This window comes from Chryseobacterium sp. DZ-32, from assembly GCF_059587025.1.
The window spans coordinates 1-57671 of sequence record NZ_JCAIOM010000020.1; the positions used below are offsets into that span (position 1 = coordinate 1).

Below are 57671 nucleotides of genomic sequence, written 5' to 3' on the forward strand. Positions count from 1 at the left end.
AAAGAGTCCGGTAGAGTACCGAACTCTTTCATATAATAATATTGTTTAATTTTGTCTAAACTTTTGGGTGCAGTCTAGATTAATGCAGGATTTTTTTATGTTCCAGATTGTTTTAATTCTGTGAAAAAAGTACTTTCTTCATAGCTTTCTTTTGCTGCTTTGTAACCGATATTGAAAATCTCTTCCAGTCTGTCTTTTCTCCGTTCGAAAGTTCCGTAGGAAGATAATTTTTGGGAAGAAATGAACCAGTCACAGTAATCAAATTTTATTTTTTCGATTCTGTAGGACAGAAGGTCGTAAGAGCGGGAAACAATAGCTTTAATAGAGTTTAGATCCTTAATCTTTGCTTCATTGGGTGGAGATACAAATACACCGATCAGCTTATCACAGTCTTCTCTGATGATATCTGCCGGAAAGTTATTCAGTACTCCTCCATCACAATACATTTCATCACCGATGATATAAGGAGTTGTGATTCCCGGAATGGAGCAAGAGGCAATAATGGCATCAACAATTTCAAAATCTTTATCAAAAATTTTCTGGGTACCTGCAACCAACTCTGTAGCTACGATTTTCACTTCAATATCAAGATCACCTAATTTCATTTCGTGGAAAATAGGTTTCAGGTAGTTTCTGAAGATCACTGAAGAAACCAGTCCCGGCTGATTGAACGTAAAGTGTTTCCAATTGAAAAAATAGACAGAATTGAAGAATTCCAGGATTTCTTCCGGAGTTTTTCCGACAGCATGAAGACATCCTACAATAGATCCTGCGCTGCAGCAGGAAAGAATATCTATCTCAATACCTTTTTCCTGTAAGAATTTTAATACTCCTGCATGAGCGATTCCTTTGGTACCGCCTCCTGATAAAACAAGTCCTACTCTCTCAAAATTCATTGAATAAATGTAAGAAAACAGTCTGAAATAATTAAGTTAATTTTTATAAATATGCTAATTTTAAAATTATTTTAAGAAAAATCGCTGTAATCACATTAAAATTCAATCAAACAGCTTTAAATCCTTAACCAGCCTGACCTTTACAATCTGCTATTAAAGCCTATACTTTTCAAAATTAATGTAAAAATGATCATTCAGATATTAAAATATATCCTATAGTTTTTTACTTTTATCAAATCAATTTTTAAGAATGAGCCTTGTAAAACAAATCATTTAAAGTGAACAATAATAATGACTTAAAAGACCTTGCCAAATTATTTCTGAAGCTGGGAATCATTGGATTTGGAGGCCCGGCAGCCCATATTGCAATGATGCAAAAAGAAGTGGTAGCTGAAAAAAAGTGGCTGACAGATCAGGAATTTCTGGATCTTATTGGAGCTACCAATCTCATTCCCGGTCCTAACAGTACTGAAATGGCAATCCATATAGGACGTGAAAGAGCAGGCTGGAAAGGACTTATAGTTGCCGGGCTTTGTTTTATATTTCCTGCGGTTATTATTACCGGTATTTTTGCATGGCTATACAAAGAATATGGCCGGCTTCCCGAAGTATCTCCTTTTATTTATGGAATAAAGCCTGCCATTATAGCGATTATAATAGGTGCCGTATTCCCACTGGCAAAAAAATCAGTAAAAACTTTCCCATTAGCGGCTGTTGGAGGAATTGTTCTCATATGTTCTTTGTTAAAAATCAGTGAAATAGTATTAATGTTCGGAGCCGGATTTTTAATATTGATGATAGAGTATCAGCAAAGAAATAAAAAGCTGAACAATTTTATTTTTATTAGTCCACTTCAGTTTTTACTGTCTAACACATCTTCTCTGCTCAATTTAAAATTATTCTGGATCTTTCTGAAAATCGGAGTCATATTATATGGCAGTGGATATGTTTTATTTGCTTTTCTGGATACAGAGCTTGTTTCCAGAGGGATTATTACCCGTCAGGAACTTATAGATGCTATCGCCGTAGGCCAGTTTACTCCGGGGCCTGTGTTTTCTTCAGTGACATTTATCGGATATCAGATCAATGGACTTTCGGGGGCTTTGGTATCTACTTTAGCCATATTCCTTCCTTCTTTTATATTTGTTGCGTTGTCTGGTCCTTTCGTAAATAAAATGAGAAATTCTGCAACATTTTCTTCTTTTCTTAACGGTGTAAATGTGGCTTCTGTAGCTCTCATTCTGTCTGTATGCATCACTATGGGAATTGACAGCATTACCGACTGGAAAACAACTCTTATCGCCTGTATAAGTATAGCTGTTGTATTCAGATTTAAAAAACTAAACAGTGCTTTTTTAGTTATCGGAGGAGCACTACTAGGTTTTTTACTAAGCTTTTTATCCTGAAAAACACTAATGAGTATACTTTCTATAAAAAACCACAGATAAAAATCTTTGGTTTTATGATTAATCCTGGAGCGAATTGATTTTCTTATCAATTAGATGGGCATTAAACCTAACAGGTTTTAAAAACCTGTTAGGTTATTTTTACATGTTTAAAGAATCAATTGCCAGCCTTACACGCTAATAAAGAATCTAAATAATAATAAATTCAATTTGGAACGATTGGTTTAAATTGTATATTTGCAGTATGCCAAGAAATAAAGAATTCGATTATACGGAAAAACTGGAATTAGCCCGTAATCTCTTTTGGGAAAAGGGATATCACGCTACCTCAATGCACGATATTGTAGATGCTATGAAGCTGAACAGAAGCAGTATTTATGATACCTATGGTAATAAACATGATTTGTTCTTAAAATGCTTATCCAATTATTCTGATTTCAAAGAAAATCAATATTACCAGGCGTTACAAGCAAAAAATGAAGGTATAACCGCGCTTGAAAACATTATCCGTGATGTTGTTGAACAAACTGTAACTGATAATAAAGCATGCCTTACGGTGAAAACCATTTTCGAAATTGTTCCGGAAGATCAGGAAGCCAGGCAGCTTATTTTAAAAAGTGGCAAATCTTTACTGGCTATTTTAGAAAAAGCAATATTACAGGCTCAGGAAGATGGAAATATCAAAAGTACAACTTCAGCTCAGATTATTGCCCGCTATATATTATCTTCTTTCAGCAGTTTCTGGAGCCATTATAACCTGACCCAAAATAAAAAGGAAGTAATGGAAATGGTTGATTTTTTAATAGATCAAATTAAGAAATAATTTTTTTTATCAAATTCTGGAACGATCGGTTTAAATAAAATAAATGAAGAACAATATCATAATAACAGCTACTTTTCTGATATTCATAAACATTACCAATATGAAAGCTCAGGACAGGTGAGCAATACAACAACAAAAAAATATGAACAATACAGATCTTGCGACACTTCGCAAAAACAAAGTGAAAACGTATTTCAAAAAAGTGGATGAAGGGCAATTTGACGAAGAATATTTTAATCTCTATACAGATGATGTAGAAATATATTATCCTAAATTCGGGTTTGAAAAGGGAAAAAATGGAATCACAAATTTTGGAAAAGTAATGGGTGCTCATCTTCAAAGCCTCAGCCATGATATTGATAATTTTAAATATGTAATTTCTGACCATAGTATTGTGGTAGAAGGGACAGAAAGGGGAATTACAAAATCCGGAAAGGAGTGGCCTGATAATAAGATTTCTTATGGTAAATTCTGCAATGTTTTTGAATTCGAAGATGAATTTATCAAACGTATACATGTGTATGTAGATCCTGATTTTACTTCAGAAGATGTAGATAGAATAAATATATTTAAAAATCCATCGTTACCTATCAACAAAGAATCTCTAAAAACAACAAAAGAGGTAATAGATGAATTTTTTGCTTTACAATCCGGAAAAAAGGAAGGAAATATTTTAGATTTATTTTCTGATCATGCAGACTGGGACTTGCCTGGAAATAAACAAAAATTTCCGTGGACAGGTAAAAGGCAAACTAAGAAGGAAATAGAAGAATTTTTTGAAGAATTATACTCAAATGTCAAACCTGAAAAATTTGAAATCGACTTTATAGCTGTTAATGGTGAAAATGCCACTGCTACCGGATATCTGTCTTCAAAAATTTTAAAATTCAATAAGATATTTACTACTGAATTTGTTGTGATTTTTAAAGTAGTGAATGGTAAAATTGTGAAATATCATTTTCTGGAGGATAGCTATAAACTTAATGAAGAAATGCAGTCCAAAGCTATTAATGTGCAATAGAGATTTACAAAGTTATTATTACTTTCACTAAAAAAACCCGGAAAATCCGGGTTTTAATTATATATAAGATTCTGTATTTCAGATTAAATATGAATCACTTCACCGTAAGCAGCAGCAGCAGCTTCCATAATAGCTTCAGAAACTGTTGGGTGCGGGTGGATAGATTTGATGATCTCGTGACCTGTAGTTTCAAGTTTTCTGGCTACAACAGCTTCAGCAACCATATCAGTTACCCCTTCACCGATCATATGGCATCCTAACCACTCACCATATTTAGCATCAAAAATCACTTTGATAAATCCGTCTGTGTTTCCGTTTGCAGTAGCTTTACCACTTGCAGAAAGAGGGAATTTACCAACTTTGATTTCGTATCCTTTTTCTTTAGCCTGCTTTTCAGTAAGACCTACAGACGCTACTTCAGGGTGGCAGTAAGTACATCCAGGGATATTACTATAATCGATTTTCTCAACATGCATTCCTTTGATTTTTTCCACACAAGTAATTCCTTCTGCAGAAGCTACGTGAGCCAATGCCTGAGTTGGGATAATATCTCCGATCGCATAGTAACCAGGTACTGAAGTTTCATACCACTCGTTTACCAATACTCTTCCTTTGTCTGTCTGGATTCCTACTTCCTCTAATCCGATGTTCTCGATATTAGCAGCAATACCTACAGCAGATAATAAAATATCAGCTTCAAGGGTAATGTTTCCGTTAGCTGTTTTCACAGTAGCTTTTACTCCATCTCCGCTTGTATCAACACTTTCTACAGAAGCGTTTGTCATGATTTCGATTCCTGTCTTCTTCAGAGATTTCTCCAAGTGTTTTGAGATTTCTTCATCTTCTACCGGTACGATGTTTGGCATGAATTCAACAATGGTTACTTTAGTTCCCATTGTGTTATAGAAATCAGCAAATTCTACCCCGATAGCTCCGGAACCTACAACGATCATAGATTTCGGCTGCTCAGGAAGAGATAATGCCTGTCTGTATCCGATTACTTTTTTACCATCCTGCGGTAAGTTTGGTAATTCTCTTGAACGAGCTCCTGTAGCGATAATAATGTGAGTACCTGTATATTCAGTTACTTTTCCTTCTTTATCTGTAACAGAAACTTTTTTACCTTTCTGTACTTTTGCAGTACCAAGAATTACGTCAATCTTATTCTTTTTCATCAAGAATTCGATTCCTTTGCTCATTTTGCTGGCAACACCACGGCTTCTCTGAATCACATTCGGGAATTCAAAGCTTGCCTCCACTTTATTCAAACCATAATCTTCAGCATGGTTGATATAATGAAAAACCTGAGCAGATTTCAATAAAGCTTTAGTTGGAATACATCCCCAGTTAAGGCAGATTCCTCCTAAATTTTCTTTCTCGATAATTGCGGTTTTGAAACCTAATTGCGCTGCTCTGATCGCAGTAACATATCCACCAGGACCACTTCCAATGACAATAATATCGTAATTCATTACTTTAAAAATTTTTATGCGAATTTAAGGAAAAATATTGGATGTTTCATGTTTCTTCAGACTGATCTTAAAATGCATCAATAAAGCCATTTTTATTCAATTCCAAATAAAGAAAGAGAACACAAAACGCATTCTCTTTCAATAAATTTTCCTTTACATTGAAAACTTCTTAAATTTCAAAATATAAAAAACAGCTTTTTTTATTTTAATAACTGTAAAAATTCTGTATTATTTCGCCTGTCTAAGTAATCGCTTTTCAGTCGCATATCTTTGATTTAAGGCTTTCATCTGGTCTCTCTTCATCTGTTTGGTAGCAAGCGGATGATTAAGGATCAGCTTTTTCTCAAGATTGTATTTTTTAGTAAGCTCCTGCATTTTAATATTCACCAACTCGCTTTTTGAAGGATGTGGGGGAACTGGTGGATGTTTCTGTGCAGAAACACTCATGGATAAACCTAATAACAGTACTGTTGAAATTAATAACTTTTTCATAATGCTCATATTTTTGAATGTTTTCAATTAAACCAATATCATTTAATGAAATTCATTCCAGTTCACGATAAATCTTGCATATATCATACCAAGATTTTTTTTTAGAAAGCATAGTATGTATCTCCAGGAGATGATTCCACTTAAAATAATGTACATTGAGAAATGCCGAACATTTATTGATATTAAAATATTAATGATTTATTTAAAATATTCATTGTCAAATAATTTTCAGATGTTTTTTTTTATATTTTTGTGTTAATTAAATTATGCAATATGAGAAAATACATTTCGATCCTTTTATTGGCTGCTATTCCCTTAACTGCACAAGTAGGCATTAATACAACAACGCCTAACAGTACACTTGCTGTAAACGGTTCTTTAAGGGCTGGCTATACTCAGATTACTGCTACAACATATAATATTCTGGCTACTGATCACTATATTACCTATAACGGAACTGCAGATGCCACCTTTACCCTTCCTGTGATCGGAACCGGGACAACCAGTTTTACAGGAAGAATTTATAAGATTAAGAACATTTCTCCCAATGCTATTACCTTACAGGCTTCCAGTGGAAATACTTTAAGAATTGATAATACTCCTGTTGCTTCTTTTGTAATCCCTACAGGAGCATATGCCGAAGTAGTAAACAACAGTAATACTTCCGGAGGAACATGGGATTTATCTTTTACTGTTCTTCCAAAACCAAGCAATGTAGAAATTTATGGTACACAGCTTTTCATTCCTCCTCATGCCCTTGGAGCGGCGGCTCTTGCTGACTGGACCAATCACGCTAATGCAGGTTACGATTCAGGTACTGCAACAGACAGATGGTGGATCGTGAGTAAAACATCTGTGGACAGAGCCCAAACTGCTTCCTACTCCAATGCCAGCAGAATGACCCTTGTTTATGAATATCAGGGAACTCCTTTCAATGTTACCAATATGTATCCTATTCTTACTGCAGGAAACAACTCAAGTTTCCCGGATGTGTTTACAGCTTCTTTTGTAAGTCTGGCCAATAATGGTACAGGTGGTAGAACCAGGCTTACTGTATCTGTTGCCCGTGTAGACTTTATCGGTACAAATGGTGCCACGACCAATAACAGTAACTGGGCAGGAACATTCCTACTGAACGTGCTGCTGGCAAGAAAGTATTAAATATCTTCAATATAATATGTAAAAAGAGCAGACTTTTCTGCTCTTTTTTATGGTTATAAAACTTCAATATTTTGTTTTAAAGGAAGGTTCTTCGATGAATTACCGATCATAATTCTGTACGTTCCCTTTTCTACAGTCCAGTCCATGTTTTCATTTAAAAACTGTAGTTGTTTTACCGGAACTTCTATGGTGACCGTTTTTGATTCTCCCGGTTGTAATTCGACTTTCTGAAAGCCTTTGAGTTCAATAATTGGTCTTGACACTGAAGCCAATACATCTCTTACATATAGCTGAACGACTTCACTCCCAGCTTTTGAACCTGTATTTTGTACTTTGACTTTAGCAATCACAGTGTCATTTTCTGAATATTGGGCTTTGCTCAATTGCAGGTCAGAAATTTCAAAAGAGGTATAACTGAGTCCGAAGCCAAACGGATATAGTGGTTCTCCACTCAGATCATAATAATCATTTCCTCTTCCTGTTGGATGGTGATTGTAAGTTAAAGGTAACTGCCCTTCATGAACCGGAAATGTGACCGGTAGTTTTCCGGATGGATTTTCAGCTCCGAAAAGCGTTTTTGCTACCGCATTTCCGCCTTCTTCTCCCGGATACCAAATGTCTAAGATGGCTCCTACTTTATCTTTCCACGCTGTTGTTTTTATGGCAGAGCCGCCTACCAGAAGAACTGTTACAGGTTTCTTCAGTTTTGAAACCTCATGAATAAACGCTTCCTGATTTCCAGGCAAACTTAATGATGATCGGTCCTGAAATTCACCTTCATGAATTCCGGCCGTAACAAGAATATAGTCTGCTTTTTGGGCAAGATCTAAAGCTTCCTTAAAATCTTTCTGATAATCATATAAACCATCGTTCCAGATCAATTCTAAATTGGCTTCGCCACGATTTTCATGAAATTCGATCTTTATATCATATTTTTTCCCCTTTACGAAGTCTACCTCCACAGTTTTTGTGGAATAGCTCAGCTTTTCCCATTGATCAATCACTAATTTTCCATCCAGGTATAATCTGAAACCATCATTTCCACGCAGGCCGATCTGGTATTTTCCGGAATTGGGAGCTTCCAGCTTTCCGGTCCACCGGATACTATAATTGTCAGGCTGCAGTTTTCCCGGATCAGGAGAATATAAAGTCCATTTGAAACTGAGGTTTTCATCCTGCCTTCCAAAAGCCGGATTACCTTTTAAATCAGTATTGGCAAAATAATATCCTGTTAATCCTTTTTTATTTTCAGAGGACAGATATTCGTTTGGAATTGTGGTAAAATCTTTTACATTCCAGTCAATTCCTTTTGAATACATAATTTCAGTCTCTGTATTGTTCACATAGTTTTTAAGGCCATCCAGTATATTTATTTTTTTGTTTCCGGGCCCTGAATAACCGCCTAATCTTGCATCCACAGCATCCGCTCCTACCACCAGAATCTTTTTAACATTCGCCGGAACAGGAAGCGTCCGGTTATTATTCTGAAGCAAAACAAAAGACTCTGCCGCTGCTTTTTCTGCCAAAGGTTTGTGATTGAGTTTTTTTAATTCTTCAATTTCCTTAACAGAAACGTAGGGATTTTCGAATAATCCAAGCTCAAATTTGGCTCTCAATACTCTTGATACAGCATCGTCTATTCTTTCTTTTGAAATCCTCTCATCCAGGAACGGAGGTATAAAGAGTTGATAATGTTTATATTCGGTTTGAAAAATCACATCAAGTCCTGCATTGATGGCCTGTGCAGAAGCATCATCATAGTCTTTTGCTGTAAAATGCAGGACATTGGCACCTCCAACCGCACTGGCATCACTGATGACAAAACCTTTGAAATTCCAGTCTTTTTTTAATTTTTCGTTTAATAACCAATGATTGGCCGTTGAAGGTCTTCCATCAAGCAAATTATAAGAAGTCATCACAGAACGGCTTTTTCCTTTTGTAAAAGCATTGTTAAAAGGAATCAAATGGGTTTCTTCCAGATATCTTTTGCTCCAGTGAATCGGGTATGAATCTCTTCCTCCTTCTCCTACATTGGCCAAAAAGTGTTTGGGAGTGGTAATAATTCCCATCTTTTCAAAGGAAGTGACAAAACTTACGCCCATTACGGATGTCAAAAATGGATCTTCACCATAGGTTTCCTCTGTTCTTCCCCATCTGACGTCATTGGCAAGATTTACTACAGGTGTCAGAATCTGGCGGATTCCTCTCAGTTTTGATTCTTTTGCAATCGCTGTTGAAACCCTTGTCATTAATTTAGGATTGAAAGTAGCAGCCAGGCCAATTGCCTGCGGAAAAGCAGTAGCGCCATCCCGAACCAATCCGTGTAAAGCTTCATCAAAAGGAATCATGGGAATTCCCAATCGTGATTCTTCCACAAAATATTTCTGAATGGCATTGATCTTTTTCACCAGTATTTCTGCATCTTCACTGGCATTGTATTTCAGCAGTTGTCCTGCTGCTCCGCCTCCCTGATTTCCTGCGCTCACCTGAAGTCCAAAAATTCCATGTGAATATTGTCCTTTCGGGACGTTATCCAAATCTCCGGGAATCATAAAACACTGCCAGAATTTTTCTTCTGGGGTCATTCTCTTCAACAGATCCTGAATTCTGGTTTCAATGGGCTGCTTGGGATCTTTATACAAAGGTTTTTGAGCAAAAGTAATCACAACATTCAACAATAATGCGACTCCGGCAAGTTTAAAACAAATACATCTCATTATTGAACGATTTGAATGACAGTTGAATATTTTAATTGAGTTCTTTCTTTCGGCAAGTTAATTTCAATTGAATTCCCTGATTTTTTCCATTGAATTTTGTTTGATAAGCCTAAAACTTTCAAAGATTTCGGTTTAAAATGATCAGGAATGGTAAACCTTAATGTTGATGGAGACTCATAATTTGTCTTTTCATCCAAGTGAAAAATATTCAATGTCTTTCCATCTTTGCTTTGTGTATAATAAAAATTTCCGTCGTGATAAGGTGCAATACTTCTTGTTGCAAAAACCGCAGACTGATTTTTATCCATCCAGCCTGAAATTTGCTGTAACCTTTCATATACAATGGGATCGTAATCTCCGTTAGGTCCGGGCGCAATATTCATAAGGTAATTTCCACCTCTTGAAATGATTTTCACCAATGTTTCAATGATCTTCTGGGAGGTCTTATAGTTGTCATTGGGAACATAAGAAAAGGAATCTCCCATGGTGATGCAGCTTTCCCACGGAATGGAAAGAGCATGTTCCGGAACTGCCTGCTCAGGAGTAACATAGTTTTCCCATTTTCCCGGAACGGTGCGGTCTACAATGATGATTCCCGGCTGATTTTTTCTAGCCATCGTGCCTATTTTGTCCATATCGATGTCCTGCTCTACTTTGATAGTGCGCTGCCATTCTACTTTTGGATCTATGGTATGAAAAGGACGTACCCAGCCTCCATCCAGCCAGAGAATATCAACTTTCCCGTAATTGGAAGTAATTTCGTTCAGCTGATTAAAGGTCAACTTTTTAAAGTTCTCCCATCTTTCCGGATATTTCTTTGGGTCATAATTGACATTTCTGTCTTTGGGCGGAAAATAAGACCACCAATAATCATCGGAATGCCAGTCAGGTTTTGAGAAATAAGCTCCTATTTTAAAACCTTCTTTTCGGAAAGTATTAAAAATTTCCTTTGTCACATCGGATTTTGGATTTTTTGAAAAAGGGGTTTGGGGAGAAGTAATTTTATAATCCGACTGCCGGGTATCAAACATGGCAAAACCATCGTGATGTTTGGTGGTGAAAACCACATATTTCATTCCTGCCTTCTTCGCCGCGTCTGCCCATTTCTGAGGATTGAATCGGGTTGGATTGAAGGTAGTCTGAAGATTTTCATAATTTTTTACATATTCGTAATATGACTTCCCGTGTTCAGGTTTTCTCTGTGTCCATGATTCGTCTTCCGGGCATATGCTCCAGCTTTCAACAATTCCCCACTGGCTGTAGGTTCCCCAGTGCATAAACAATCCGAATTTCATATCCTGCCACTGTTCCAGATTTTGTACCACCAAAGGGTCTGTGGGCTTCTGATATCCATCTGATACATTATGAGCCTGTGAAAATGCAATTGAACTTATAAAAAGGGATGAAAGGAAAAAGGGTTTTATTTTGGATATAACCAGCATAAGGAATAGTTTTCCGCTAATTTAATTATCCTTAGGGAAACCTGCAAACATTAGGATTCCAGGAGATTAAGAATCGCTTCATCAAATGTAGAATATGAAAACTTAAATCCGTTTTTTATAAGTTTTTCCGGATAGACGTTTCTGCTTTTTAATAATAATTCCGTTTCTGTATTCAGGAATATGGAGGCAATTTCCAGCTGCCAAACCGGGGCGTTAAGTCCGAAAGGTATTCTCATTTTATTTCTCAGTTTTTTCATCATACTTTGATTGGAAAGAGGATCCGGAGCTGTTATATTCACTGCATCTGAGATAGTTTCATGCTGAATAATCCATTCCACTGCTTTGCAGAAATCTTCAATATGAAGCCAGCTTACCATCTGGTTTCCTCTTCCCTGTTTTCCACCTAACCCCAGTTTTGTAATCATTTTCAGTTTTGGAAAAGCACCTCCATTATTTCCAAGGACAATAGAAGTACGAAGGGCAACTTTTCGTATTTCTTCATTTTTAACTGCAAAAAATTCTTTCTCCCAGCTTTTGCAGATATTCATAGAAAAATCGTCTCCGATAATTCCGTTTTCTTCTGTATTGAGGTGGTTTTCGGAATGAACGTAAATGGTTGCAGAACTTGCATTCAGCCATATTTTTGGTTTTTCAGAACATTGGTCTACCGCTTCCTGCAGTATTCTTGTACTATCAATTCTTGAAGAATAGATCTCCTGTTTATTTTTCTCATGATACCGGCAATCAACAGATTTCCCCGTTAGATTGATCAGAACATCGGCATTTTCAAGGCTGTTTTTCCATTCTCCTATTGTTCGGGCATCCCAATAGATTTCGTTTTTACGATGAGGCTTCCTGGTCAAAATATAGACCTGATATCCTTTTTCTGAAAAGTATTTTTCTAAATTTTCGCCCAGGAATCCGGTTCCACCAGCTATGATTATTTTCATTTTTTAATATTTAAGGTTTAAGGTTTGCGTACGGATTGCACGGATTTGCACAAATAATCAGACGTTTTGTTCTTATTATTTTAGTTGATATACCTTTTGGTTTTCACCTGAATTTCGGAGCCTTCGGCCAGCATTATGGAAAGAGGCAGCTGATGATTCAGGCATTCAAAATTATTTCCATAGATCTTTTGAAAATCTACTTCTAACTGATATTCTTTTACAGTATACCATTCCCATTTCGGATGACAGACTTCATATTCAGAAGTTGTGTTTTCTTTTTTGGTAAAGCCAAAATAATGTTCTGTGATGAATTCAAATTCTGAATTTTCTTCCATAGGTTTTGTTACATTTTCAGCCATAATCTGAATGGAATACCAGTTTTTATCCTTCCATGAATAGCGGATCAGCAGTTCTTCCTCTCCTTTTTCCATCTGATTTTTCATGGGCATGGTATGATAATTTTCTTTGTAAACAGCATTGGCGACCAGACTTAATGCAGGTTTGGGGGCAATTTCTTTAATAAACACCACTCCTCTTTTCCAGATTCCGTTTTCTTTTTTCTTTACATAAAATCTTAGATTCACTTCTTCAAAATTCCGGTGAAAAGGGACTGGTATACCCAATAATTTGGTATTTAAAAACATGAATCCTACCAGACTTACATAGCATTTGCCTTTATAAAAATCGAGTTCTGTTCCTCCTGGAAGGTAGGGCAGCAAAACTTGAGGATTGATTTCGTAATTGATGATGGCCAGCTTTCGCCATTCTGCTTTTAAAAAGTTCATAACACTGTTTTTAAGGTTAAAAAATCGCAATTCCATCACGGACAGAAGATTCTGCAATAGTTTTGATCATTTCATTTCTTCTGAGTAAAAATTTCCTTAGATATCCTTTAAGAAAAATTGAGTTAAATAATTTCCCTAAAATACCCAGCGGAGATTCAAATTCGAAAATATCTGTCATCAGGGTATTTCCATTTACGGATTTAAAAATATGTCGGTGGCGCATGGATTTGAAGGCTCCTTTCTGCATGACATCAATAAACTGAAACGGTTTTTCCATGCTGATAATTTTCGTGGTGAGATTTTGATAAACTCCCAGATGTTTTGCCCGCCAGGTTACGGTTTCGTTTTCTTCAATTAATCCAGAAGTACGTCCTGCAATGGCTTTTTCATGAGACTTTGAGGTTGACTGTTGATGAAGATCAATATTTCTTGCCAGATCAAAAACATAGTGAATATCTGCTTTGATGATTGTATTTAAATAGATGGTTGACATTTTTAAAACATTTTAGCTTGTTATATTTTAATTCCAAAAGTGGTCAGAATAATGATTGTTAGCGCTATTAATCTAAATAATGTCCAGGAAATGGTAGGAAGATAATTCAGCCTTAGTATTCTGCACCTTCTGATATGTTCCAGAAACATGATCACTACTACAATTCCAAAATATATCATATAAAAAACAGGAGTAAAACTGGTCATCAGCGCAGGAATTAACAGTAAAGTTCCGATTAAAGAAACAGTCATCATATTTCCGAGATAATCCCAAATTTTATCTTTGAGATAAGCTTTTAAAAAGATAGTCTGCCAAAGGATCTGGCCAAAGCAAACGGCAAATTCTCTCACGAAATTCCTCTCTAAATTCAAGTTCAGTTTACCGGAAAATATACTTAGGATATATGCTGAAAAAATAACAACAAAACTGATGTATGCAATTCTGTATTTCAGATTAAAATCCGGAACACAGGATTGTTCTGTATAGTCTTTTGAGGAAGGAATGATCTGTTTCCTGTTATAAGAAACGAAAGAATACAGTTTTTGAAAAAACCAATACAGAGGTTCTGTCCGTGCAATTTTTGCCAACAATGGAAAAGAGTTTCCAATGATGAGGAGCAGACTGTCTAATCCGTAAACGACTTCATTTTTGTTGTGATCTACCAGAGCAATTTCATTTTTCGCACGGTTGAAATCTATCAGGATTTTATTTCTCAATGTGATTTCTGTAAAGGCTTCTCTTCCATCTTCATCCAGCATTCCGCATTTAGTAAAACCTTTGGAGTAGAGATTGCACATAGGACATTCATTGTCGTAGATTAATGTGTGGTTTTTGAGCGTTTTCATAATTGTGATTTATAAGATTCATAAGTAGTGTAACAGTCATAAACATACGCCGCTGCCATCACAGGGCTATATAAAAGAACAGCCATTAAAACATATCCAAAAAAATCATTGATGTGTTTCTCTGTAAACAAGATGGTTACAATAATCCAGACCGGTACTATTACAATTCCATACGCGATATACAATGCTGACTTTTTTGTTTTGAAAAACAGTTTGATCAGGAAACTTACCAATTGAGGAATTCCTACTATAAAATAAAACAGAACAAATCCAGACAAACCACCAAATATAAAAACCTGAGGCCCAATTATTATAAAGAATAACTGAATGTAATAATCATATTTTGCAAATGTTTTCATGGCAGCAATGGTTTTAAAGTGATCCTTTTCTTCTGAAATAAATAATCAGGAATAAATGAATGATTAAATTTCTCATAATTATTATTAATTTTATATTTTCAGTAATTTTTGAAAATTAAATTAAAATAAAAAAGGATTTTCATCCAGATTTATTTTATTGTAGCTTATTCTTTTTTAAATAGTCTTTTAGCGTATACCAAGTAGAAAATCTACATGTAGTGTCATTAATGGTATCGGATTTTCCTTTATGACAGAAAATATATTCATCTCTTGTGGTACACTCTCCATCTTTAGGAATTTCTCTTATTATATTTTCCGTTTTTACCAAATACGCCCATGCTTCTTTATCCAAAATCTTCAAACTACCATTTTTCAGTCGGAGAAAGTAATTCTTTCCCTTATTAATGATGATTATTGAATCTTTACCCTGATGAAAACATCCTCTTGATTGAAATACCAATTTTGCTTCCGAGTCTTTTAGATTTTCAAAAACAGTTTTATTATTTTTTTTAATAAATAATCAGGATTAATACTAACTCTGTATGTTTTAGATTCATCAACTTTTATTTCTTTTTTTATGGTTTCTCCAAAAAGATTTTCATAAACAAATGAATACTTTCCTTCTTTTAAACTGTCAAATTTTATATTGGAATTTAAGAAAAGAGCAGACCCTTCAGGTTCTAGAATTTTGAAAATCTTCTCATCCTTATAGATTTCAATTTTGTACAAATCGTGACGCCCATTATCATATTTATCAGAGTTTTCTATATGAATATCGAAATTTGCCATTACATTTTTCTGACAGCTCATCATCAGAGTTAAAAGACATAGTAACAAAAGATTTCTCATTTTTTGAAAATTTATTTCAACAGATTGGTAATCTTCCCTACCAGCCAGTGGTCATCACTTTTTATCGCCAGATCCATGATATTGTTGATTTTTCCGGTGACAGAACTGAAATCATTCATCAGCTTGATAAATTCCTGAGCTTCTTCTGAATCTTTATCCTCAATATTTTTTAACTCTTCAAGAAAGGAAATGACAGGCTCTATTTCTCTTTTTCTTCTTTCTTTGGTAATCTGTTTGAACAGATACCAGACATCTTTTTCTGCTACGAAATATTCTTTACGGTCGCCTTTTACAAATTCTTTTTTCACGATGCCCCAGTCTATCAGAGCACGTAGATTCATATTGGCATTTCCTCTTGAAATCTCCAGCTGTTCCATGACTTCATCTGTAGAAAGAGGTTTTCCGCTCGCCAGAAGCAATGCATGCACCTGTGCCATCGTACGATTGATTCCCCAATTGGTAGCAAAGGTTCCCCAGGTCTGAATGTATTTTTCTTTGGCTTCTGAAAGTTGCATGTTTTCTTCTTTTAAATTTCTGTAACAAATATAATTATATTTTTTGAATTTTCAATAATTTTTGAAAATTAATTTAAGATTATTTCTTTTAAAAAGATTTTTAATGATCCTTGTCAAGGTTTAAAACCTTGACAAGGATCAATAGATGTCTGTTTCGGTTTATAAAAATTAAGGCTCAATAGTGGTTGTAATCCCTTGGTTCCAATATTTTGCTTCCGGCATATAATACAGATATACGTTACTCGATTTTCCTGTATACGTTCCGGCAAATTCTACTTTGAGATCAAGATTAATAGTCTTTGTTTCCTCAGCATTGAAATGTTCCCAGTATAAAACCAGATAGTTATTGAAAATCTCATAGTAAGAAACCTGTTTTCTATCAACCATATCTTTCAGTAAAGCATTTTGCAGCGTTAGTCCTGCCGGGATACCAATCTTTGCTATGGTCATCGGCAGCTCACCGTTTATTTTATTTTTTACAGTAATGGTCATTCTCCTGGTCTCCCCTGTTTTTGACATTCCGGATTTTAATTTGGTCTCCATGGTAAGTGGAATATCCTTGCTTTCCGGAGCTTGCAGCGTGTAATATTGATATTCCAGCTTATAAGGAAGTCCTTTTTGTGATGGATAATGAATAGTGATATCATTTTCCCCTGTTTTATATGCTGATGACAGACTTATATTAGGATAAGTATTCGCTTTGTTAATCTTAATAACCGGTTTTTCAGTTCCATACAATTTCTCATTTTTAGAGAAAAAATCAGATAATGCCTGGATTGCCAGTGTTGTGGCCTGTGTAGAGCCGAATCCGAAATAACCATTCAAACCAATAAGCTGATCAGCTGCTTCAGCGATTTTCAACTGATTGAGTTTCTCATCTTTCTGAAGCGCAATAATATATAATGAAAGTGTTTCTGCATCTGCAGACATTCCCCATGAACCAGTAAAAGTAACTTCAGATTTTACCTTCTTTGTTTTATATTGTTTGTCCAGAATGTCTATCATATCGTCATATTCTTTTTGTTTTCCCAGATATGCTGCTGCATTAGCAAGTAAAGCCAATTGATAAGAATCTTTTGTAGCCAAAGCTCTTTTCAGCATTACCTGAAAGGAATCTTCAATTTCATTTTTAAAGCCCAGTTTGGATAAAGCATATACAACATACATATTTCTCGACCATGAAAATTCAGAAAAGTCTTTTTGGGATTCATAGGGTTTTCTTACTTCGAATAATCCATTTGCATTCTTTTTTGACAAAATAAATGAGGAAAGTCCCTGGATGAGCTTAGTATCCGGGTTCACATACTTCTTTAACTCCGTAAATTCCAGTAATGCGAATGCTGAAAGGGTAACATCTGATTCTGCGGAGCTGAAATATCCGAAACCTCCGTCTTTATTTTTATAACTCAGCAACTTCTGGAAGCCTTTTCTCAGGTTTTTTATCACCAGATTTTCGGTCGCGGTGTCTATTTTTTTATTTGATTTTAAATAATCAAGAATAAAAATGTTAGGATATACTGTTGAGGAAAGCTGTTCAAAACATCCATGAGGTTCCTTTTTAAGTTGCTCTATGTCTCCAAACATCTTCAGAGCCGTACTTTCAAATACATAATAGGACGAATACAGACTTCCGTTGATATACTCCGGAATATTGATTTTGAGATCATCTGTTTTATTATTAATGATGGAAAACTGATGGAGAAATCCTTTTTCTTCTACTTTAAACGGAAGAATCATTGTCTCTCTGAAATCTCCTGATCTTACTGAAAACTGAATATCAGAATTCACAGTCTCATCAGCCTGTATTTTCACAAATAATCTTCCTGATTCTAATGATTTCAGAGTGATAAGACTATCAGAACTGATGAGTTTCACATGGTTCGGTACAATAACGTCCATGGTCATTTTACGCGTTTCAGGAGAATTATTTTTAATTACCACAGGAATTGTCATCTGGTCTGTTCTCGTCAGGTACTGAGGAATTTTAGTATCTATCGAAATCAGACTCTGGGCAGCATATGTTGTTTCATCTCTTCCCAAAAGTCCTGATGCGGCAATTCCTTCTGTCATAATTCTGAAAGTGGAATTCGCATCTGAATTATAAAACTCTACTTTTGCTTTTCCGCTTTTATCGGTTTCTACTACGGGATTCCAGTAAAGCGCTTCTCTGTAATCAAAACGGTAAGAGGTACTGGTGGATTTATACTCAGGATAAACGAATTCTCTTGCCCCCTCATATGCTATTAGTTTTCCATAAGGCACGGTTTCTATGGCAAGGTAAGATTTCGGGGTAATATCAAAACTTATTTCTGATTTTCTATTTTTGGATGAGTTGACGATCACTACTCCATTCACAGCTCTGCTTCCGTAAATAGCGGTAGCCGCAGCATCTTTCAAAACGGTAATACTGTTGATATCATTTGGATTAATCGTCGTATTAAAGTTTTCGACAGGAATACCATCCACAATGAATAGCGGGTTCTTATTGGTAATAGAGGCCGTTCCTCTGATATTGATCTGTTCACCTGTCCCCGACTGTCCGGTACCTGTTATAACTAATCCTGCTACTTTTCCACTCAACAGAGAAGTTACGCTGGCATTCTGCATTTCCATAGAAGAAGATACTGTGGTAGAAGCAACCGTTAATTGATCTTTCTTTACACCGTACCCCACAACAATTACTTCTTCAATACTCTTATTTCTACTGATGGTATCGGTTTTTGCTCTGCCGGGATTATTCAGCTGACTGGTATTGTTTCTGTTTTCTTTTTTTACTTCTTCTTTTCTTTCAGCTTCCTTTACAATTTCTTCTACGTCTATATGGGTAAGTTTCTGTTTTGCTAAAGGATTAATATCCAGATTATAAGACAGAATTTTGATTTTCAGCTGATGTTTAGGCTGAAAAGACTTTGCAATAATTTTATAAGAATTATTTGCATTTAAATCCGAAAAATAAAACTTCCCGTTTTCAGCAACAGTCTGTTTGAGGATCTTTTTATTATAGGTGTCCAAAAGAAAAACATCTGCTTTCACCGGTTTTTTGTTTTCATCTTCTACCACGCCATAGATTGTGTTTTTCTTTTCAGGAAGGTATTTGTATTTATTGCTCTTCACAATTTCCGGAATAGGCTCAAAATATCGGTAACCGTTTGTCAGCATCACAAGATCTAAGCTTTTATCTGCTTTTTCTTCTTTTTTATCGAAATAAAACTGAGGTTTTTCAATTTTCCCTTTGAGCTCAGAGTCCATCAAAAGCCAGGAAATAATATGATTCTGTTTATCATCAGCATATGTCCATAGCTTATCATCTACAACACTTATTCCAAGATTAGCGGGAACAGGTTTATTATTTTCATCGGTAGTTTCAATATTCAGCATCACTTTTTCCCTCGGCAGATAATGTTGCTTTACAGGGGTAACTTTTATATTCAGCTGGTTTACTTTATTAGCGAAAACAATCCTTTCTGCAATCGGCATACTGTTTTCCAGAACAGTGAACCTGCAGATTCCTGTAGGGAAATCCTTTTCTGCAATTTTTAAAGAATTCATTCCTTTTTTCAGCGAAATGATTTTGCTGTAAACGTCTTTTCCGCGGAAACTTCCCAACAGGGTAATTGTTTTTTCCCGGGTAGAAACGATGGTAACATTCAGGTTTTTATTTTCATTCCGAATATTCAAAACCAGTCCTTCATTTTTTGCTACCGGGAGATTAAAAGTCTGGGTAATATTTTCCGGTTTCAGCACTTTTGCATAATAAGTTTCTCCTATTTTAGGCGTAAACCGGAAGTTTCCCATTCCGAAATTATAGGCTGAAATTTCCTTTATTTTTTCGTGATTCTGATTGTAAACTGCCAAAACAGCATCTACAGGTTTTTCAAACTCATCCAGAATTTTAAAAGCGATATTCTGTTCTATTCCATTGACAAAAGTTCCGCCTTCAGGTAAGAATTTCACATCCAGATTATTCAGGACAACAGGAATATTTCTGGAGATGGATTCGGTAAATCCGTCAAAATTCACCTTGATATTCAAAAGAGCGTCAGAGGATTTCAAAACTTCAGGAAGCTTAAAGGTTAACAGTTTTCTACCTTCTTTATCGGTAATAAGTTTTCCTTCTGAAACCGTTTCTCCGTTGTGCATTACGGTGTAATCTGCTTCATAAAAAGGAATCGGAAGATTACTAAGACTTCTCATTGAAAAATAAGCACTTACCTCATCTCCAGGGCCATAACCTTTTTTAGGAAAATCCAGTTTCATTAAAATTCTTGGAGATACAATTTTCTGGAGGGTAATTTCTTTTTCGAAGGTATTTTTCCCTTCTTCGTTCTGCATCCAGTTGGTAAAAGCTCTGATTTTATAGATGCCACCCTTCATGTCTTCAGCAAAATAGAAATCTCCCCGGGCGTATCCATTGGTAATTTCATATTTCAATTTTTTCACAACACTTCCTGCAGGGTCTGTTATTTCGAAATTTACTACTCTGCTTTCTTCGACCGATAAATTATTGTTTCCTTTTACAACATATATTTTAAAATACATTTGCTCCCCAGGTTTATAAAAAACATGATTGGTCTGGATGTAGGTCTTTTCTTTTTCAAAATCCTGAAATGGTTGCTGGCCTTTCACAGAAAAGGCTGAAAACAATAAGCACAGCAGGATGATATAGTTGGATATAAACTTGAGATTCATGAGTTAAAATTTAAGTGAAACAATACAGCCAAATGTTTTAAAGGAAGGAAGATTAAAAAAATCCAATCCTCTTCCATTGCTCATATCGTAGAAATTCTGGTTGGGATCTACCCCATTATTAGCCTGCCAGAGCATGATATTGTTTACATAAAAAGTCAGTTTAAGATTCTGTTTCCTGTTGTTAATAGGGAAATCTGAGGAAAGTGAAAGGTTATTTATTCTTATATAATCTGCCTTTTGAACATAATTTTCAGCCACGCCTAAATAACCGTACCTCGACCATCTGTTTTCCATAACATTTTGGTTGGGATCATAGAAGTCCACAGGAATCTGGTTGACAGTTCCATTGGCCTGTACACCTTCAAAAATATAATTTTTGATATTCCTTTCTTCTCCTGAGCCGTAAGAACGACCGTAGTAATCGAGAACCGCCTGTGTCCCGTTCCAAAGGTGGCCTCCTTTTTTCCATTCCCAATTGATATCTAAAGACCAGTTTTTATAGGCAAAACTGTGATTGAATTTCATCACAAAATCCGGTGTAGGATCTGCAATAATTTTCATTCCGTCTGCTTTTTTAGGAAACCCAAACTCATCAATGATCAGTTGTCCGGCTGCATTTCTTTCAAAGTAACTGCCCATGACAGCACCCAAAACCTGACCTTCTGCCAATGTTTTGTAAATGTCTTTAAATCCCGAAACGGCAAGGTTCTGATATCCGGGAGCCATGCGGTCTACAATATCTTTATATTTGAAAAAGGAAACTTTATGGGTGGTATACATATCGTATCCCAGACGTAATCGTTCGTAAGCAAAATTGAATTCATATCCGCTGTAGGTATGATCTGCTACATTCTTTAACCTCAGCTGATTGTTTTCAAAGATAGGAAATATATCGTCAGTATTCTTTTTATTAAAATATTCTCCATCTACACTTATTTTATACCCAAGATTCAGCCTGGCTCCAATCTTCCATTCCCGAGTATCAATATTTGATAAACCCCGGAAACTTTCTACTTCCTGTACCGGAAAGTATTGATTATAATTTTCCGCCTTCAGCAAAGTACTAGAATACGAAGCATAGGATCTTGTAATTTCCGGTTCGGAACTTAATTGTGTGTAGCTTCCCAACAATTTAAAATTGTAATTATACCAATTGAAGATCTCATTGAACTTCAGATAAAAGTTAGCTTTTGGAAGCCAATAATTATTTTTAAGTGAAGTATTGGATATGTAAAATGAATTCCCGAGATTAAAACCTGCTTCGAAATCATAATCGCGGATATTCATATTATAATTAAAAATATGATCCTGTGAAGTTCTCTGATAAAGATATCTTTGATGGGTAAGGCTGTTATAAATGTCAGATTTTTTATCATTTAAAATAAAATTCAGGCTGAAAGTATTTCTAAAGTCATAGTTTCCCAATGAATAAGAGCCCTGTAAATTGGAATGATAAGAGCTGTTGTTTTGAATCCTTTCATTCGATACACCGCTGATGAAACCATAAGTAGAAGGTTTATATTGGTCCTGATTCCAGGTAGTAATACTTTCATAGGACTGAGTAATATTCAGTTTAAACTTATCCCAGTCTTTCGCTACGTTGAGACTCAACTGTCTGTCCCGATTCTTGTAGCGGTATTTGTTATCCTGCTCAAAAAGGAAAGAAGGATTGTCTGCATATTTGCTGTAGCTTCTCTGCGAACCGTTATTCAGGAGAGTATTTTGTTCATTTGAAAAAGAAACCGGCGTTAACAATGAGTTTTGGTAAGCTCTGTTGAACAGCCCTATTCTATTGGTATTCGTAGCTTTATTTTCTTCATAGTTAAAAGCAAGATTAAGTAATATCTACCCAAATCTGCATTCAGCTTTGCTTTAAGGGTATTGGTAATATCAAACTGATCCATAAAGTACATCTGGTTCTTTTGCTGCCCCAGATTCAGGGCAAGACGGAGTTTTTCATTGTTACCCTGTTGTATAAAAGCATTTAGATTCAACTGGTTATTATAACCTACTGTGGTTTTAAAAAGGTTATTATCATATCTTTTTGCACCCTGAAGTCCATCAACCCATGGAATCAGTTTTCCATTCTGATCATACTCATAAGGTAATCCGTTAAATCCAAGGGTAGATAGCTCTGGTCCAAAACTGAACATTTCATTCGTTTCAGGGCCTTTCCAAACAAGATTTCCATTTTCAGATCTTCCCTGGACATACTTATTTTGAGTCCCCGGAACAGCATTCCTGCTTTTAATATCAAAAGACGTGGTAAAGCTTCCGTTAAAAAGCAAAGTTGTCTTATTGATCCTTTTTAAAACATAAACACTATCATTCTTCTGCTTTAATTTTCTTATTTTATCAAAATAAGAATGTGATCTTTTACTGAGTTGAGTTTTAGTTTTTTCAATACTGAAATCGTCTTTAATCTCCTTTGAAACAAGACTGTCATAGGCTTTACTGTAAACATTTTCTACACTTTTACTTCCTGTCTGATTTTCCAGAATCGTTTTTAATTCCCTGAGTTCATAAGAAGAAATAACATGGGTATTTTTCCCCTGGTTCCACACTAGGGTATCATAAGGTTTAGCTGCAATAATGGCAAATCCTTTTTCATCAGTCAGCTCATAAATACCACTGTTTTTATTATAAACCTTTAAAAAGTTCTGTTCTTTATCCTTAGATGTTAAAAATTTTCCGGAATAGTACAATTGTGAATTTTGTGCCTGTAATAAGGTAATCGTAAATGGCAATAACAGCAAATAATTCTTTTTCATCAATTATTAGTATGCTTAAAAATATAAAAAAAGAAATTTCCGGGGAAATTTCTTTTTTTAAGATAATTAATTTTTTATGACCTTAAATGTCTCCCACAGATCATTAGTATGAATACGTACAAGATAAATCCCTTGAGGATAAGAAGTTAAATCAATTGTATTTTTACCTTCCGGCAGTTTTTCTTTTCTCATAATAATCTTTCCGGCAAGATCATAGATAAACAGTTCTTCAATTGGTTTTCTTGTTTTTATCTGCATTTGACCTTTTGTAGGATTTGGAAATAGTACGGTTTTAATATCAATCTGACTATCAATTTCTTTTTCCATTTTTTTGTTGATGTTATCATTTGAAATTCCTGCGCTGCATTCTGGTAAAACAGCTCTCTGAAGGATTAATCTTAATAATAAATCATTCAGTTTTTCAACTTCGTAAGAATCTATGGTAGGTTTGATATGGCTGTTTCCTATTCCACTGTCATCTGTAAGGAAAGTATAAGTTCCATTGGTGAGTAAAGCAAATGTACGCATCAGATATTCCGTTTGTTTATCAGTATCACTGGCAGCCAGCGGAATAATGGTAATTCCTTTCTTTGCTGCAGCTTTTATTGTATTATATAAATTCTCTATATTCTGTTCTGAATGGTGTGGTGGTGCATCCAGAATCAAAAACATTATTTTAGTAGAATTTTCATCACTCCACTTCAGCTCATCAACAGAAACTTTTAGTGCTTCTACAACAGCTTCCGGCGTATCGCCACCACCACCGGCCTTCTGTCTTTTAATAAATCCAACAAGATCTTCTGCTTTATTTGAAAAATCGAATTTTCGGGTCACATATTCATCTCCATGATCTCTGTAAAAAACGGATCCATACCTTACTGTTGTATTTTTAAGCTGTCCTTCGATCTTTTTTAAAACATCCAAAAGTTCAGACTGAAGATAAGAAATCTCATCCCCCATAGAACCGGTAGCATCCACTACAAAGGCAAGATCCAATACACGCTTCTGCAGACAGTGTTTATCCAGAATAATCAGATTTTGTCCATTTTTAAAGGTTCTGAGATTGCTGCTGATGATCTGCCCTGAACCATCAGATAAATAATATTTCCCTGGGGCTGATTTCCTATCAGTCATCGGTGATATCCACAATTCCACATTGCCCAGATTATCTGAAACAGCTTCCCAAATTGTATTTTTCTGGTCATCCAATAGTTTTATTTTCTCCCCTATTACCGGTTTTCGGTCTTTATTGACCAACTGAACTGAAACCCTTTTATCAGGGAAGAACTTCCATGTATTTTTATACTGATCCAGAATAGGAACTGCAATATCTTTCCAATAATCCCACTTAGAAAAATCGTTAACTTCTCCTGCTGTGAGCTGGCCTGCTTTTGGAAGTACTTTTTCAGGTTCTTCAGGTTCTTTTACTATTTCTTCTTTACTTTCTGAAGAAACTTTTTTAAGTTTTTCTATTTCTTCTGTAGATAATCCTTTTGTGGAAATTACAACAACTCCGTTGTTAGCTTTGCTTCCATACAGGGCAGTAGCTTCAAGCCCTTTCAGTACTTTCAATTCTTTTATTTTTTTAGGATCCAGAGTATTTAAAAATCCAGATTCTCTGCATAACACAACTCCATCAACAATATATAAAGGAGCCGTCGACCGACCATCTATACTTTTTGTTCCCCGTATTAATATAGCATCATTCTTTTTAATTCCGGTTGACACTTCTACCCCGGCAACTCTTCCAGCTAGTGAAGAAACGGCAGCCGGAGCATGCACAGGAATTTTATCTGTAGAAGCAATCATAACTGTTGAAGATGCTGTAACGGACTCATAACTCTTTTTAATCCCATACGCAGTGACAACAACTTCGTCAATTTCTTTTGTTTTTAAGGTGTCATTGTATACCTGAGGCAGAGATGCTGTTACTCTGTCAGAAGCTTCCACTGACGGTATATTACAGGTAGGATGAGATTGATACGGATCTATTCCTGCAACTGATGAAGATTTAAGTTCTGTGGGAAGAGGTACCGTTACAGGCAATTCTTCTTTTCTGATATTCTCCTTGATAGTCCTGTCTATCTTTGCAATATCCGTTTTGTTAATCGGGCCATTTGAACTTGTATTCTCTGCAATTACAGGTTGCAAAGGTTCTGCAGTCTCTTTTTTATTCATAAAGTAAAAAGCCCCAAGGCCAATCATCAAACTTGCGGCAATACCATACGGCAGCCAAAGTGGAATTGTTTTCTTTTTATCTTCTTTTTTATCTAATTTCTCTTCAATTTTATCCCATACTTTCTCAAAACCAGGAAAAACAGCTGGCTCTTCTGAAAGCCTGGAAGCTTCATTGAATTGTTGATCTATATGATTATTTTCCATTGTTGTAAAAGTTTAAATGTTTTGATTTACGAGAAGTTCCTGCAGCTTTTTCCTTGCAAAATTGAGCTGGGATTTTGATGTTCCCTCACTGATGGAAAGCATCGCCGCTATTTCTTTATGAGGATATCCTTCAATAGCAAAAAGATTAAAGATGGCTCTGCAGCCTTCAGGAAGAAAGTTCAGTAAGCTCAGAATATCTTTTTCCAGAGAAAGGTTTTCCGTTGTTCCTTCAGAATGATCTGTGAAGTTTTCTTCCAGGGAAATAAACATCCCTTTGTTGGATCTTAATTTCTGCAGACATTCATTTACAGCAATTTTTCTTGCCCATGCTTCAAATGTATCTGCATTCTGAAGCTGAGTAATTTTCGTAAAGATTTTATAGAACGTATCTGCCAATACTTCTTCTATATCTTCGTCATTTTTCAGATAGCGTCTGCAGACTGCGTAGAGTCTGCCCGCCATTTTCTCGTAAACCTTCCGCTGGGCATTGCGGTTGCTACGCTGGCATTCCAATAATAATTCTTGTTCCATAGTCAGGAGTTATACTATGATAGATGCGGAAACTTTTGAAAGGGTTGGAAACATGATCAACTTTTTTAAGAAAATAATTAAAAAATAAAATATAAAGCAACTTCTTACTTCTTTTGAGTCTTTTTTTAATTTCAAATTTAACTTTTCCCCTTGTAACAAATCTCTATTATCAACGACTATTAATACAAATAATCTTTTTATAGTAATGAAAAATGCCAAAATTGCATCATTACTTTTTGTTTTGTCTGCAGGAAGTATGATGTTTGCCCAAGATGACTTAATCAACAAGTTAAAAAACAATCAATCACAAAATGCTAATTTTCAGTTCACAACGTTAAAGGACGTAGGTGCGACTTCTGTAAAGAACCAGGGTTCATCAGGAACTTGCTGGAGCTACTCCGGAAACTCTTTCCTTGAATCTGAAATGCAGAGAATGGGCAAAAAACCTGTAGATCTTGCTGAAATCTTTACCGCAAGAAATTCTTACCACGATAAAGCAAAATTATATGTTTTGAATAATGGCGCTATCAGCTGGGGTGACGGAGGAGAACTTCATGACGTAATCAATATGTACAAAAAGTACGGTGCAGTTCCTCAGGATGTTTACACAGGATTAAAAGCAGGACAGACTACCAATAACTTCAAGGAAATGCAGGGAAAACTGAAACCTGTTCTTGACAGCCTTGTTCAGGCTTCTTCAAAAGGAAAACTGACAGATAACTGGATGGATTCTGTAGATGCTATTCTTGATGAATATTTAGGCAAAGTACCTTCTAACTTCACATATGAAGGGAAAAACTACACTCCGAAAACATTTGCTAAAGAAGTAGTAGGAATCAACCCTGAAGATTATGTGGAATTATCTTCTTATAAAGATTATCCATATTTTCAGAAATTTGTAGTTCCGATTCCTGATAACTGGAGCCACGATTCTGATTGGAATGTTCCGATGAAAGATCTTACTGCAATTATTGATAACGCTGTAAATAAAGGATATTCTGTAGGTTGGGCAACTGACGTTTCTGAGCCTTATTTTTCTTACAAAAACGGGGTAGCTTATGTTCCGGATATGGATCTTGACCAAATTACTGCAGAGAACAAGCAGACTTTGTTTACAGAGCCTAAAAAAGATAAAACAATCACTGAAGACATGCGTCAGAAAGCACTTAACAATCTTTCTACAACGGATGACCATGGTATGCATATCGTAGGTCTGGCAAAAGATCAGACTGGTAAAGAATATTATATGGTAAAAAATTCATGGGGTGTAACCAATGATTTCGCCGGATATCTGTATGTAACAAGACCTTATGTTGAATACAAATCAACAGCAATTCTTGTTCACAAAAATGCCATCCCAAAAAGTATCTTAAAACAATTGAAACCGACCAAGAATATCGGTTTATAAGGAAATCATTTCTGCCAATTTACAGGCAGTTTTAGATATTTAAATCTGTTAAAACCCGCTCATGAAAATTCTGTGAGCGGGTTTATTTTATCTTGTCATATTTAAATAATGTATTTCACATTATTATCCGTAAAGTGTTGTTGCATTTTCAAAAAATATTATATTTGTGTAAATCAACAAATTATTACCTATGAAAAATCTAAGAAAATTATTAAAACCAGATCTAAAAAAAATCAATGGTGGAAATGCTCCTGATTGTCCGGAAGGGACTACAGCCTGCTACATTCCTGGCAGCAATGGAATCCCTCCTCGATGGAAATGTGTCCTGGATTCAGTTGGGTGTCCATAAATTTACAAAACCGGCTTTCAGGAAATCCTGAAAGCCGGTTCTTTAATAAATAGGTGAAAATTAAATATAAAATAAAGTGAATTATGCTGATCTAAACCTGTCAGGATAGTCAATTCTACTTCGCAAGCCCCAAAATTATGCTGTTAACCGACAGCAAAGCGAATTCACCATTCCTTGTTGATATTAAAATAAGACGCTCATACTTTCTGCTGAAAAATCCAGAAGAGCTTCTGTATTGCCGTCTTTGATCTTCTGTACCCACTGGTAATCCTGAAGAATAGCTCTACCTACCGCAACAAGGTCAAATTCTTCATTGTCAAGTCTTCTGATCAATTCTGTAAGGTCTCTTTTTTCTGTTCCCTGCCCTGCAAAAGCATTAAGGAAATCACCATTTAAACCTACAGAACCTACTGTAATGGTTGGCTGTCCGGTAATTTTCTTTGCCCATCCTGCAAAGTTTAAGTCAGAACCTTCAAATTCAGGCTCCCAGAAACGACGCTGTGAGCAGTGGAAAATATCCACACCAGCTTCTTTTAATGGTAATAACCAGTCTTCCATTTCGTTTGGAGTGAATGCCAGTCTGGTTTTATAATCCTGCTGCTTCCATTGGGAAAGGCGGATAATAATGGTAAAGTCCTCTCCTACTGCTGCTCTGATTGCTTTTACTACTTCTACAGCAAATCTGCTTCTTTCTTTCAATGTTTTACCGCCATATTCATCGGTTCTGGTATTGGTTACTTCCCAGAAAAACTGGTCGATGAGGTATCCGTGAGCGCCATGAATTTCAATACAGTCAAAACCAAGATCTTTCGCTGACTTTGCAGACGCAGCAAACTGTGCAATGGTATCCTGGATATCTTCAATGGTCATCTTAGAAGCTTTTTCCATTGGAACCAACGGATAGTCTTCTGTCATTCTTGTATCTCCAACGTGCCAGATCTGAGGACCCATTTTACCTCCATTCTGATGTACAGTATCAATGACGTTTTTCCAGCCATTCAAAGCTTCTGTTCCATAGAAATCCGGGATATTCTGCATATTTTTTGATCCAGGTCTGTTGATAACAGTTCCTTCGGATAGAATCAATCCTACTTCTGAAGCAGCTCTTCTTCCATAATAATCTGCAATATTCTGAGTGGGAACTCCATTGTCAGACTGTGCTCTGGTCATTGGAGCCATTACAATCCTATTTTTAAGCTGTAAATTCTTATATTGAAACGGTTTAAATAATGATGATGTGCTCATATTTAAATTTATATTTTATAATTGTTACACAAAGTAACTAATAATAGTTCACTTTTGTATCTTTTATTAAAAAAATAGTGGTAACTTCGCAGTAACTTACATTAGTAACATCAAAGTAACATATGAAACTGCAGTTTCATATGATATTAAAATAATAAAGATCTTTCTATGAAAAAGAATGAATTAATGCAATACAGCTGCCCTCTGGGTAAGGCCATGGCCGCTTTGGGAAGCAAATGGAAGCCTATTATTGTTCTGGTGATTAAAGACAGAAAATTACGTTTTGGAGAACTGGCAGTACGCATTAATGTCATTTCCAGGAAGGTATTAACTGATCAGCTTAGAGAAATGGAAACCGATGGATTGGTTATTCGTGAAGAGTTTAAAGAACTTCCTCCAAGAGTGGAATATTCTCTTACAGAAAAGGGATTGGCTCTACTGCCGATTTTATATTTGCTGGAAGAGTGGGAAGCAAAATATCAGGTGAAAGGACAGCATGAAGATAAAGATTGTGCTTTTCTGAATGAAGATGTAAAAAATAAAAAGGCTGTCAATGTTTGATAGCCTTTTATCTTGGATAGCACTTTCAAAAAGGTAAGTATATCACCAAAATGTAAGCATATAGTTTCAAAACTATTTCTGATGCAAATTTGCAGAAAAATATTCATTATGAATTACAAAGAAATTGCAAAAGAAACCATTGGAAATCTGTATAAAGCCCACAACAGCATTAGAAAATCCGGAATTGATGAAAAACTAATTGCCTTGGTGGAGTTACGTGTCTCTCAAATCAATGGCTGTGCCTATTGCTGCAGCTATCACGCTAAAGAGCTCTCTGATTTTGGCTTTGAACAAGATGTCATTAACAGACTTCCGGGCTGGAAACATACCAATGCCTTCAATGAGCTGCAAAAGCTTGTTTTAAGCTGGGCTGAAGCTCTCACTTATGGTAAAGATGACTGGCTGGAAATTAAAGCAAAACTTGCAAAGCAATTCACAGAACGGGAAATTGTAGAACTTACGGCAAGTATAACGCTGATGAATACTTTGAATACACTAAGGATTGCGTTGGCGGAAGAGGATTAGCAAACAAAAACCGCTCCCAAAAAGGAAGCGGTTTTAAATTTATCTAAAATCCCGATTAGAATATCGCTGGATATTTCTGAGGATTTGTTTCATTAAACATGGCGTAGATCTTTTCTACCATATCGTCTGCAGACGGCTTACTGAAATAATCACCATCACTTGCATATGCTGGCCTGTGATCATTGGCAGAGATCGTCAACGGATCTGAATCCAGGTATCTGAAAGCTTTCTGCTTTTCAAGGATCTGCTGTAAGATGAATCCTGTAGTTCCCCCTTCCACATCTTCGTCAATCACTACTAATCTGTTGGTTTTCTTAACACTTTCAGCAATTTCGTGGGATAAATCAAAAGGAATCAATGACTGGATATCAATTACCTCTGCGGAAATTCCTAATTTTTCCAACTCGTTAGCTGCTTCCGTTACAATTCTCCAGGTAGATCCGTAAGTGACCAATGTAACATCTTTTCCTTCTTTTGTCACTTCAATTTTCCCTACAGGAACAGTGAATTCGCCTAAGTTATCCGGTTGTTTTTCTTTTAATCTGTATCCGTTCAGACATTCTACGATGATTGCAGGTTCGTCAGCCTGAAGCATTGTGTTGTAGAATCCTGCTGCTTTCGTAAGGTTTCTAGGAACCAATACCAAAATACCTTTTGAAAGGTTCAGAATACCAGCCATTGGAGAACCTGAGTGCCAGATTCCTTCTAATCTGTGACCTCTTGTTCTGATAATCAACGGAGCTTTCTGGCCTCCTTTCGTTCTGTAATGTACCGTTGCCAGATCATCACTCATTCCCTGTAAACAGTAAAGAACGTAGTCTAAGTATTGGATTTCAGCAATTGGTCTTAAACCTCTCATCGCCATACCAATTCCCTGTCCAAGAATTGTTGCTTCACGGATTCCTGTATCAGCGATACGTAAAGCGCCATATTTCTCCTGCATTCCTTCCAATCCCTGGTTGACGTCACCAATGTTTCCGGTATCTTCTCCAAAGATTAAAGTTTCAGGATATTTTTCAAAAATTTTGTCAAAATTGTTTCTGATCACTACTCTTCCATCTACCTCTTCGGAACTGTCAGAATATACAGGTTTGATTTCCTGAACATTCTCAGCTTTCCATTGAGATTGAGAATATAAGTGAGAAGAATAGTTATCTTTTTCAACAGCAGATACTTCATTGTATTTCTGCATCAGCTGATTTCTTTCCGCAGAATTTGTTCTTCTTGTCGCCAGTAAAGTCTGTCTTACCAGATGGAAGATGTCTTTCTTCGCTTTTGAAACCAATTTGTTGAAATGAGCGATATAATTTTCAACTTCAGCATTCTGCCCTTTAAGGTTTTCTACTAAAGGTAAAACAGACTGAATAAGTTCTGAAATGGCTTTCTGATAATTTTCCCAGGCTGCTTTCTGTCCGGCTTTTGCTGCTTTTTTCGCTTCTTCATCAATAGCCTCCAGTTCTTCAGCTGTAGCAATCACTTCTTCTTTCCCATCAATTTCGATAGAATAGTTCAGGATCCATTCTTTGAATTTCGCCAGACCGTCATACTCAGCTTCCCATGCAAGACGCTCTTCGTTTTTATATCTTTCGTGAGATCCGGATGTAGAATGTCCCTGTGGCTGAGTAACATCAACCACGTGCACTACCACCGGTACACTTTCTGTTCTTGCAAAATGTTCTGCCTTAGCGTATGCATCTAATAATGCAGGATAATCCCAGGCTCTCACCTGGATAATTTCACACCCCTGGTTTTCTCCCTCTTTTCTCTGGAAACCACTTAGCATTTCACTGATATCCGCTTTTGCTCTCTGGTTTTTTGTAGGAACTGAAATACCATACCCATCATCCCAGATAGAAACAATCATTGGAACCTGAAGAGCACATGCAGCATTCAAGGTTTCCCAGAAGTGTCCTTCTGCTGTAGAAGCATCCCCAATGGTTCCGAAAGCAATTTCGTTCCCTTCTCTTGAGAATTTTTCTGAACCGTCAAATTTTACGCTTTTATAAATAGTTGAAGCCTGAGCCAATCCCAATAATCTTGGCATCTGCCCTGCTGTAGGAGAAATATCGGAAGAAATATTTTTCTGAGCTGTCAGATCTTTCCAGCTTCCGTCTTCATGTAAACTTCTTGTTGCGAAATGCCCGTTCATTTGTCTTCCGGCTGAAGCAGGTTCTCTTTCCACGCTGGTATCTGCATACATCTGCGCAAAGAAACTTTCTACCGTCAAGGCATCTATTGCCAATGCAAAAGTCTGATCCCTGTAATATCCTGAACGGAAGTCTCCATTTCTGAAAACTTTCGCCATTGCAAGCTGAGGAAGTTCTTTTCCATCCCCAAAAATTCCAAATTTAGCTTTTCCAGTGAGTACTTCTCTCCTTCCGAGATAAGACATTTCACGAGAGATCCTTCCTAACCTGTAGTCTTCAAGTATCTGATTTTTAAAATCTTGAAAGGATATTTGCTGTGTTTCAATATAGGTTGTTTGCATAGCTAAGTAAAAAAGTTTTTAATCTTCAAGTATTTTGCTAATATACACTTTTTAAATTAATTTTAATTTTTAATAATCTTTTTTAAAAATTTGATAATAAAAAAAATTGTGCTTTATTTTGAAAAAAAATGTAAAAGATGGAAAAAAAATCGCCACATATATTGAATGCTTCCAGCAATCTTTTAGGATTTTCCCTACTCATTATCACCTCATTGAAAATCTCTAAAATCAGTCAGCATACCTATTTGGACGAATTTGCAGGATTTGCCTGTATTCTTTTTGCCTGCAGCTGTTTCTTTTCCTTTCTGGCAATCAGAACAAAAAATAGTAAGCGGGAATACACGTTTGAGAACATTGCGGATTATTTATTTTTAATCGCTTTATTTTGTATAGTTCTAGCCGTTATCATTGTAACCCTGAAAATTATTTAATTTAAATTTTTCGCTTAATTAAACAATCAAAGGTAATAAATAGGGATTATTATAGGAAGATAAAAAAATTTATTAAGCAGCTCTTTCTCATTTTTATACTGAATCACTATCAGATTCTGAATCTAATAAGAAAAGTGCTGTATATACATTTTCAGTTTCCCGAAAATCTATATACAGCACTTTAGTTTAATTAAAGTAAAAATAGAATCAGATCTTCTGAACAGTTACATTGGTAACATTTCCACTTCCTGTAGATCCGGTTTCTGTCGAAATAATCGTAGAATTTTGATTCGGCGCTGCCGTAAAACGGATCTGATACCCAGCTGTAGGCGCAACAACCACGGTTGTATAATTCATCAGTTCACCTACAGTTCCCGAAGCAGCAACTGCGTTATAATGGCTTCCTCTTCCCAGATAATTCGCATCCGGTACAGGTCTGATACCGATGAGCAGCTGTGTTCCTGCGGGCATATTGGTAAAACTTGCCTGCAGCGTTACCAGATAATTTCCAGGCTGGTTAAAAGTCATCACCCCAGTTCCGGTATTATAAGAATAGAAAGGGGAAGTCGCTATCGGTGCTGCGAATAATAAAGTCGTGATCGTAGAAGAACTGATGTTCTGATTCGCTGCTAAACGCGCATGAAACAGTGAATAAGCAGTAAAATCTATGGTCTTCAGAATTCCGGTAGCATCAGCTACAACTACCCTGTCGGTTCCTCCGATACCAATATTCGAATTAATATTACGGATACGGGCATTTCCAGACGCAACATCTAATTTTTCAGTGGGTGAAACCGTACCAATCCCTACTTTAGCACTTGAAGTTACACTGAAATCATTATCCTGTTGAGCCACAGAAGGAATTCCTGTTGCAGGATTGTCTTTAGAACCGTCAATATGAAAAGTTGTCTGGGGATTTTGAGTACCTATTCCCACTTGTGCGTACGCGATGAAGCTTGAACTGATAGCACACGCTATCATCATTGTTTGAATTTTTCTCATTATTTGTTGTTTTTTTCTAACCACAAATAAACAAAAATTATATTGAAAATCAATGAATTATTAGTAATTATTTTGCTTAAGTAATGCAAAATATTAATTTACAGTAATTTAATCTTATAAAAAAGCAAACTAATCACAACTCATTGAATTATTGGAAGATAAGATTATTTTTCTTTCAATAATGAGGATCCGTTACACCATGCGGGATTACAGGAAAAAGGAGAATAAAAAAATTAAAACTGACCAAAAAGTGTTACTATCAGAATTTTCTTTCAATGACATAATCCAGCATAATATGCAGCGATTTTCTTGCTTCAGAATCCGGAAACTCATTCAGAATATCTTTTGCTTTCTGCTGAAATTCTTTCATCACTGTAATGGCATAATCCAATCCACCTGAACTTTTAACAAATTCTATAAGCTCTTTTACACGCTTAGGATTGTTATTATATCGTTTTATGGTATCGAAATAGTACTTTCTGTCTTTTTCACTGGTGATCTTTAAGGTATGAATCAAAGGCAGTGTCATTTTCTGTTCTTTAATATCAATTCCTACAGGCTTTCCGATGACGTTTGAACTCAAATAGTCGAAAAGGTCATCTTTAATCTGAAATGCCATTCCGGTAAAGGTTCCGAAATCCATCATCTTATTGGCTAAAGCTTCATCCGCATTATTGGAAAGAACTCCTATTTCACAGCATGCAGCAATCAGAGTTGCTGTTTTCTGCCGGATAATTTCATAATAAACCTCTTCCGTAATATCCAGTTTTCTGGCCTTTTCCAGCTGAAGAAGTTCTCCTTCAGACATTTCGCGGATGGTTCTGGAAATAACTCCAAGAAGATCATAATCTTTGTGGTCTGTAGATAGTAAAACTGATTTTGATAAAAGGTAATCCCCAACCAAAACCGCAATCTTATTTTTCCACAGTGCATTGATTGAAAAGAAATTACGACGTTTAAAACTTTCATCCACCACATCATCATGTACCAGAGTAGCGGTGTGGATCAGCTCAATCATCGAAGCACCCCGGTATGTTTTTTCCGTCACCTCACCCACCAGTTTGGCACAAAGAAACACAAACATAGGACGCATCTGCTTTCCTTTGGTGGTAACAATAAAACGGGTTACTTTATCCAATAAAGCTACTTTACTCTGCATTGACTCATAAAACTTATGTTCAAAAAGTTTCATTTCATCATTGATCGGTCGTTTAATCTCTTCTACAATGTTTGCCACAATCTGCGATGCTGGGTGAATAATTATTAATTCTCACAAAGATAATTTTTTTCGCTCAATTTTAAGGTAAAATTAATCTTTGAGTTGTTCTTTCGGGATAAAATAAAGTGAAGGTTTTGCAGTTCCCAACGGAGACCTGAATTTTTCTCCTGAAATATAAATTCCGTTTTCATCTGCGCTTATCCCTTCAATTTGTGATAATGAAAGCGCAGTTCCAAGGTAATAATGTCTGGGTTTTTCTTTAAAAAATATGCCGGGTTCCGTTTCTGCAAAAACATCTAAAAAGATCTCCGTTTTCCTGGTATATCCCACTAAATAAAGCTTTTTATCAAAATAAGAGGCATCTGTAACCACGAAACCTGTTTTATAGGTTTCTATCTTCTCTGCTTTCTGCAGTTCTGAAATTTCCGGATCTACGATATAATGTGAGGTTGCTTTTGAAGCCCACTCTTTGGTAAATATATGCAGCTTTCCATTCAGATAAATCATGGCTTCCGCATCGAAATCGTTTTTTGTGTTTTTAGAAATAAACTCAATCTGTTCGGGATAATAAAACAGAATTTTTGTTCCGTCAAAGGCTCTTTCCGAGCCGGGAATTTTAATATCATTAGACTCATTGAGACGTTGGTATGGGACTTTGTAAATCATCAGATCTTTTCTTGTTCCGGTATTGTTTCCGAAATCCCCGATATAAAAATTTTCTCCGTCATTAGCTAACGCTTCCCAATCAGTATTGATCAAATTGGTTTTCAGTGTCCTGATAATTTCTCCACTCTTTTTATCCAATTCAAAAAGTTCGGCAGGATTTCCACTGTCATTGAATGTATACAATCTTCCGTTTAAAATATTCAGTCCTGAAGTTTCCTGAATTTTATCATCTAGGTAATTAACTCTGTATTTTTTTATTTTCAGAAAATCAGTCCGCTGGGAAAATGCAGATTGGCCAACGAAAAGTGCAACAATCAGAAGGAGTTTTTTCATAAGACAAAAATAAGGTTTTATTGTGAGTTAGAGACTTGGAGACTTGGAGACTTGGAGGGTTTGAGCTAAAAGCGTTTGCATGCGATGCGAGGTACGGGTTTCGGGATGCGGGTTTGAGATAAGAGTGGAGATTCCTACGGAATATAAATACTGTATAGCCTTTGAAAAATGCCCATTCTAAAAATAGAAAAACGGACTAAAATAGTCCGCTTTTCCCTTAGATTTCTATTGATTTAAATCAGAAGTTAAGCCGTTTTCTGCTCTTTCTGATTTTGCTGTTGTTCTTTCTTTTGTGCCTGTTTTGCAAAATACTCTTTCTGATATTGCCTTACCGTTTTTCCCGTTCCATCATGTCTCCATCCCGGTGAATTGAAAATATAATTGATTCTGTCTGTAAATTTTAATCCAGGCTGCTTCAGATCTTTCCAGATTTTTCTCCATTCATAAAATAATACCGTATCCGGTCTGTTATCCGGCATTTTTGGATAGATTCCATATTTCACGGGTACATTCGGATCTTCTTTTTGGAAGGTTCCAAATATTTTATCCCAGATAATGAGACACATTCCCATGTTTTTATCCAGGTATTTTACGTTACAAGCATGGTGTACACGGTGATGAGAAGGCGTTACCAGAATATATTCCAGAAATCCCATACTCTTCACAGTCTGCGTATGCACCCATGTTCCATACACTTGTCCTATAGCGTATGCCACCATAATATGCCAGGGATTGAATCCTAAAAATGCCAGCGGCGAAAAATATAGATATCTGTAAAGCGGCTGTAATACCGGGCTTCTGAATCCTGTTGTGAGGTTAAAATATTCTGAGCTGTGATGCGTAATATGAACTGCCCAGAATGCTCTGGAACGGTGGTCCACATAATGCAGCACATAATAGGCAAAGTCTGTGATGATAAAACATGCCAGCAAGTACCATACGCTAAGGTCCCAAGAGAAAAGCCTGTGATGGTAAAAGAAGAACATTACGCCCATAGCAAATGCCTTCATGATAAGGTCAAGGCCAAAGTTCATCAATGCAAGATAAACATTGGTGGCAAGATCTTTCCCGCTATATAACTTAGCTTCTGAAACGTGGCTGTAAATCATTTCCGCTAAAATAACAGTGGCATGCAATGGGATAGCCCATGCATACACATTTTCCAGCCCGTCCTCGCTCATAAGAAAATCCATCATCACAAAATAATTTGTGCAAAGGTAGGGTTTTAAGCTATTTTTTAAGAAAGTTTTAGGCTTTTTTTAAGGAAATTTTAATCTGTTGTTTTGTTGGCCAACTGTCCGCAGGCGGCATCAATATCACCTCCACGGCTTCTTCTGACCATTACAGTAATCCCTGCATTTTCAAGCTGACGGATGTAATTTTCTTCTGCCTGCTTGTTACACTGGTCATATTTTCCGTCCCCGATCGGATTGTATTGAATCAGGTTTACTTTTGAAGGAACCTGTTTGCAGTATTTGATTAAAGCTTTAATGTCTTCATCGCCGTCATTGATTCCTTTCCATACGCAGTATTCAAAAGTAATCACAGAACCTGTTTTTTGATACCAATACTGAAGAGCATCCATAATATCCGTCAATGGGAACTTATCAGAGAAAGGCATAATTTCATTGCGCTTGGATTCGATAGCAGAATGAAGGGATAAAGCCAGTTTCACGCGCAGTTCATCATCTGCAAGCATTTTGATCATCTTAGGGATACCGGATGTAGAAACGGTAATTCTTCTTGGAGACATTCCCAATCCTTCCGGCTGGGTAATTTTTTTGATGGCTTCCACTACGTTTTTGTAATTCATCATTGGCTCTCCCATTCCCATAAAGACGATATTGGAAAGCGGTCTGTCGAAATACATTCTGCTCTGGCTGTCAATCAGGGCTACCTGATCTACAATTTCAGCCACTTCAAGGTTTCTCATCCTTTTCAGTCTTGCTGTAGCACAGAATTCGCAGTTTAATGAGCATCCTACCTGCGAAGATACACAGGCTGTAGTTCTTGTTTCTGTAGGAATAAGAACAGATTCCACCATCAGTCCGTCATGAAGTTTCACTCCGTTTTTGATGGTTCCGTCAGAGCTTTTTTGAAGAAGGTCTACGGAAACAGGATTAATGGTATATTCTTCCGAAATTCTCTCACGAAGTGATTTTGAAAGATTCGTCATTTCGTCAATCGAATGGAGGTTTTTACTCCATAGCCAGTCATAGACCTGTTTCGCACGAAACGGCTTTTCTCCTAAAGACACAAAGTATTCTTTAAGCTGGTCTAGTGATAATGTACGGATATCTTTCATTGTAAGGTTGTAGATTTTAGGTGGCAGGTTGCAGATACTATTACCTGCAACCTTTTACCTATTATCTTTTTTATAGAATTAACATTGCATCACCGTAAGAATAGAATTTATACTTTTCTTTTACGGCTTCTTCATAAGCATGCATTACAAAATCTCTTCCGGCAAATGCAGCAATCATCATGATTAAAGTAGACTTCGGTGTGTGGAAGTTCGTAATCATTGAGTTCGCTACTCCGAAATCGTGAGGAGGATAAATGAATTTGTTTGTCCATCCGTTGAAAGCAGAGATTTTTTTGTTTGAAGAAACAGAAGTTTCCAATGCTCTCATGGTAGTAGTACCTACTGCACATACTCTTCTGTGAGATTCTACCGCTTTGTTAATGATGGCAGCATTTTTCTCATCGATAATGATTTCTTCAGACTCCATTTTATGTTTGGAAAGATCTTCTACCTCAATCGGGTTGAATGTTCCCAATCCCACGTGAAGGGTAACTTCAGCAAAATTGATCCCTTTGATCTCCAATCTCTTCATCAAATGCTTAGAGAAGTGAAGACCTGCTGTAGGGGCAGCTACTGCTCCTTCTACTTTTGCATAGATTGTCTGATATCTTTCTGCATCTTCAGGTTCTACAGCTCTTTTGATATATTTTGGAAGTGGAGTTTCTCCCAATTCTTTTAGTTTTGTTCTGAATTCGTCGTAAGATCCGTCGAATAAGAATCTTAATGTTCTTCCTCTTGAAGTTGTGTTATCAATAACCTCAGCTACCAAAGACTCATCTTCAGTGAAGAATAATTTGTTACCAATTCTGATTTTTCTTGCAGGATCTACCAAAACATCCCAAACTCTGGTTTCTTTATCAAGCTCTCTTAATAAGAAAACTTCAATTTTAGCACCTGTTTTTTCTTTATTTCCGTAAAGACGTGCAGGGAAAACTTTTGTATTGTTGAAGATGAACAAATCTTCTTCATCAAAATAATCCACAACATCCTTGAATAATTTGTGCTCGATAGTTTGTGTTTTTCTATCAAGTACCATTAATCTCGCTTCGTCTCTGTGCTCTGATGGGTGTTCTGCTAATAATTCCGCAGGAAGATCAAAATTAAAATCTGATGTTTTCATTTTTTAAATTACGGTTTAAAAATTATTGAAATTACAAGGTGTAATTTTCGGAGTGCAAATATACGACATTGAACACCCCTTTGTCAAGTATTATTTACAATCAAACATAAAACCGTGATTTTACGGGGAGTTTCAAGACATAAAAAGAGTATTTTTGGAAAAATTAAAATTCAATATGGAACCTGTAAGTAAAATATACTTCATTGATAATCCGTATCCTGATGGCCACAAAATTGAAACCTTTAGCTGGAGTGGAAGAATTGATGAATCTGGATTTATCTGGTTTGATTTTCATTTAAAAACTGAAAATTATTACGCCAATGACGATGAAAACGGGGAAGACGACGACGAAGATCTGTCCGACTGGGACTCCAAAATCGTATGGAGAAACTATCATGCCTGTACACTCTCGTCCAACTATTGGGGTGAACAGAGAGGAATCAGAATTAATAACCTTGATGAAAAATTAGATTTCGATGCTGTTGTTCAAAATGGTCTTTTCAGTAATGATCTTCCGTCTGAACAACATTCTGATGATGATGATCTTGCTTTCAACATCTACCTGCTGGGGCATGACAGCTGTGCCGGACATCAGATCCGGTTTTCAAAAAAAGAGAATCACCGGTATGATATTATATGGACAGGCAAAATAGCATTGACCTACGCAGGCGATTATGAGTTTTCACATGATTTCAAAGCGGAAATTTTCAATACAGAATTTGAAGGTTTTCATTACCCTAAAACCTGGTCACTGGAAAAGGCAACTGAGATGTTCAAAACCAGACTTGCCCATTTTGAAGCGTATGAATTTGTAGATCTGAATCCTAAAAGTAACAAAAGGGAGTATAAACTCGACAAACTAAAGTAATAACACTCTAAAAACAGCCAATTAAAAAATATCATTATGAGTAAATATTCAATTGAAGCATTTATCAACGAAACCAAAGAAAATCCGCAGCAAAGAGATTATTTTGAACTGGAAACGAAACATCTTCTGGAAATCAACCTTAACAATCAGGCAGTATGGACGAAAAGAGGAAGCATGGTAAGCTATGTGGGAAATATCAATTTTGAAAGACAGGGAATGCTGTCCGGAGGAATTGGAAATCTTTTAAAGAAAGCTATCAGCGGTGAAGGAGCCAGGCTGATGAAAGCAGAAGGAACCGGAAAACTATATGTTGCAGATTCCGGGAAGAAAGTCCGTATTCTGTATCTGAACAATGAATCTGTTTGTGTAAACGGAAATGATATCCTTGCCCACGAACAAAGCGTAAAAAGTGATATTACTATGCTGAAAAGCATTGCTGGAATGATGTCCGGAGGTCTTTTCCAGGCAAAACTTTCAGGAACGGGCCATATTGCTATTACAACTCACGGAGATCCTTTAACTTTACTTGTAACTCCTGATACACCTGTATTTACAGATCCGAATGCTACTGTGGCATGGTCCGGAAACCTAAGCCCGGAACTGAAAACGAATGTTTCTTTCAAAAGTCTTATCGGCAGAGGAAGCGGCGAAGAGTTTCAGATGAAATTTTCAGGACATGGATGGGTACTGATTCAGCCTTATGAGGAGGTATATTATATGGAAAAATAAAAGAGACAAATTGTGAAGTGATTTAGTGTAAATACTTTAATGATAATGAACTTTTTGATGAGATTACAAAAATGACTTATTCTGAAATACGAACATTTTTCAGAGACTATATTGAGGGCAGCCATCCCATTCCTTTAAAAGAATATCTGGAAAAAGCAAGTTTTAGTTATGATGAAGCCACTGGAAAAGTAACTCATGACTCCAACCCTGATTCAAAACAAATTGCATTAAGAAAAGACTGGATCAATCAATAAATTTTCACGTATATAACAAATATTTTTTAAAAAAATATAAATGAGTAAAACTGCTAAAAAAGTGAAAATTAATAATCTATATTTTAATAACTACAAAACTGTTCAATTTTAAAATCCAATAAGCCTCAAATTCTTACAAACCACCTTCATCACTTCATTCTCTAATTATCTATCACCTTACCGGGATTTACAAAAGTTTTAATATATTTAAAAAAAATATATAGATGAACAATAGTAACTCCCGCAGAACCTTTCTTAAGACTGCAGCTTTGGCAAGCTTTGGGGCATTGGTTTTACCCAATTCTTTATTTGCTTATTCCAATGATTTTAAAACAGATAAAAAAGTCCGCGTCGGTTTTATCGGTGTAGGTCTTCGTGGCCAGGAGCATGTAAAATTACTAGCAAAACGTAATGATGTGGAAATTGTGGCGTTTGCAGATCCGGAAAAAAGGATGCTTGCCGCATCTCAAAAAATCTTAAAAGACAACAATAAACCGGCTGCCCAGGAGTTTTCCAACGGGGAATATGATTATAGGAATCTTTTAAAATTAAAAACGATAGATGCTGTTGTGATCGCTACTCCATGGGAATGGCATCTTACCCAGGGTGTGGAAGCCATGCGCGCTAAAAAGATTGTAGGCATGGAAGTTTCCGGAGCGATAAAGCTTCAGGACTGCTGGGAATTTGTAAAGGTATATGAGGAAACGAAAGTTCCTATCTTTATGATGGAAAATGTATGCTATCGAAGAGATATTATGGCCATCCTGAATATGGTCCGTAAAGGAATGTTCGGAGAACTGGTACATGGAAGAGGCGGTTATCAGCATGATCTGAGAGGTGTTCTTTTCAATGACGGGGTTAATCCATACAATTCCGGTGCTGAGTTTGGAGAAAAAGGCTTCAGTGAGGCAAAATGGAGAACCGAACATTATGTAAAGCGTAACGGCGAGCTTTATCCTACTCATGGATTAGGTCCGGTTGCAATGATGATGGATATCAACAGAGGGAACCGTTTAACAAGGCTTTCTTCATTCTCTTCAAAATCTGTAGGGCTTCATAAATATATTGTTGAGCATCCCAAAGGGGGACAAAACCATCCTAATGCCAAAGTAAAATTCAACCAGGGAGATATTGTAACCACTCAGATTGCCTGTGCCAATGGAGAAACCATTCTTCTTACTCATGATACAAGTTTACAAAGACCTTATGATCTTGGTTTCAGAGTTCAGGGAACTGAAGGATTGTGGCAGGATTTCGGATGGGGAGATTTCAACCAGGGACATATTTATTTTGAAAAAACCATGAACCATACCCACCGTTGGGACAATACTGAAAAATGGATGAAAGAACACGATCATCCGATGTGGAAAAAGTTTGAAGCTACTGCTGCAGGCGCAGGACATGGCGGAATGGATTTCTTTGTAATGAATACTTTTATTGAATGTATCAAACGGAATATAGAGTTCCCGATGGATGTGTATGATCTTGCATTGTGGTATTCAATTACACCATTAAGCGAAGAGTCTATTGCCAAAGGAGGTCAGGTAGTTGATATTCCTGATTTCACCAATGGAAAATGGAAAACCCGTAAACCTGTATTTGGAATGACCGATGAGTTCTAAGAAAACATTACTTATACTGGCAGGCGGATTAGGAAGCAGATACAAGGGGCTTAAACAGGTAGACGGAATACTCGATAACGGCTCGCCAATTCTTGAGTATTCCATCTTTGATGCACTGGAAGCCGGTTTCCAAAAAGTAGTTATTATTGTCAACAAACTGATTCCTGAAAGTTATATTGAAAGGCTCAACGGCATTTCAAAAGCTAAAAATTTTGAATTGCTTTGGGTATATCAGGAGATAGACAGCATTCCTATTTCACTGGAAGGTTTTGATTATCCCGATCGTAATAAGCCATGGGGAACCGCTCATGCCGTACTTTGCGCCAAATATTCAATACAGGAACCTTTTGTGATGATTAACGCGGATGATTTCTACGGAAAAGAAGTGTATCAGCTCGCTGCACATGAAATTAACCATCATCATATATCAGATACACAATTAGGGATGATTGCTTATCCTGTGGGTACAACATTGAGTGGAAATGGTACTGTAGCCAGAGGAATATGTACGCTGGATGCTGAAAACTACCTGATCAAAGTAGTGGAACAAACATCCATTCAAAGAATAAATAACTCAATTGTTTACATTGAAAACGGAGAAAGTATACAACTGGATCCTGACACCCTGGTATCCATGAATTTTTTTATTTTCCACCCTCACATTTTCTGTTATCTGGACACCTATTTTTATGATTTCATAGAATCTGATCCACTGCCTGATCAGGAATTTTATATTCCTTCTGCAGTACAAAGAATGATGGATGAAAACAGAGTAAAGGTAAAGGTGAAAGTATCTCCTTCCCCATGGATGGGAGTTACATATGCTGATGATAAAAAGGAAGTTAAAGATTTTCTGATTTCAGAGATTAAAAACAACAGATACCCGGAAAATCTATGGAGCTAAATGATATTGTTGCTGAATTTATCGGTACGGATAGTTATGACCTTACTCCTATTACTGACGGGTTGATCAATACCACCTATCTTCTGGAGGATAAAGGTCAGGGGAAAAAGTTTATTCTGCAGAAAATCAACAATCATGTTTTTAAACAGCCGGAAGTGGTCGTTAATAACCATTTAATGATCAATGAAGTGCTCAGGTCAAATCATTATCAATTTGAAATTATAGAACCTGTTCCTTCTCTTACCGGTAAAATTCTGGTAAAAGATAAAAATGGCCAGCCATGGCGTATGCTCAATTTTATAGAAAACAGTACAACATTCCTTACTGCTCCCTCTTTGCAGACGGCTTTTGATGCTGCTAAAACCTTCAGTTATTTTCTCAATACGGTAAATACTGAAAAACTGCCTGCCATTGAAGATTCTCTTCCCAATTTCCTCAATTTTGAGAAAAGGGTTACGGATTATAAAAATGCACTCAAAGATGCGGCTCCTCAGTTAAAAGAAAATGCTAAAGCTGAAATTGAAATCACCAACCAGCTTTTATCCTTGCCGGACCGATGGATTGAAATGGAGAAAAACAATCAGATCCCAAAAAGAATTATTCATGCAGATGTAAAGATCAGTAATATTCTCTTTGATCAGAATCATAAGCCGCTGGCTGTGATTGATCTGGATACCATAATGATTTCTACCATTTTATATGATTTTGGAACGATGATCCAGTCGTATACCAATACCACCCAGGAAGATGATGGAAGTGCCATAGATAATTTCAACCCTGAAATGTATAAAGTCGTAAAAGAAGGATTTTTATTTCATTTAAAAGAAAAACTGACACCGCTGGAAACTGAGAATCTCGATTATGCAGCACAGGTCGCCATTTATATTCAGGAACTTCGTTTCTTAACCGATTATCTGAATGGGAGTACCTATTATTCTATCGCGCATCCTGAACACAATCTGGACAGAACTAAAAATCAATTGGAACTGTTAAAAGGATTGAGAGAATATCTGGAGCTGGTGGAGAGTCGGAGAGTTTGAGGGTTTGAGGGCTGGGTTTATAAAGTATATAGATTCCTACTGAAAGACAAAGTGTACGGATAAATAAAGCGTCCCAGTTGTCCATTCCGTAAGAATCTAGCTTTATCTTCTCCCTCTCAAACCCTCTCATTCCCAAACTCTCAAACTCTCCCAGTCAATATCCCGAATCCCGCACCTCGAATTCCAGAACTCCTAATCACCCAAAAATTCCAAAATTCTTTTCCACTCTTCCAGCTTCTTTTCAAAAGAAACCGTATGAAGCGGGCTGGTAGAAGGCAATAAAAAAACGGGCAGCTTATAATCTTTCCCGAGCAGTTTCTGTAAGTTCTTGTATGACTTTCCGCCGTTGCAGAAAATAGCTTGGATGTTCGGATGTTCTTCTAACAGTTCTGCAATCTGATTGGCTTCTTCATTCCTGATTTCAGAATCCAGACTTCCTTTTCTCTCGCAGGAATCAATGACATCCCACAGGGCAATATGATGTTTCTTTATCGTTTCAATTCTTTGTGTGTAATCATCAGTAAATTGTTCGTTCAGCAATTCAAAAATGATTTTCCAGAATTTATTTTGCGGATGGGCATAATACTGCTGTTTTTCCAGTGATTTCACTCCGGGAATTGATCCTAAAATCAGAATTTCAGACTGAGCGTCAATAATGGGTGGAAATGAAGAAATACGCTTTTGCATATTCAAATATAAAGATTTAATTTATTTTAATTAGGCAGGAAACCGGGAGCCTGAAGAAGGAAGTTATTGAGGTTTTGGCTAAAGTCATTGTTTTTTTAATTAAAAAAAACGGGCTAAAGCCCGTTTCTATTGATATTTTATATTGTTTGTCTACAAAGTTTCCTTCAGCCAGTCAAAGAATTCTCTCTGCCATACCAATCCGTTTTGTGGATGAAGTACCCAGTGGTTTTCGTTCGGGAAGTACACCAGTTTAGATTTTAATCCTCTTAATTTTGCAGCCTGGAAAGCTTCCTGACCCTGCTCGTAGGGAACACGGAAATCGATTCCTCCCTGAACAATCATAATAGGTTTGTTCCATTTTTCTACAAAATTGCTTGGATTGAATTCTGTGTACGCTTTTGGAAGTGGTTTTTCCCATGGAGAACCAAGATCCCAGTTGGCAAACCATAGTTCTTCGGTAGTCAGATACCATGATTTCATATCAAATAAACCATCATGAGCTATAAATGTTTTGAATCTGTTCTCATGGATTCCGGCCAGCATAAATACACTGTATCCTCCGTAACTAGCTCCTACAGCTGCTACCCTGTCACCGTCCACATATGGTAAAGTTTTCGCAAAATCTGTGGCTGCCAGATAATCTCTCATTGGCTGTCCGCCCCAGTCTTTTGAAATTTCTTCATTCCATTTTGTTCCCCAGCCCGGCATACCTCTTCTATTCGGAGCTACCACGATATAATCATTAGCTGTCATTAAAGCAAAGTTCCATCTTACACTGAAATACTGAGTAAGTGCAGACTGTGGGCCTCCCTGGCAATATACCAGAGTCGGATATTTTTTGTTCGGGTCAAAGTTCGGTGGATAGTGGAACCAAACTCCCATTTCTTTACCATCTGAAGTTTTCACCATTTTAAGTTCAGATTTCCCCTGAGCCAGCTTAGCATAAGTTTCCTTGTTCGCTTCAGTTACCTGCTTCATTTCTCCATTCTTAACGTTTACAGAGAATAATTCTGTAGCATGGTTTACGTCTGTTCTTCCTACTAAAAGTGAAGTTTTATTGTCTGTAAAGATTTCGTTTACGTCAAAATCTCCTTTAGTGATTTGCTGTACTTTTGCTGATTTTGAATCCAGCGAGAAAAGCTGTTTTGTACCTCTGAATGCCGCTGTGAAGTAGATCGTTTTTGAATCTGCTCCCCAAAGAACGTCTCCTGAAACACTTTCATCCCAGCCTGAGGTAAGGTTAGTGGTCTTCCCTGACTTCCAATCCAGGATTTTCACATCATTTTTATCTGCTTCATATCCATCTCTGGCCATACTCTGCCAGATCAGAGATTTTCCGTCCGGGCTGAATTTTGGGTTTACATCATATCCTTTGTTGGATTCTGTAAGGTTTTTGGTAGTACCTGATGCCAGATCATAAGCAAAGATATCGGTATTGGTACTTGTAGCATATTCTTTACCACTTTTAGGTTTGGTAACATATAAAAGCTGTGCAGAATCCGGGCTCCAGATAAAATCTTCAGCACCACCGAAAGGTCTTTGCGGAGAATCCCAGGTTTTTCCTTCCAGAAGATCTTTCGCTCCTTCTACTTTATCGGCTGTATTCACTACAAATACATGGTTATATTTTCCTTCATTGAAATAATCCCAGTGTCTGTGATTCAGGTCTGTGTATACCTGAGCCGTTGTTTTAGGAGTATCGCTGAATTTATCTTTCCCCATTACTTTTTCTACCAATACCTGCTTGCTGAAAGCAATTTTCTTTCCGTCAGGAGAAATTACGATATTATCTGCTTCACCAATGGTATAAAATTCTGTCCAGGTTTTTCCGGCATCTTTAGAAAGATAGATTTTATCTCCTTCCTGAGCATAGATTCCGTTTTTATCCCACTGAATAAGGGCTTTTTTCCCGAAATCGATTTTGGAAGACTGGTTATTAAGAACATTCAGAAAATAGTTTTCATTTTTCGTTTTCTCTGTTTTCAGGTCTACCTGCCCTACTTTATAGATAAGAGAACCCTGATCTGGTGAAACTGCCTGTACCCCAACTTTTTTCAAAGTCCAAAGAATTTCAGGCGTCATTACTTGTTGTGCATTCATTAAAAGCGGAGCTGCCAAAGCCAGCAGGCTGTACTTAAGTTTCATATGTTGATATTCATTTTTAACGGATGTACAAAATCAGTTGATTTCCTACATCCTTTTATTAAATTCAAAGATTGCCAAAGTTAATATTTAAAATAAAAACGGACGAAAGAATTAACATTAAGTTTTTAAAGTTGAAAAATAATTGATTTATGTATGGCAAAAATTTTATTAGTTTTACAAAAAACTAAACTAATACCCATTTAATATGAAAAAATTTATACTTTTTTCTTCACTTTGTGTGTCCTCATTTTTTTTTTCACAGCTTACGATGAGTCCTTTTCCCAATCATTATTATAATCCTTATCAGGTCACTATTAATGGAAACGGGACTATTTATTATACCACTGACGGAAGCACTCCGACGATTAGTTCTTCCTCTGCCGTAAATAATGTGCAGATTTCTATTGATCAGAATAAAGAGATCAAGGCATTTCTTGTTAACGGACAAGGAAGTTCGTCTCCTGTAATCAGTAAAAAGTATTACACAGGAAGTATTCCTACTGCTGCTATTTATTTTAAAGCACCTTCCACATGGGCATCAGGAAGCTGTGTAATGGTTGATATGGTCAGTCCCAATTCTATAGACGGATTTGCAATCGATACATTCTGGCCTGGAGTTGTAATGCAACCTGCCGGATGTGAATCATGGTATAAGACTACGAGAGATTTTGAAAGTGCCAATGTCCGTTTTAATAACTGTACTCTATTTGAGAATATTCCTGCTACCGTCAGTACCAATCTGATTCCGATGGGAAGTACTTTGTATTATGATTTTACAGATGGGGTAATAACCACTCCGCCTTCATGTTTATTTTTAGCATCTAATGAATCAGTCTCTAAAAATAAAAGCGTTTTAATCAAAGTTTATCCGAACCCTGTTTCAGATATTTTAAAAGTAAATACTGACCGGAACTTCAACGAATATGAGATTATAGATGTGAATGGAAGGGTGATTTTAAAAGATCAGTTTATGAAAGAAATTTTAATTAGTCAGCTTATTTCAGGAAATTACTTTTTAAAGCTTAAAGATTCGAAAGGAGACCTCGTGTTACTGAAGTTCATTAAAAAATAAAGAAATCCGCTCGTTGAGCGGATTTCTTTTTTGATCTTTATGATTTTAATTAATCTCCATCTGAGAACATTGAATTCGCCAGAGAAGTTACGATTGATAATAATATACTGAAGATAAATGCCCACCAGAACCCATCTACAACCATACTGTCTATGAAATAGTCTGCAATCAGGACTATTGCGGCATTAATTACCAGCGCAAAGAATCCTAAGGTAAGAATAGTCAGCGGAAGGCCAAACAGACTTAAAATTGGCTTTACAAATATGTTAAGAACCCCAAGTACAATCGCAAAGATGATGGCTGAAGAAAATCCTTCAAACTGCACTCCCGGTAAAATTTTAGTTAAAAGATAAGCAACAATTGCTGTAATAAAAAGTCGGATAATTAAGTTCATTGTGATATTTTTTAATGTTTATGGGGTTTGTTGAGCAAAAGCCATTCCATTCCGGAAAAAAAAATGCTTTGAAATCCTTTATTGAAGGAATATTCCGGCTTTTATTTCCTTTAAATTCTTATTTTATTTTCATCATGGTAACTAATGAGGTCGCCACATGACTTTCTGAATCAGATCCTTCGGTCTGAACATAGATTTCCGTTCGCACAACCACAATTTTTCCTCCACCTTTGATAACATAGGATTTTGAAACCAGAGCGTCTCCCATTGCAGGACGAAGGTAGTTCACTTTCAGCTCAACGGTCACTACATAACAGTCTTCCGGATAGTGGCTCACAGCGGCATATCCTGAAGAAACATCTACCAGAGAGGCGATCATTGCACCATTGAACATTCCTGCTTTTCGGGTCATCATTTCCATTTTAGGGATCTTCATGGATATAAAATCTGTTTCTACTTCCAGCAGTTCAGCTTTATAGAATTTCAGGGTTTCCGAGCGGCTGAAGCTGTCTGTAATGAGTTTCTTTTTTTCTGGTGTCATGAATTTTATTTTAAACAAAGGTAAGCGCTATAACGTTTTTGATCTCAATGATCTTTCAATTTTTCATTAAAAAGCCGCTCCATAAACATGAAACGGCTTCTTTTCAAGGATTTTAACCCTTCTTACACAACAAACGATAACTTTTCAGATGAACCTGACGCTTTCAGATGATGATCTTCCTTGATCATATCGGCTGCTTTTTCACCAATCATAATGGTAGGTGCGTTGGTATTTCCGGAAACCACATCCGGCATAATGGATGCATCAGCTACCCTTAATCCTTTTATTCCATATACTTTCAGTCTCGGATCTACTACAGAATGGCTGTCGATTCCCATTTTACAGGTTCCGGTCATATGATGATAGGTGGAACATGATTTTTTGATATAATCTATCACTTCCTCTTTTGTTTTTCCTTCTCCGGGATAGATTTCACCGTCATTCCATTCTTTCATGGCTTCTGTTTTTCCCATTTCGCGGCATATTTCTACACATTGATAAAGAGCTTCCAGATCGGATTCTTCAGAAAGATACATCGGGTTAATTTCCGGAGAAGCGAAAGGATCGGAAGACGTCAGTTTGATATACCCTTTACTGGCAGGTCTGATAAATCCGGCGCAAAATGTAAATGCGTTTTGCGGCCCTGTGAATCCCGGACTGTAATAAGGAAGTCCCATAAACAAAGGCTGCAGATCAGGGAAAGCCATTTCTTCTTTGCTTTTCCAGAATAACTGGGCTTCCAGCAGATTGGCTTCCGGAGCAGGAATATCTTTTTTAGCTTTAAAAATAACACTTGCCAAAAGATGATCCTGAAGGTTTTTTCCAACTCCTTTCAAATCTTTTACTACCGGAATTCCTACTGATTCCAATTCCTGTTGATCACCAATTCCGGAAAGCATCAGAAGTTTGGCAGATTCTATGGTTCCACAGGATACAATGACTTCTTTTTCTGCTTCCACTTCTACTAATTCACCGTCTTTCAAATACTGAACTCCAACACATTCATTTTCTTCAAAAATTAATTTCTGAGCCAGTGCATTGGTATGAATATACAGATTGGGCCTCGATTTCACAGGATCCAAGAATGCTTTCGCGGTAGAACATCTTTTACCGTCTTTTCCTACACTGAGGTGGTTAAGACCTGCACCCCAGATTTCTTTATTAAAATCATCCGTTAAAGGATAACCAAGTTCCTTACATGCTTCAACAGCACTAACTGAAATGGCATTCGGGCGCTTGATACGACTTACAAAAAGCGGTCCTTCCCCTCCATGAATGTCATCTTCACCTTCTTCATGGGTTTCTGATTTCTTAAAATAAGGCAGAACACTTTTCCAGTCCCAGCCCACACATCCTTTATAAGCCCAACTATCATAATCCTGCTGATGCCCTCTGATGTAGATCATTCCATTGATGGAACTTGAACCACCCAAAGTTTTACCACGAGGCCAGTATCTTGTATTCCCTCCTGCATACTCCTGCTCAACGGTATGATACGCCCAGTCTCTCTCCGTATTCCAGATAGCGGGCCAGCCGGCCTGTTCTTCCACTTCAGCCACTTTATCATCGGGACCTGCCTCCAGTAAAAGGACATTTATATTTTCGTTTTCACTTAATCTATTAGCGATTACAGCGCCTGCCGAACCGGATCCGACAATTATAAAATCGTATTTCATGAGTTCTAACTTTATTTTTTAATGCTGATGACTTTAGGAACGGTAACTGCTTTTAATCCTTCTATTCCGAATTCTACTCCATAACCAGATTGTTTTACGCCTCCGAAGGGAACAAACGGGTGAATAGCACCATGTTGATTGATCCAGACAGTTCCTGCTTCCAGTTGTACAGCGACTTTCTGAGCTTCGTCAGGATCATCACTCCAAACGGAAGCTCCCAGTCCGTTTTCTGAATCATTGGCTTTACTGATGGCTTCTTCCAACGTTTTATACTTAATAATTGGTAACACAGGACCAAACTGTTCTTCGTCTACAATTCTGTCTCCGTTATCTACATTTCCCACCAGAGTTACGGGAATAAAATAGCCTTCCAGATCAGGTTTTTGCCCTGTGAATATGAAGTCTGCCCCGATGTTTTCGGAATCATGAATCAGATCCTGAATTTTATCGTACTGCATTTTATTCTGGATAGGCCCTAAAACGCTGGCTTCATCCGCTCCGTTCCCCATTGGAATATTGGAAGAATAGTCTGCCAATGCTTTAACGACTTTTTCGTAATCGTTTTCATGAACGTATAGTCTTTTTAAGCAGGCACAGGTTTGCCCCATATTCAGGAAAGCACCCCAGAAAATCCCATCAATATACTTGGAAACATCAAGTCCGGGTAAAATAATTCCTGCATCATTTCCTCCACATTCGAGGGTTAACCGGGCCATATTTTTAGCAGAAGCTTCAATGACTTTCTTCCCCGTTGCGATAGAGCCTGTGAACATAATTTTCCCAATTTCCGGATGTGAGGTAAGGTAACCACCTACTTCTCCTCTGCCGGTAACTACCTGCAAAATATCCTCAGGAAGGACACTGTTGATCACTTTTATCATTTCCAGACTGCAGTAAGTGGTATATTCCGAAGGTTTGATGATGACAGCATTTCCCATTCTCAATGAAGGAATAATCTGCCAGATAGCAATCATCAAAGGCCAGTTCCAGGGAGCAATGGCTGCTACTACTCCAATCGGGTTTCTGTATACAACATCTTTTCGTGTGTCGTCTTCGAAAACAATTTCTTCGGGTAAATCCAGTGATGCGGGAACCTGTGTCCAGCCTACACAAGCCTGCATTTCGAAATTAGCTCCAGGACCATTCAACGGTTTTCCCTGCTCGCGGGTGATCCATTCTGCAAGGTGTTTTGAATTTTGCTGCAACGCTTCCGCTACTTTTAATAAAATCTCTTTTCTTTCTGCATCCGGTCTTGCGGCCCATAGTTTCCGGGCTTTTTTTGCTTTCTCAATTTTAGCATCAATCTCCTCACGAGAAGTATTGGTTACTTCACCTATAACCTCTAAGGTAGAAGGATTTACGGATAAAAACTGAGTATCTGGGATATGGGTTTGTTTGGCTGCTGATGTATTTTCCATTGTTTTAAATTATTTTGTATTTTACGTAATCCGAAAATGGTAATAACATGATATAAATTATTTACTTATTCTCTATTTTTTTTAACCTAAACTCTCCCTATCATGGAAAAGATCGAAGAAAAAACTGTTTTCAGCATTCCTTTTGGTGAATTGAATGTATTTGAAACAAATGTAGTTTGTCATGATTTTCCTTTCTTTTTTAAAGAGCCTGTTATCACGCTTATGCTGAGTGGCAATAAGATTATTCGCAGTGATGATGAGACTTTTGAATTCAAGGAGAGAAGTGTATTTATTCCGCCCTGTAACAAGGAACTGAGTATCGATATCCATCCCGTTTTTAAAGAACCTACGAAATGTCTGGTATTGAATATTGAGCAGGAGTATATTGACAGTGTATTCTCCGAAGTGATTGAAAACTGGCATCCGGACTGGGACAGAACAGGAATTATGATGAAAGAAAACACTGTGAAAAAGTTCATCAGTTCGGATGAGTCTTTATGGAGAAGCCTTACCAATCTTTATAACAGAAGAATTGACGGAAATCTTCATAATACCTCGGATTTTCTTTTAAGCTTAAGTCTTAAAGAACTGATTTATGAGCTGATGAAAACCAATGCAAAGCATATCCTCCTCCATTCTGGAAAGGCAGAAAATATACAGAACGGACTTCAGGAAGTGGTTCATTTCATCAAAAACAATTACAGAGAACCAATTACCATCAGGAGACTTGCTGCGCTTGCAGGAATGAGCGAAGCCAATCTGTTTAAAAAGTTTAAGCATTCCTACAATTGTACTCCGGTAGAATATATTATTCAGTTGAGAATAGAACACGCCAAGCAATTGCTGATCAGCAATCCTGAAATCGGGATTAAAAATATCTGTTTTGAATCAGGTTTTAATACATTGGAGTATTTTTACAGAAAATTTACCCAGATCACCGGAAAGTCTCCGAAGAAGTTTAAGGTAGATTGATAGATAAAGCTGGAAGATGGAAGCAAGAAAATGGAGGTTAGTACCGGTCTTTTTATTTCTGGCAGTTGTCATTATTGAATAAAGTAATCATCCTATGTACTGTAAAAAAGTGTTCATTGTTGTAAGTCTTCTCTTATGCTGTGTCTTTTATGCGCAAACCCTGCATTTGTATGGCGGTGCAGATCAAAAAGAATATCTGGGATGTTTAAACTGTGACAATTTTGATAAAAATTCGATATGGAATAAGTTTGGTGATTACGGAAATGTTTTCAGCTCAAAATCTATCTGGAATACGTATGGAAACTACGGAAGTACCTATGGCCCCTATTCACCATGGAATGCTTATGCTTCTTATCCTCCTGCAATTGTTGATCAGGATGGAAATTTCTTCGGGTTTCTTACTTTGAATCCTTATCAATCTGACAGGTCTGAACTGGAGCTGGCTGTGATTTTATGTAAGCATCATGAGGAGATTAAAAGCGATGTTGGCGCCTGGTATGAGAAATTGTTCCGGTAAAACCACCCCGTCAAAAATTCTTTGAATTTTCGCCACCGCTCCGGAAGAGGGGAATTTTTACGTCTTCAGTTGGGGTATTGGTACATAATATAACGAATGTGATTGTATAGAAAAAGGGTAAGGCGGGATTTCTGCGGAATGACGAATAAAAAGCTTAGTTTATCCATGCACCTGGTCATTCCATAGGAATTTCTGCATTGTTTTTGTTAGAAAACGCAAAGACGCTAGTTTTGTCTTAAGTAAGGCGCAAGGATTTTTATCTCCGATAAAATGGATTGTAGCTTTGCATTTACAATGTAAATTATTTAACTTTTCCTGATTATTGAATTCAAAAACTCACGTACTCCATTATGCTGAATGCTTACAAAAAACACGAATTGTTTGGGAAAACCCTGATACAGAAAATTGATATATCAGGGTCCTTCAGGTATGATTTTCCGGTTTCGGAGCAAGCCTGCTTTCTGTATGTACTTAAAGGTGAGTTTCAGTACAAAACAGAGGAGCAGGAGTTTGATGTTACGGCAAATTATTCCCTTTTTCTGAATTGTATCAGCTCCGGAAAACATATTCAGAACTCAACGTCAGGGGATCATTGTGAAATTGTGATCATTACGTTCTATCCTGACATCCTGAAAAAAATTTATGACAGAGAATTGCCTTTATTGCTGCAAAAACCTTCCGATATCGTTTCTAATAAATCCAATGAGAAAATAAACAATGATTTCCTGATCCAGAAGTATGTAGAGGGGCTGCTTTTTTATTTTGAAAACCCTTCCCTCGTTAATGAAGATATATTGGTTCTAAAGCTCAAGGAAATCATTTTGCTGCTGGCTCAGTCACACAGTGCAAAGGCCGTTCAGCTGATCCTGTCACAGCTTTTCTCTCCCACCGCTTATTCTTTTAAGCAAATCATTGAAGCGAATTTATTTTCACAGCTAACAATCGAACAGCTTGCTGAGCAAAGCAATCTAAGTGTATCATCTTTCAAAAGAGAATTTGCAAAACTATACAACGATACTCCTGCCAATTATATAAGAAATAAAAAACTGGAAAAAGCCGCTGAATTACTTTTAATATCCGATGAACGCATTACCGATATCGCGTTCGAATGCGGATTCAACGATCTGACCACTTTTACCAAAAACTTCAGCGATAAATTTCATATAACGCCCTCCAATTACCGCCAGGAACGGAAAGGATGATAATCGTACCTTTTTAAAGATTATAAATGTATTTCCTGTTTTGATAAGGAGTTCTTTTTTGAACCAAAATCCCAAATTCTTGAACTAAATCCCAAAATCATTTCTGTATTTCTATCGCAAATTTGTACCGTCAGTTACAGGGAACAGTAATATACCTGCAGCTTATAAGTATCAATTTTAAAATACAATCAATATGAATCTATCAGGTTTAGGAATTTTTCACACTATTATTGGCGTAACAGCTCTTGTTGGCGCAGTGATAGGATTTATCAGATATGGTAAAATCAATCTGGCTCAGCCGTCAGGAAAAGTCTATTTTTATACGACGGCCGTCACTTCACTTACAGCATTAGGTATCTCCAAAAACGGAGGTTTTAATGCAGGACATGTGTTCTCATTATTTATCATTGTTTTGATCACTGTGGCCTATTTTCTTTTTGCCAATAAAAAAGAAAGTAAGAAAGCCAGGTATTTTGAGAATTTCCTGTTGTCATTCAGCTTTTTCCTGTCGCTGGTTCCCACTGTTAACGAGACATTCACACGGGTTCCGATTGGACATCCTTTGGCTAAAGATATCAAAGATCCCATCATCGGGCAGACTCTTCTTGTTATTCTTCTGCTTTTTATTGTTGGATCTGTTTTTCAGTTTATCAAACAGAAAAGGGAGAATGTTGGCATTTCATGATGACAGGTTATTCGAGAAACTGTAAAACCAGTCCGTCAAAAATTCTTTGAATTTTTGCCACCCTCGGGAAGATGGGAATTTTTACATATTCAGTTGGAGTATTGGTATCTAGGATAAGGCTTGTGATTGTGCAGAAAAGAATAAGATTGGATTCCTGTGGAATAACAAATACAACGCTTAGTTTATCCGTACACCTAGTCATTCCATAGGAATCTAGATGGGTTGGAAAACGCAAAGACACAAGTTCTTTCCATACTAAATATTTTTAAGGCGCTAAGATTTTATCTCCGATAAAATGGTTATTGCTGAATGATATCTAGAAAAGTGCAGGAATCCCGATATAAAATAACCGATACGCTTAATCAGGTATTGAAAAATCACGGGTTCGAATCCCGTATTCTCCACCTGATAATTCCAGTTAGTTTATTCTTTCCAAATGGTAGTTGATAATTTAGATTAAGTATACTATTGATTAGCTCAATTGTACCTGGAAATCATCACTTAAAGTCAAAACACCTTCTGTGATTGCTTCCGGGTGGGTAGAGAAGCCTTTTAATTTTGAAGTTTTTCCTTTTAATACCAAATCTAAAAGTTGTTTATCGGATAGTTTCTTGCCAAAGATTTCGAACGTAATTTTAAAACCGCAGTTTTTGAAATCGGAGCAGCCTACGGCGGTTTTTCCTTTGATCAGATT

53 protein-coding genes (1 of these 53 running past the window's edge) are annotated in these 57671 nt (G+C 36.7%); 20 read left to right on the forward strand and 33 right to left on the reverse strand.

The features are described from left to right. Nucleotides 1–95 precede the first annotated feature (95 nt). Nucleotides 96–896 carry a patatin-like phospholipase family protein gene (locus AC59HC_RS19150; RefSeq protein WP_110010461.1) on the reverse strand — a complete coding sequence of 267 codons (801 nt, stop codon included), beginning with the start codon at nucleotides 894–896 and terminating at the stop codon, nucleotides 96–98. A 278-nt stretch (nucleotides 897–1174) separates the two neighbouring features. Between AC59HC_RS19150 and chrA the strand changes: the two genes are divergently transcribed. From chrA to AC59HC_RS19165, 3 genes are all read left to right on the forward strand, one after another. Beyond that, nucleotides 1175–2302, forward strand: coding sequence for a chromate efflux transporter (gene chrA / locus AC59HC_RS19155; protein WP_496559165.1), 1128 nt, complete (start codon nucleotides 1175–1177; stop codon nucleotides 2300–2302). A 244-nt stretch (nucleotides 2303–2546) separates the two neighbouring features. After that, nucleotides 2547–3125 (forward strand): TetR/AcrR family transcriptional regulator, encoded by a 579-nt coding sequence (locus tag AC59HC_RS19160; RefSeq protein WP_411414050.1) that lies wholly within the window; start codon nucleotides 2547–2549, stop codon nucleotides 3123–3125. A 142-nt stretch (nucleotides 3126–3267) separates the two neighbouring features. Next, complete coding sequence (locus AC59HC_RS19165; protein WP_496559166.1) at nucleotides 3268–4146, forward strand: nuclear transport factor 2 family protein; 879 nt, start codon at nucleotides 3268–3270, stop codon at nucleotides 4144–4146. Nucleotides 4147–4229: 83 nt separating this feature from the next. On the opposite strand, the gene lpdA is transcribed toward AC59HC_RS19165, so the two are convergent. Both lpdA and AC59HC_RS19175 read right to left on the reverse strand, forming a co-directional pair. Beyond that, a complete protein-coding gene (gene lpdA / locus AC59HC_RS19170; protein WP_496559167.1) occupies nucleotides 4230–5618 on the reverse strand; it encodes a dihydrolipoyl dehydrogenase in 1389 nt (462 codons plus the stop codon). 228 nt (nucleotides 5619–5846) lie between these two features. After that, nucleotides 5847–6110, reverse strand: a complete 264-nt coding sequence (locus tag AC59HC_RS19175) for a hypothetical protein (RefSeq protein WP_228432475.1) — start codon at nucleotides 6108–6110, stop codon at nucleotides 5847–5849. A 273-nt stretch (nucleotides 6111–6383) separates the two neighbouring features. Here AC59HC_RS19175 and AC59HC_RS19180 point away from each other — a divergent pair, with 273 nt between their 5' ends. Beyond that, on the forward strand, nucleotides 6384–7271 hold the full coding sequence (locus AC59HC_RS19180; protein WP_496559168.1) for a hypothetical protein: 888 nt from the start codon (nucleotides 6384–6386) through the stop codon (nucleotides 7269–7271). A 53-nt stretch (nucleotides 7272–7324) separates the two neighbouring features. On the opposite strand, the gene AC59HC_RS19185 is transcribed toward AC59HC_RS19180, so the two are convergent. From AC59HC_RS19185 to AC59HC_RS19250, 14 genes are all read right to left on the reverse strand, one after another. Then, nucleotides 7325–9988: a beta-glucosidase gene (locus AC59HC_RS19185; protein WP_496559169.1), complete on the reverse strand. Its 2664-nt coding sequence runs from the start codon at nucleotides 9986–9988 to the stop codon at nucleotides 7325–7327. After that, entirely contained in the window at nucleotides 9988–11430 is a 1443-nt protein-coding gene (locus tag AC59HC_RS19190; protein WP_496559170.1) for an alpha-L-fucosidase, read from the reverse strand. Before AC59HC_RS19190 ends, AC59HC_RS19185 begins: the two co-directional genes overlap by 1 nt. A 50-nt stretch (nucleotides 11431–11480) precedes the next feature. Next, a complete protein-coding gene (locus AC59HC_RS19195) occupies nucleotides 11481–12380 on the reverse strand; it encodes a TIGR01777 family oxidoreductase (RefSeq protein WP_395974372.1) in 900 nt (299 codons plus the stop codon). A gap of 80 nt (nucleotides 12381–12460) precedes the next feature. Further along, nucleotides 12461–13165 carry a YqjF family protein gene (locus tag AC59HC_RS19200; RefSeq protein ID WP_496559171.1) on the reverse strand — a complete coding sequence of 235 codons (705 nt, stop codon included), beginning with the start codon at nucleotides 13163–13165 and terminating at the stop codon, nucleotides 12461–12463. 16 nt (nucleotides 13166–13181) lie between these two features. Beyond that, the gene (locus AC59HC_RS19205) at nucleotides 13182–13658 is read right to left on the reverse strand and encodes an SRPBCC family protein (protein ID WP_202839272.1); all 477 of its coding nucleotides are present in this window, start codon (nucleotides 13656–13658) and stop codon (nucleotides 13182–13184) included. 20 nt (nucleotides 13659–13678) lie between these two features. Beyond that, complete coding sequence (locus AC59HC_RS19210) at nucleotides 13679–14503, reverse strand: DCC1-like thiol-disulfide oxidoreductase family protein (protein ID WP_496559172.1); 825 nt, start codon at nucleotides 14501–14503, stop codon at nucleotides 13679–13681. Next, nucleotides 14500–14862, reverse strand: a complete 363-nt coding sequence (locus AC59HC_RS19215; protein ID WP_202839270.1) for a hypothetical protein — start codon at nucleotides 14860–14862, stop codon at nucleotides 14500–14502. The genes AC59HC_RS19210 and AC59HC_RS19215 overlap by 4 nt, the downstream gene beginning before the upstream one ends. Before the next feature lie 477 nt (nucleotides 14863–15339). Further along, nucleotides 15340–15651 carry a hypothetical protein gene (locus tag AC59HC_RS19220; protein WP_496559173.1) on the reverse strand — a complete coding sequence of 104 codons (312 nt, stop codon included), beginning with the start codon at nucleotides 15649–15651 and terminating at the stop codon, nucleotides 15340–15342. 71 nt (nucleotides 15652–15722) lie between these two features. Beyond that, entirely contained in the window at nucleotides 15723–16226 is a 504-nt protein-coding gene (locus AC59HC_RS19225; protein WP_034696386.1) for a GbsR/MarR family transcriptional regulator, read from the reverse strand. Nucleotides 16227–16394: 168 nt separating this feature from the next. Next, on the reverse strand, nucleotides 16395–20915 hold the full coding sequence (locus tag AC59HC_RS19230; RefSeq protein WP_496559174.1) for a TonB-dependent receptor plug domain-containing protein: 4521 nt from the start codon (nucleotides 20913–20915) through the stop codon (nucleotides 16395–16397). Nucleotides 20916–20918: 3 nt separating this feature from the next. After that, on the reverse strand, nucleotides 20919–22670 hold the full coding sequence (locus AC59HC_RS19235; RefSeq protein WP_496559175.1) for a hypothetical protein: 1752 nt from the start codon (nucleotides 22668–22670) through the stop codon (nucleotides 20919–20921). Nucleotides 22671–22699: 29 nt separating this feature from the next. Then, nucleotides 22700–23686 carry a hypothetical protein gene (locus AC59HC_RS19240; protein ID WP_496559176.1) on the reverse strand — a complete coding sequence of 329 codons (987 nt, stop codon included), beginning with the start codon at nucleotides 23684–23686 and terminating at the stop codon, nucleotides 22700–22702. 66 nt (nucleotides 23687–23752) lie between these two features. Beyond that, nucleotides 23753–26068, reverse strand: a complete 2316-nt coding sequence (locus tag AC59HC_RS19245; protein ID WP_496559177.1) for a T9SS type A sorting domain-containing protein — start codon at nucleotides 26066–26068, stop codon at nucleotides 23753–23755. A 12-nt stretch (nucleotides 26069–26080) separates the two neighbouring features. Beyond that, the gene (locus AC59HC_RS19250; protein WP_227941806.1) at nucleotides 26081–26599 is read right to left on the reverse strand and encodes an RNA polymerase sigma factor; all 519 of its coding nucleotides are present in this window, start codon (nucleotides 26597–26599) and stop codon (nucleotides 26081–26083) included. A gap of 205 nt (nucleotides 26600–26804) precedes the next feature. On the opposite strand from AC59HC_RS19250, the gene AC59HC_RS19255 reads away from it, so the two are divergent. Both AC59HC_RS19255 and AC59HC_RS19260 read left to right on the forward strand, forming a co-directional pair. Beyond that, complete coding sequence (locus tag AC59HC_RS19255; protein ID WP_120231761.1) at nucleotides 26805–28007, forward strand: C1 family peptidase; 1203 nt, start codon at nucleotides 26805–26807, stop codon at nucleotides 28005–28007. A gap of 236 nt (nucleotides 28008–28243) precedes the next feature. After that, nucleotides 28244–28387 (forward strand): hypothetical protein, encoded by a 144-nt coding sequence (locus AC59HC_RS19260; RefSeq protein ID WP_496559199.1) that lies wholly within the window; start codon nucleotides 28244–28246, stop codon nucleotides 28385–28387. Nucleotides 28388–28539: 152 nt separating this feature from the next. Here AC59HC_RS19260 and AC59HC_RS19265 read toward each other — a convergent pair whose 3' ends face one another. Further along, nucleotides 28540–29601 carry an NADH:flavin oxidoreductase gene (locus AC59HC_RS19265; RefSeq protein ID WP_496559178.1) on the reverse strand — a complete coding sequence of 354 codons (1062 nt, stop codon included), beginning with the start codon at nucleotides 29599–29601 and terminating at the stop codon, nucleotides 28540–28542. 168 nt (nucleotides 29602–29769) lie between these two features. On the opposite strand from AC59HC_RS19265, the gene AC59HC_RS19270 reads away from it, so the two are divergent. Beyond that, entirely contained in the window at nucleotides 29770–30162 is a 393-nt protein-coding gene (locus tag AC59HC_RS19270) for a winged helix-turn-helix transcriptional regulator (protein WP_047388122.1), read from the forward strand. Between the two features lie 108 nt (nucleotides 30163–30270). Then, nucleotides 30271–30687, forward strand: coding sequence for a carboxymuconolactone decarboxylase family protein (locus AC59HC_RS19275; RefSeq protein ID WP_343639147.1), 417 nt, complete (start codon nucleotides 30271–30273; stop codon nucleotides 30685–30687). A gap of 55 nt (nucleotides 30688–30742) precedes the next feature. Here the strand turns inward: AC59HC_RS19275 and AC59HC_RS19280 are convergent, their stop codons facing one another. After that, the gene (locus AC59HC_RS19280; protein WP_496559179.1) at nucleotides 30743–33175 is read right to left on the reverse strand and encodes an alpha-ketoacid dehydrogenase subunit alpha/beta; all 2433 of its coding nucleotides are present in this window, start codon (nucleotides 33173–33175) and stop codon (nucleotides 30743–30745) included. Nucleotides 33176–33312: 137 nt separating this feature from the next. Between AC59HC_RS19280 and AC59HC_RS19285 the strand changes: the two genes are divergently transcribed. Beyond that, nucleotides 33313–33606, forward strand: a complete 294-nt coding sequence (locus tag AC59HC_RS19285) for a hypothetical protein (RefSeq protein WP_110010441.1) — start codon at nucleotides 33313–33315, stop codon at nucleotides 33604–33606. Between the two features lie 207 nt (nucleotides 33607–33813). On the opposite strand, the gene AC59HC_RS19290 is transcribed toward AC59HC_RS19285, so the two are convergent. From AC59HC_RS19290 to queA, 6 genes are all read right to left on the reverse strand, one after another. Next, complete coding sequence (locus AC59HC_RS19290) at nucleotides 33814–34608, reverse strand: hypothetical protein (RefSeq protein ID WP_110010440.1); 795 nt, start codon at nucleotides 34606–34608, stop codon at nucleotides 33814–33816. 259 nt (nucleotides 34609–34867) lie between these two features. Beyond that, nucleotides 34868–35845, reverse strand: coding sequence for a polyprenyl synthetase family protein (locus tag AC59HC_RS19295; protein ID WP_496559180.1), 978 nt, complete (start codon nucleotides 35843–35845; stop codon nucleotides 34868–34870). A 72-nt stretch (nucleotides 35846–35917) separates the two neighbouring features. Then, nucleotides 35918–36826, reverse strand: coding sequence for a hypothetical protein (locus tag AC59HC_RS19300; RefSeq protein ID WP_343639157.1), 909 nt, complete (start codon nucleotides 36824–36826; stop codon nucleotides 35918–35920). 245 nt (nucleotides 36827–37071) lie between these two features. Then, on the reverse strand, nucleotides 37072–38022 hold the full coding sequence (locus AC59HC_RS19305) for a sterol desaturase family protein (RefSeq protein WP_411414040.1): 951 nt from the start codon (nucleotides 38020–38022) through the stop codon (nucleotides 37072–37074). Between the two features lie 74 nt (nucleotides 38023–38096). Continuing rightward, complete coding sequence (rlmN, locus tag AC59HC_RS19310) at nucleotides 38097–39131, reverse strand: dual-specificity RNA methyltransferase RlmN (RefSeq protein WP_202839242.1); 1035 nt, start codon at nucleotides 39129–39131, stop codon at nucleotides 38097–38099. A 70-nt stretch (nucleotides 39132–39201) separates the two neighbouring features. Continuing rightward, nucleotides 39202–40251, reverse strand: coding sequence for a tRNA preQ1(34) S-adenosylmethionine ribosyltransferase-isomerase QueA (gene queA, locus AC59HC_RS19315; RefSeq protein ID WP_034696367.1), 1050 nt, complete (start codon nucleotides 40249–40251; stop codon nucleotides 39202–39204). Nucleotides 40252–40405: 154 nt separating this feature from the next. Between queA and AC59HC_RS19320 the strand changes: the two genes are divergently transcribed. The 6 genes from AC59HC_RS19320 to AC59HC_RS19345 all read left to right on the forward strand — a co-directional run bounded on the left by AC59HC_RS19320 (nucleotide 40406) and on the right by AC59HC_RS19345 (nucleotide 45668). Further along, nucleotides 40406–41119 (forward strand): hypothetical protein, encoded by a 714-nt coding sequence (locus tag AC59HC_RS19320; RefSeq protein WP_496559181.1) that lies wholly within the window; start codon nucleotides 40406–40408, stop codon nucleotides 41117–41119. A gap of 36 nt (nucleotides 41120–41155) precedes the next feature. Continuing rightward, nucleotides 41156–41848: an AIM24 family protein gene (locus AC59HC_RS19325; RefSeq protein ID WP_062672057.1), complete on the forward strand. Its 693-nt coding sequence runs from the start codon at nucleotides 41156–41158 to the stop codon at nucleotides 41846–41848. 71 nt (nucleotides 41849–41919) lie between these two features. Beyond that, complete coding sequence (locus AC59HC_RS19330; RefSeq protein ID WP_202839232.1) at nucleotides 41920–42102, forward strand: hypothetical protein; 183 nt, start codon at nucleotides 41920–41922, stop codon at nucleotides 42100–42102. Between the two features lie 224 nt (nucleotides 42103–42326). After that, complete coding sequence (locus AC59HC_RS19335; RefSeq protein ID WP_411414039.1) at nucleotides 42327–43724, forward strand: Gfo/Idh/MocA family protein; 1398 nt, start codon at nucleotides 42327–42329, stop codon at nucleotides 43722–43724. Then, nucleotides 43714–44628 carry a nucleotidyltransferase family protein gene (locus AC59HC_RS19340; RefSeq protein WP_202839227.1) on the forward strand — a complete coding sequence of 305 codons (915 nt, stop codon included), beginning with the start codon at nucleotides 43714–43716 and terminating at the stop codon, nucleotides 44626–44628. The genes AC59HC_RS19335 and AC59HC_RS19340 overlap by 11 nt, the downstream gene beginning before the upstream one ends. Next, nucleotides 44619–45668, forward strand: coding sequence for a phosphotransferase enzyme family protein (locus AC59HC_RS19345; RefSeq protein ID WP_343639171.1), 1050 nt, complete (start codon nucleotides 44619–44621; stop codon nucleotides 45666–45668). Before AC59HC_RS19340 ends, AC59HC_RS19345 begins: the two co-directional genes overlap by 10 nt. A gap of 192 nt (nucleotides 45669–45860) precedes the next feature. Here the strand turns inward: AC59HC_RS19345 and AC59HC_RS19350 are convergent, their stop codons facing one another. Together AC59HC_RS19350 and AC59HC_RS19355 are read right to left on the reverse strand one after the other, a co-directional pair. Further along, entirely contained in the window at nucleotides 45861–46355 is a 495-nt protein-coding gene (locus tag AC59HC_RS19350) for a DNA-deoxyinosine glycosylase (RefSeq protein WP_202839224.1), read from the reverse strand. Nucleotides 46356–46505: 150 nt separating this feature from the next. Beyond that, entirely contained in the window at nucleotides 46506–48500 is a 1995-nt protein-coding gene (locus AC59HC_RS19355; RefSeq protein WP_120231784.1) for a S9 family peptidase, read from the reverse strand. 205 nt (nucleotides 48501–48705) lie between these two features. Between AC59HC_RS19355 and AC59HC_RS19360 the strand changes: the two genes are divergently transcribed. Then, complete coding sequence (locus tag AC59HC_RS19360) at nucleotides 48706–49572, forward strand: T9SS type A sorting domain-containing protein (RefSeq protein ID WP_202839223.1); 867 nt, start codon at nucleotides 48706–48708, stop codon at nucleotides 49570–49572. A gap of 49 nt (nucleotides 49573–49621) precedes the next feature. Here AC59HC_RS19360 and AC59HC_RS19365 read toward each other — a convergent pair whose 3' ends face one another. The 4 genes from AC59HC_RS19365 to AC59HC_RS19380 form a co-directional block, all read right to left on the reverse strand. Beyond that, nucleotides 49622–49966, reverse strand: coding sequence for a phage holin family protein (locus AC59HC_RS19365; RefSeq protein WP_114821738.1), 345 nt, complete (start codon nucleotides 49964–49966; stop codon nucleotides 49622–49624). Between the two features lie 118 nt (nucleotides 49967–50084). Further along, a complete protein-coding gene (locus AC59HC_RS19370; protein ID WP_496559182.1) occupies nucleotides 50085–50507 on the reverse strand; it encodes a PaaI family thioesterase in 423 nt (140 codons plus the stop codon). Between the two features lie 122 nt (nucleotides 50508–50629). Next, nucleotides 50630–52183, reverse strand: coding sequence for a GMC family oxidoreductase (locus AC59HC_RS19375; RefSeq protein WP_496559183.1), 1554 nt, complete (start codon nucleotides 52181–52183; stop codon nucleotides 50630–50632). A gap of 11 nt (nucleotides 52184–52194) precedes the next feature. Continuing rightward, nucleotides 52195–53601 carry an aldehyde dehydrogenase family protein gene (locus tag AC59HC_RS19380; RefSeq protein ID WP_429813597.1) on the reverse strand — a complete coding sequence of 469 codons (1407 nt, stop codon included), beginning with the start codon at nucleotides 53599–53601 and terminating at the stop codon, nucleotides 52195–52197. 102 nt (nucleotides 53602–53703) lie between these two features. Here AC59HC_RS19380 and AC59HC_RS19385 point away from each other — a divergent pair, with 102 nt between their 5' ends. The 4 genes from AC59HC_RS19385 to AC59HC_RS19400 all read left to right on the forward strand — a co-directional run bounded on the left by AC59HC_RS19385 (nucleotide 53704) and on the right by AC59HC_RS19400 (nucleotide 56977). Continuing rightward, nucleotides 53704–54573 (forward strand): helix-turn-helix domain-containing protein, encoded by an 870-nt coding sequence (locus AC59HC_RS19385; protein ID WP_429813594.1) that lies wholly within the window; start codon nucleotides 53704–53706, stop codon nucleotides 54571–54573. Nucleotides 54574–54667: 94 nt separating this feature from the next. Continuing rightward, complete coding sequence (locus AC59HC_RS19390) at nucleotides 54668–55090, forward strand: hypothetical protein (RefSeq protein ID WP_454511022.1); 423 nt, start codon at nucleotides 54668–54670, stop codon at nucleotides 55088–55090. A 350-nt stretch (nucleotides 55091–55440) separates the two neighbouring features. Next, on the forward strand, nucleotides 55441–56292 hold the full coding sequence (locus AC59HC_RS19395; protein ID WP_496559184.1) for a helix-turn-helix domain-containing protein: 852 nt from the start codon (nucleotides 55441–55443) through the stop codon (nucleotides 56290–56292). 193 nt (nucleotides 56293–56485) lie between these two features. Then, nucleotides 56486–56977, forward strand: a complete 492-nt coding sequence (locus tag AC59HC_RS19400) for a hypothetical protein (protein ID WP_429813588.1) — start codon at nucleotides 56486–56488, stop codon at nucleotides 56975–56977. 7 nt (nucleotides 56978–56984) lie between these two features. Here AC59HC_RS19400 and AC59HC_RS19405 read toward each other — a convergent pair whose 3' ends face one another. After that, nucleotides 56985–57179, reverse strand: coding sequence for a hypothetical protein (locus AC59HC_RS19405; RefSeq protein WP_343639187.1), 195 nt, complete (start codon nucleotides 57177–57179; stop codon nucleotides 56985–56987). A 270-nt stretch (nucleotides 57180–57449) separates the two neighbouring features. Next, nucleotides 57450–57671, reverse strand: partial view of a type IA DNA topoisomerase gene (locus AC59HC_RS19410; protein WP_496559185.1) — the final stretch only. It continues 1905 nt past the right edge of the window; 222 of the gene's 2127 nt are visible here — the last part of the coding sequence; its start codon lies beyond the right edge, outside the window; its stop codon occupies nucleotides 57450–57452.

Coding starts and splice junctions, on each gene's coding strand:
- AC59HC_RS19380 (WP_429813597.1), bottom strand. CDS start 53,601: ATGGAAAATACATCAGCAGCCAAACAAACCCATATCCCAGATACTCAG.
- AC59HC_RS19230 (WP_496559174.1), bottom strand. CDS start 20,915: ATGAATCTCAAGTTTATATCCAACTATATCATCCTGCTGTGCTTATTG.
- AC59HC_RS19260 (WP_496559199.1), top strand. CDS start 28,244: ATGGTGGAAATGCTCCTGATTGTCCGGAAGGGACTACAGCCTGCTACA.
- AC59HC_RS19185 (WP_496559169.1), bottom strand. CDS start 9,988: ATGAGATGTATTTGTTTTAAACTTGCCGGAGTCGCATTATTGTTGAAT.
- AC59HC_RS19250 (WP_227941806.1), bottom strand. CDS start 26,599: ATGGAACAAGAATTATTATTGGAATGCCAGCGTAGCAACCGCAATGCC.
- AC59HC_RS19200 (WP_496559171.1), bottom strand. CDS start 13,165: ATGAACTTTTTAAAAGCAGAATGGCGAAAGCTGGCCATCATCAATTAC.
- AC59HC_RS19345 (WP_343639171.1), top strand. CDS start 44,619: ATGGAGCTAAATGATATTGTTGCTGAATTTATCGGTACGGATAGTTAT.
- AC59HC_RS19150 (WP_110010461.1), bottom strand. CDS start 896: ATGAATTTTGAGAGAGTAGGACTTGTTTTATCAGGAGGCGGTACCAAA.
- AC59HC_RS19165 (WP_496559166.1), top strand. CDS start 3,268: ATGAACAATACAGATCTTGCGACACTTCGCAAAAACAAAGTGAAAACG.
- AC59HC_RS19370 (WP_496559182.1), bottom strand. CDS start 50,507: ATGACACCAGAAAAAAAGAAACTCATTACAGACAGCTTCAGCCGCTCG.
- AC59HC_RS19195 (WP_395974372.1), bottom strand. CDS start 12,380: ATGAAAATAATCATAGCTGGTGGAACCGGATTCCTGGGCGAAAATTTA.
- AC59HC_RS19275 (WP_343639147.1), top strand. CDS start 30,271: ATGAATTACAAAGAAATTGCAAAAGAAACCATTGGAAATCTGTATAAA.
- queA (WP_034696367.1), bottom strand. CDS start 40,251: ATGAAAACATCAGATTTTAATTTTGATCTTCCTGCGGAATTATTAGCA.
- AC59HC_RS19375 (WP_496559183.1), bottom strand. CDS start 52,183: ATGAAATACGATTTTATAATTGTCGGATCCGGTTCGGCAGGCGCTGTA.
- AC59HC_RS19205 (WP_202839272.1), bottom strand. CDS start 13,658: ATGTCAACCATCTATTTAAATACAATCATCAAAGCAGATATTCACTAT.
- AC59HC_RS19340 (WP_202839227.1), top strand. CDS start 43,714: ATGAGTTCTAAGAAAACATTACTTATACTGGCAGGCGGATTAGGAAGC.
- AC59HC_RS19220 (WP_496559173.1), bottom strand. CDS start 15,651: ATGGCAAATTTCGATATTCATATAGAAAACTCTGATAAATATGATAAT.
- AC59HC_RS19400 (WP_429813588.1), top strand. CDS start 56,486: ATGAATCTATCAGGTTTAGGAATTTTTCACACTATTATTGGCGTAACA.
- AC59HC_RS19265 (WP_496559178.1), bottom strand. CDS start 29,601: ATGAGCACATCATCATTATTTAAACCGTTTCAATATAAGAATTTACAG.
- AC59HC_RS19270 (WP_047388122.1), top strand. CDS start 29,770: ATGAAAAAGAATGAATTAATGCAATACAGCTGCCCTCTGGGTAAGGCC.
- AC59HC_RS19325 (WP_062672057.1), top strand. CDS start 41,156: ATGAGTAAATATTCAATTGAAGCATTTATCAACGAAACCAAAGAAAAT.
- AC59HC_RS19385 (WP_429813594.1), top strand. CDS start 53,704: ATGGAAAAGATCGAAGAAAAAACTGTTTTCAGCATTCCTTTTGGTGAA.
- AC59HC_RS19355 (WP_120231784.1), bottom strand. CDS start 48,500: ATGAAACTTAAGTACAGCCTGCTGGCTTTGGCAGCTCCGCTTTTAATG.
- AC59HC_RS19390 (WP_454511022.1), top strand. CDS start 54,668: ATGTACTGTAAAAAAGTGTTCATTGTTGTAAGTCTTCTCTTATGCTGT.
- AC59HC_RS19240 (WP_496559176.1), bottom strand. CDS start 23,686: ATGAAAAAGAATTATTTGCTGTTATTGCCATTTACGATTACCTTATTA.
- AC59HC_RS19365 (WP_114821738.1), bottom strand. CDS start 49,966: ATGAACTTAATTATCCGACTTTTTATTACAGCAATTGTTGCTTATCTT.
- AC59HC_RS19180 (WP_496559168.1), top strand. CDS start 6,384: ATGAGAAAATACATTTCGATCCTTTTATTGGCTGCTATTCCCTTAACT.
- AC59HC_RS19395 (WP_496559184.1), top strand. CDS start 55,441: ATGCTGAATGCTTACAAAAAACACGAATTGTTTGGGAAAACCCTGATA.
- AC59HC_RS19190 (WP_496559170.1), bottom strand. CDS start 11,430: ATGCTGGTTATATCCAAAATAAAACCCTTTTTCCTTTCATCCCTTTTT.
- AC59HC_RS19335 (WP_411414039.1), top strand. CDS start 42,327: ATGAACAATAGTAACTCCCGCAGAACCTTTCTTAAGACTGCAGCTTTG.
- AC59HC_RS19255 (WP_120231761.1), top strand. CDS start 26,805: ATGAAAAATGCCAAAATTGCATCATTACTTTTTGTTTTGTCTGCAGGA.
- AC59HC_RS19245 (WP_496559177.1), bottom strand. CDS start 26,068: ATGGAAAATAATCATATAGATCAACAATTCAATGAAGCTTCCAGGCTT.
- lpdA (WP_496559167.1), bottom strand. CDS start 5,618: ATGAATTACGATATTATTGTCATTGGAAGTGGTCCTGGTGGATATGTT.
- AC59HC_RS19330 (WP_202839232.1), top strand. CDS start 41,920: ATGACTTATTCTGAAATACGAACATTTTTCAGAGACTATATTGAGGGC.
- AC59HC_RS19305 (WP_411414040.1), bottom strand. CDS start 38,022: ATGATGGATTTTCTTATGAGCGAGGACGGGCTGGAAAATGTGTATGCA.
- AC59HC_RS19225 (WP_034696386.1), bottom strand. CDS start 16,226: ATGCAACTTTCAGAAGCCAAAGAAAAATACATTCAGACCTGGGGAACC.
- AC59HC_RS19300 (WP_343639157.1), bottom strand. CDS start 36,826: ATGAAAAAACTCCTTCTGATTGTTGCACTTTTCGTTGGCCAATCTGCA.
- AC59HC_RS19285 (WP_110010441.1), top strand. CDS start 33,313: ATGGAAAAAAAATCGCCACATATATTGAATGCTTCCAGCAATCTTTTA.
- AC59HC_RS19290 (WP_110010440.1), bottom strand. CDS start 34,608: ATGAGAAAAATTCAAACAATGATGATAGCGTGTGCTATCAGTTCAAGC.
- AC59HC_RS19210 (WP_496559172.1), bottom strand. CDS start 14,503: ATGAAAACGCTCAAAAACCACACATTAATCTACGACAATGAATGTCCT.
- AC59HC_RS19350 (WP_202839224.1), bottom strand. CDS start 46,355: ATGCAAAAGCGTATTTCTTCATTTCCACCCATTATTGACGCTCAGTCT.
- AC59HC_RS19175 (WP_228432475.1), bottom strand. CDS start 6,110: ATGAAAAAGTTATTAATTTCAACAGTACTGTTATTAGGTTTATCCATG.
- AC59HC_RS19360 (WP_202839223.1), top strand. CDS start 48,706: ATGAAAAAATTTATACTTTTTTCTTCACTTTGTGTGTCCTCATTTTTT.
- AC59HC_RS19280 (WP_496559179.1), bottom strand. CDS start 33,175: ATGCAAACAACCTATATTGAAACACAGCAAATATCCTTTCAAGATTTT.
- AC59HC_RS19160 (WP_411414050.1), top strand. CDS start 2,547: ATGCCAAGAAATAAAGAATTCGATTATACGGAAAAACTGGAATTAGCC.
- rlmN (WP_202839242.1), bottom strand. CDS start 39,131: ATGAAAGATATCCGTACATTATCACTAGACCAGCTTAAAGAATACTTT.
- AC59HC_RS19215 (WP_202839270.1), bottom strand. CDS start 14,862: ATGAAAACATTTGCAAAATATGATTATTACATTCAGTTATTCTTTATA.
- AC59HC_RS19405 (WP_343639187.1), bottom strand. CDS start 57,179: ATGACTAGGTGTACGGATAAACTAAGCGTTGTATTTGTTATTCCACAG.